At 68.8% G+C, this 57,671-nt stretch carries 51 protein-coding genes, 4 tRNA genes and 1 pseudogene (1 of these 56 running past the window's edge); 27 read left to right on the forward strand and 29 right to left on the reverse strand.

Features of this window, described 5'->3' with window-relative positions; genetic code table 11:
• Positions 1–156: 156 nt before the first annotated feature.
• The gene (locus WEA29_03440; GenBank protein ID MEX2322808.1) at positions 157–597 is read right to left on the reverse strand and encodes a metallopeptidase family protein; all 441 of its coding nucleotides are present in this window, start codon (positions 595–597) and stop codon (positions 157–159) included.
• Here WEA29_03440 and WEA29_03445 point away from each other — a divergent pair.
• From WEA29_03445 to dinB, 5 genes and pseudogenes are all read left to right on the forward strand, one after another.
• Positions 569–1,150, forward strand: a complete 582-nt coding sequence (locus tag WEA29_03445; protein ID MEX2322809.1) for a GNAT family N-acetyltransferase — start codon at positions 569–571, stop codon at positions 1,148–1,150. The genes WEA29_03440 and WEA29_03445 overlap by 29 nt on opposite strands.
• A 34-nt stretch (positions 1,151–1,184) precedes the next feature.
• Positions 1,185–1,259: transfer RNA gene (locus tag WEA29_03450), tRNA-Val, on the forward strand.
• A 49-nt stretch (positions 1,260–1,308) separates the two neighbouring features.
• Positions 1,309–1,518 (forward strand): annotated as a pseudogene (locus tag WEA29_03455) (ATP-dependent DNA ligase).
• Between the two features lie 96 nt (positions 1,519–1,614).
• Positions 1,615–2,028, forward strand: a complete 414-nt coding sequence (locus WEA29_03460) for a hypothetical protein (GenBank protein ID MEX2322810.1) — start codon at positions 1,615–1,617, stop codon at positions 2,026–2,028.
• 66 nt (positions 2,029–2,094) lie between these two features.
• The gene (gene dinB / locus WEA29_03465) at positions 2,095–3,315 is read left to right on the forward strand and encodes a DNA polymerase IV (protein MEX2322811.1); all 1,221 of its coding nucleotides are present in this window, start codon (positions 2,095–2,097) and stop codon (positions 3,313–3,315) included.
• 7 nt (positions 3,316–3,322) lie between these two features.
• On the opposite strand, the gene aceB is transcribed toward dinB, so the two are convergent.
• Genes aceB through aceA form a run of 3 tightly spaced genes read right to left on the reverse strand, consistent with a single transcriptional unit; the run spans position 3,323 to position 7,937 of the window.
• Positions 3,323–4,891: a malate synthase A gene (gene aceB / locus WEA29_03470; GenBank protein MEX2322812.1), complete on the reverse strand. Its 1,569-nt coding sequence runs from the start codon at positions 4,889–4,891 to the stop codon at positions 3,323–3,325.
• A complete protein-coding gene (gene aceK, locus WEA29_03475; GenBank protein MEX2322813.1) occupies positions 4,888–6,660 on the reverse strand; it encodes a bifunctional isocitrate dehydrogenase kinase/phosphatase in 1,773 nt (590 codons plus the stop codon). Before aceK ends, aceB begins: the two co-directional genes overlap by 4 nt.
• A complete protein-coding gene (gene aceA, locus WEA29_03480) occupies positions 6,657–7,937 on the reverse strand; it encodes an isocitrate lyase (protein MEX2322814.1) in 1,281 nt (426 codons plus the stop codon). The genes aceK and aceA overlap by 4 nt, the downstream gene beginning before the upstream one ends.
• Before the next feature lie 130 nt (positions 7,938–8,067).
• Between aceA and WEA29_03485 the strand changes: the two genes are divergently transcribed.
• Together WEA29_03485 and WEA29_03490 are read left to right on the forward strand one after the other, a co-directional pair.
• On the forward strand, positions 8,068–9,507 hold the full coding sequence (locus WEA29_03485) for a helix-turn-helix domain-containing protein (GenBank protein MEX2322815.1): 1,440 nt from the start codon (positions 8,068–8,070) through the stop codon (positions 9,505–9,507).
• A 26-nt stretch (positions 9,508–9,533) separates the two neighbouring features.
• Complete coding sequence (locus WEA29_03490; GenBank protein ID MEX2322816.1) at positions 9,534–9,977, forward strand: DoxX family membrane protein; 444 nt, start codon at positions 9,534–9,536, stop codon at positions 9,975–9,977.
• Here WEA29_03490 and WEA29_03495 read toward each other — a convergent pair.
• Positions 9,974–10,132: a hypothetical protein gene (locus tag WEA29_03495; protein MEX2322817.1), complete on the reverse strand. Its 159-nt coding sequence runs from the start codon at positions 10,130–10,132 to the stop codon at positions 9,974–9,976. The two genes, WEA29_03490 and WEA29_03495, sit on opposite strands and share 4 nt — an antisense overlap.
• A gap of 180 nt (positions 10,133–10,312) precedes the next feature.
• Between WEA29_03495 and carA the strand changes: the two genes are divergently transcribed.
• Entirely contained in the window at positions 10,313–11,467 is a 1,155-nt protein-coding gene (gene carA, locus WEA29_03500; GenBank protein ID MEX2322818.1) for a glutamine-hydrolyzing carbamoyl-phosphate synthase small subunit, read from the forward strand.
• On the forward strand, positions 11,460–14,720 hold the full coding sequence (gene carB / locus WEA29_03505) for a carbamoyl-phosphate synthase large subunit (GenBank protein ID MEX2322819.1): 3,261 nt from the start codon (positions 11,460–11,462) through the stop codon (positions 14,718–14,720). The genes carA and carB overlap by 8 nt, the downstream gene beginning before the upstream one ends.
• Before the next feature lie 121 nt (positions 14,721–14,841).
• Here carB and WEA29_03510 read toward each other — a convergent pair whose 3' ends face one another.
• From WEA29_03510 to WEA29_03520, 3 genes are all read right to left on the reverse strand, one after another.
• Complete coding sequence (locus WEA29_03510; protein MEX2322820.1) at positions 14,842–16,263, reverse strand: aminobutyraldehyde dehydrogenase; 1,422 nt, start codon at positions 16,261–16,263, stop codon at positions 14,842–14,844.
• A gap of 127 nt (positions 16,264–16,390) precedes the next feature.
• The gene (locus tag WEA29_03515; protein MEX2322821.1) at positions 16,391–16,870 is read right to left on the reverse strand and encodes a hypothetical protein; all 480 of its coding nucleotides are present in this window, start codon (positions 16,868–16,870) and stop codon (positions 16,391–16,393) included.
• Between the two features lie 66 nt (positions 16,871–16,936).
• A complete protein-coding gene (locus WEA29_03520; protein MEX2322822.1) occupies positions 16,937–17,839 on the reverse strand; it encodes a mechanosensitive ion channel domain-containing protein in 903 nt (300 codons plus the stop codon).
• A 67-nt stretch (positions 17,840–17,906) separates the two neighbouring features.
• Here WEA29_03520 and WEA29_03525 point away from each other — a divergent pair, with 67 nt between their 5' ends.
• The 3 genes from WEA29_03525 (at position 17,907) to WEA29_03535 (ending at position 20,632) form a co-directional block, all read left to right on the forward strand.
• On the forward strand, positions 17,907–18,266 hold the full coding sequence (locus WEA29_03525) for a phage holin family protein (protein ID MEX2322823.1): 360 nt from the start codon (positions 17,907–17,909) through the stop codon (positions 18,264–18,266).
• Between the two features lie 82 nt (positions 18,267–18,348).
• On the forward strand, positions 18,349–20,133 hold the full coding sequence (locus tag WEA29_03530; protein ID MEX2322824.1) for an NAD-dependent malic enzyme: 1,785 nt from the start codon (positions 18,349–18,351) through the stop codon (positions 20,131–20,133).
• Positions 20,134–20,179: 46 nt separating this feature from the next.
• Positions 20,180–20,632: a hypothetical protein gene (locus tag WEA29_03535; protein MEX2322825.1), complete on the forward strand. Its 453-nt coding sequence runs from the start codon at positions 20,180–20,182 to the stop codon at positions 20,630–20,632.
• Positions 20,633–20,700: 68 nt separating this feature from the next.
• On the opposite strand, the gene WEA29_03540 is transcribed toward WEA29_03535, so the two are convergent.
• Positions 20,701–22,476, reverse strand: coding sequence for a long-chain fatty acid--CoA ligase (locus WEA29_03540; GenBank protein ID MEX2322826.1), 1,776 nt, complete (start codon positions 22,474–22,476; stop codon positions 20,701–20,703).
• Positions 22,477–22,568: 92 nt separating this feature from the next.
• Between WEA29_03540 and WEA29_03545 the strand changes: the two genes are divergently transcribed.
• From WEA29_03545 to purE, 12 genes are all read left to right on the forward strand, one after another.
• The gene (locus tag WEA29_03545; protein MEX2322827.1) at positions 22,569–24,035 is read left to right on the forward strand and encodes a 4-hydroxyphenylacetate 3-hydroxylase N-terminal domain-containing protein; all 1,467 of its coding nucleotides are present in this window, start codon (positions 22,569–22,571) and stop codon (positions 24,033–24,035) included.
• Between the two features lie 61 nt (positions 24,036–24,096).
• Complete coding sequence (locus WEA29_03550) at positions 24,097–26,121, forward strand: hypothetical protein (GenBank protein ID MEX2322828.1); 2,025 nt, start codon at positions 24,097–24,099, stop codon at positions 26,119–26,121.
• Positions 26,122–26,280: 159 nt separating this feature from the next.
• Positions 26,281–27,534, forward strand: a complete 1,254-nt coding sequence (locus WEA29_03555) for a DEAD/DEAH box helicase (GenBank protein ID MEX2322829.1) — start codon at positions 26,281–26,283, stop codon at positions 27,532–27,534.
• Positions 27,535–27,617: 83 nt separating this feature from the next.
• A complete protein-coding gene (locus WEA29_03560; GenBank protein MEX2322830.1) occupies positions 27,618–28,346 on the forward strand; it encodes a phosphoribosylaminoimidazolesuccinocarboxamide synthase in 729 nt (242 codons plus the stop codon).
• Positions 28,333–28,584 carry a phosphoribosylformylglycinamidine synthase subunit PurS gene (purS, locus tag WEA29_03565; protein MEX2322831.1) on the forward strand — a complete coding sequence of 84 codons (252 nt, stop codon included), beginning with the start codon at positions 28,333–28,335 and terminating at the stop codon, positions 28,582–28,584. The genes WEA29_03560 and purS overlap by 14 nt, the downstream gene beginning before the upstream one ends.
• Entirely contained in the window at positions 28,581–29,333 is a 753-nt protein-coding gene (gene purQ, locus WEA29_03570; protein ID MEX2322832.1) for a phosphoribosylformylglycinamidine synthase I, read from the forward strand. Before purS ends, purQ begins: the two co-directional genes overlap by 4 nt.
• Positions 29,330–31,498: a phosphoribosylformylglycinamidine synthase subunit PurL gene (gene purL, locus WEA29_03575; GenBank protein MEX2322833.1), complete on the forward strand. Its 2,169-nt coding sequence runs from the start codon at positions 29,330–29,332 to the stop codon at positions 31,496–31,498. Before purQ ends, purL begins: the two co-directional genes overlap by 4 nt.
• Positions 31,495–32,865 (forward strand): amidophosphoribosyltransferase, encoded by a 1,371-nt coding sequence (gene purF / locus WEA29_03580; GenBank protein MEX2322834.1) that lies wholly within the window; start codon positions 31,495–31,497, stop codon positions 32,863–32,865. Before purL ends, purF begins: the two co-directional genes overlap by 4 nt.
• Complete coding sequence (purM, locus tag WEA29_03585; GenBank protein MEX2322835.1) at positions 32,862–33,881, forward strand: phosphoribosylformylglycinamidine cyclo-ligase; 1,020 nt, start codon at positions 32,862–32,864, stop codon at positions 33,879–33,881. The genes purF and purM overlap by 4 nt, the downstream gene beginning before the upstream one ends.
• Positions 33,862–35,946, forward strand: coding sequence for a bifunctional phosphoribosylaminoimidazolecarboxamide formyltransferase/IMP cyclohydrolase (purH, locus tag WEA29_03590; GenBank protein MEX2322836.1), 2,085 nt, complete (start codon positions 33,862–33,864; stop codon positions 35,944–35,946). Before purM ends, purH begins: the two co-directional genes overlap by 20 nt.
• A 103-nt stretch (positions 35,947–36,049) precedes the next feature.
• Entirely contained in the window at positions 36,050–37,318 is a 1,269-nt protein-coding gene (gene purD, locus WEA29_03595; protein ID MEX2322837.1) for a phosphoribosylamine--glycine ligase, read from the forward strand.
• Positions 37,311–37,799, forward strand: a complete 489-nt coding sequence (gene purE, locus WEA29_03600) for a 5-(carboxyamino)imidazole ribonucleotide mutase (protein ID MEX2322838.1) — start codon at positions 37,311–37,313, stop codon at positions 37,797–37,799. The genes purD and purE overlap by 8 nt, the downstream gene beginning before the upstream one ends.
• A gap of 93 nt (positions 37,800–37,892) precedes the next feature.
• Here the strand turns inward: purE and WEA29_03605 are convergent, their stop codons facing one another.
• The 18 genes from WEA29_03605 to dut all read right to left on the reverse strand — a co-directional run bounded on the left by WEA29_03605 (position 37,893) and on the right by dut (position 54,483).
• The gene (locus tag WEA29_03605; GenBank protein ID MEX2322839.1) at positions 37,893–38,864 is read right to left on the reverse strand and encodes a quinone-dependent dihydroorotate dehydrogenase; all 972 of its coding nucleotides are present in this window, start codon (positions 38,862–38,864) and stop codon (positions 37,893–37,895) included.
• Complete coding sequence (gene pyrF / locus WEA29_03610) at positions 38,864–40,234, reverse strand: orotidine-5'-phosphate decarboxylase (protein ID MEX2322840.1); 1,371 nt, start codon at positions 40,232–40,234, stop codon at positions 38,864–38,866. Before pyrF ends, WEA29_03605 begins: the two co-directional genes overlap by 1 nt.
• Positions 40,231–41,211 carry an aspartate carbamoyltransferase gene (gene pyrB / locus WEA29_03615; GenBank protein ID MEX2322841.1) on the reverse strand — a complete coding sequence of 327 codons (981 nt, stop codon included), beginning with the start codon at positions 41,209–41,211 and terminating at the stop codon, positions 40,231–40,233. Before pyrB ends, pyrF begins: the two co-directional genes overlap by 4 nt.
• Positions 41,211–42,275, reverse strand: coding sequence for an amidohydrolase family protein (locus WEA29_03620; protein ID MEX2322842.1), 1,065 nt, complete (start codon positions 42,273–42,275; stop codon positions 41,211–41,213). Before WEA29_03620 ends, pyrB begins: the two co-directional genes overlap by 1 nt.
• 722 nt (positions 42,276–42,997) lie before the next feature.
• Entirely contained in the window at positions 42,998–43,402 is a 405-nt protein-coding gene (locus WEA29_03625; GenBank protein ID MEX2322843.1) for a hypothetical protein, read from the reverse strand.
• A 64-nt stretch (positions 43,403–43,466) separates the two neighbouring features.
• Positions 43,467–43,829: a cytochrome c maturation protein CcmE gene (locus WEA29_03630; GenBank protein ID MEX2322844.1), complete on the reverse strand. Its 363-nt coding sequence runs from the start codon at positions 43,827–43,829 to the stop codon at positions 43,467–43,469.
• Positions 43,826–43,954, reverse strand: a complete 129-nt coding sequence (locus WEA29_03635) for a hypothetical protein (protein MEX2322845.1) — start codon at positions 43,952–43,954, stop codon at positions 43,826–43,828. The genes WEA29_03630 and WEA29_03635 overlap by 4 nt, the downstream gene beginning before the upstream one ends.
• On the reverse strand, positions 43,951–44,613 hold the full coding sequence (ccsA, locus tag WEA29_03640; GenBank protein ID MEX2322846.1) for a cytochrome c biogenesis protein CcsA: 663 nt from the start codon (positions 44,611–44,613) through the stop codon (positions 43,951–43,953). Before ccsA (WEA29_03640) ends, WEA29_03635 begins: the two co-directional genes overlap by 4 nt.
• Before the next feature lie 3 nt (positions 44,614–44,616).
• On the reverse strand, positions 44,617–46,074 hold the full coding sequence (locus tag WEA29_03645) for an ATP-binding cassette domain-containing protein (GenBank protein MEX2322847.1): 1,458 nt from the start codon (positions 46,072–46,074) through the stop codon (positions 44,617–44,619).
• Positions 46,071–48,164 (reverse strand): cytochrome c biogenesis protein CcsA, encoded by a 2,094-nt coding sequence (gene ccsA / locus WEA29_03650; protein ID MEX2322848.1) that lies wholly within the window; start codon positions 48,162–48,164, stop codon positions 46,071–46,073. Before ccsA (WEA29_03650) ends, WEA29_03645 begins: the two co-directional genes overlap by 4 nt.
• A gap of 30 nt (positions 48,165–48,194) precedes the next feature.
• Complete coding sequence (locus WEA29_03655; GenBank protein ID MEX2322849.1) at positions 48,195–48,794, reverse strand: hypothetical protein; 600 nt, start codon at positions 48,792–48,794, stop codon at positions 48,195–48,197.
• Positions 48,791–50,119, reverse strand: a complete 1,329-nt coding sequence (nrfD, locus tag WEA29_03660) for an NrfD/PsrC family molybdoenzyme membrane anchor subunit (GenBank protein ID MEX2322850.1) — start codon at positions 50,117–50,119, stop codon at positions 48,791–48,793. Before nrfD ends, WEA29_03655 begins: the two co-directional genes overlap by 4 nt.
• Positions 50,120–50,123: 4 nt before the next feature.
• Positions 50,124–51,014, reverse strand: coding sequence for a 4Fe-4S dicluster domain-containing protein (locus tag WEA29_03665; protein ID MEX2322851.1), 891 nt, complete (start codon positions 51,012–51,014; stop codon positions 50,124–50,126).
• Positions 51,011–52,705: an ethylbenzene dehydrogenase-related protein gene (locus WEA29_03670; protein MEX2322852.1), complete on the reverse strand. Its 1,695-nt coding sequence runs from the start codon at positions 52,703–52,705 to the stop codon at positions 51,011–51,013. Before WEA29_03670 ends, WEA29_03665 begins: the two co-directional genes overlap by 4 nt.
• Before the next feature lie 978 nt (positions 52,706–53,683).
• A tRNA-Val gene (locus tag WEA29_03675) sits at positions 53,684–53,760 on the reverse strand.
• A 78-nt stretch (positions 53,761–53,838) separates the two neighbouring features.
• Positions 53,839–53,912: transfer RNA gene (locus WEA29_03680), tRNA-Cys, on the reverse strand.
• A 35-nt stretch (positions 53,913–53,947) separates the two neighbouring features.
• A tRNA-Gly gene (locus WEA29_03685) sits at positions 53,948–54,020 on the reverse strand.
• Between the two features lie 34 nt (positions 54,021–54,054).
• Positions 54,055–54,483 (reverse strand): dUTP diphosphatase, encoded by a 429-nt coding sequence (dut, locus tag WEA29_03690; GenBank protein MEX2322853.1) that lies wholly within the window; start codon positions 54,481–54,483, stop codon positions 54,055–54,057.
• 80 nt (positions 54,484–54,563) lie between these two features.
• Here dut and WEA29_03695 point away from each other — a divergent pair, with 80 nt between their 5' ends.
• Entirely contained in the window at positions 54,564–55,448 is an 885-nt protein-coding gene (locus WEA29_03695; protein MEX2322854.1) for a hypothetical protein, read from the forward strand.
• A gap of 3 nt (positions 55,449–55,451) precedes the next feature.
• Here WEA29_03695 and nrdR read toward each other — a convergent pair whose 3' ends face one another.
• Positions 55,452–55,901: a transcriptional regulator NrdR gene (gene nrdR, locus WEA29_03700; GenBank protein MEX2322855.1), complete on the reverse strand. Its 450-nt coding sequence runs from the start codon at positions 55,899–55,901 to the stop codon at positions 55,452–55,454.
• A 118-nt stretch (positions 55,902–56,019) separates the two neighbouring features.
• On the opposite strand from nrdR, the gene WEA29_03705 reads away from it, so the two are divergent.
• Positions 56,020–56,985: a nitronate monooxygenase gene (locus tag WEA29_03705; GenBank protein ID MEX2322856.1), complete on the forward strand. Its 966-nt coding sequence runs from the start codon at positions 56,020–56,022 to the stop codon at positions 56,983–56,985.
• A 38-nt stretch (positions 56,986–57,023) separates the two neighbouring features.
• Here WEA29_03705 and WEA29_03710 read toward each other — a convergent pair whose 3' ends face one another.
• On the reverse strand, positions 57,024–57,323 hold the full coding sequence (locus WEA29_03710; protein MEX2322857.1) for a LysM peptidoglycan-binding domain-containing protein: 300 nt from the start codon (positions 57,321–57,323) through the stop codon (positions 57,024–57,026).
• A 203-nt stretch (positions 57,324–57,526) separates the two neighbouring features.
• Here WEA29_03710 and lexA point away from each other — a divergent pair, with 203 nt between their 5' ends.
• A protein-coding gene (gene lexA, locus WEA29_03715) for a transcriptional repressor LexA (protein ID MEX2322858.1) crosses the window boundary here: on the forward strand, positions 57,527–57,671 show its start. The gene runs 485 nt beyond the window's last position; 145 of the gene's 630 nt are visible here — the first part of the coding sequence; it begins with the start codon at positions 57,527–57,529; its stop codon lies off the right edge, out of view.

Consider the following 57,671-nt stretch of genomic DNA (forward strand, 5'->3'; position numbering starts at 1 on the left):
CCGAAGGCCGATGACGGAGGGGGAGGCCAGACGCGTCGCGAGGCCCACGTAGCGTGCACCCTCCCCCCTCCCCTCCGGTCGCTGCGCTCCTTACGGGACTCCCCCCTACGGGGGGAGAGAGTCCTACCGCCGGATGGTCCAAGTTCTGAGTACTCCTCATCCCCAGCCGAGGTCGTGGAGTCGCTCGTCGTCGATGCCCAGGTGGTGGGCGACCTCGTGGAGGACGGTGCGCCGGATCTGCTTGCGCAGACGGGCCGGCGTCAGCCGCATCGCCAGGTGGGGTCCCATGAAGATCGAGATCCGGTCCGGCAGCACGCCGGTGTAGTGGCTCCCCCGATCGAGCAGGGACACCCCCTCGTACAGCCCGAGGAGGCTGCGGCCCTCGGCGACTGCCTCCTGGTCGGGGTTCGGCCACTCCTCCACCACTACGTGCAGGTTGTTCACGACCTCACGCACCCACTCGGGCAGCTCGGCGAGGGCCTCGTCGACGATCTTCTCGAACTCGGCGATGTTCACCCGGTCGAGGATACGGCCGTCACCGGCAGCGGCGGTCGACGAGAATCCACCCATGCCCGAGATCACCGTCGTGCCCGCCACCGCGGATCGCTACGAGGACGTGTGCTCGATCCTGCCCACCTCCGGCGGGTGGGGCTGCACCTGCCAGTACTACCGCCTGTCGGCAGGCGACTTCTCCAGGTCGACGATGGAGGGACGGCTCTCTGCCCTGGAGGCGCAGATGGCGAAGCCACCGGCGCCGGGCGTGGTTGCCTACGCCGACGGCGTGCCGGTGGGCTGGTGCGCATTTGCGCCTCGCACCGAGTACGAGCGGCTGATGCGATCGCGCACCATCCCCTTCGTCGACGACGTCCCGGTGTGGTCGGTGGTCTGCTTCGTGGTCAAGACGGGCCATCGTCGCCAGGGCATCAGCAAGGCCCTGCTGGAGGGGGCCGTCGAGTACGCCCGGTCTCAGGGTGCCCCGGCGCTGGAGGCGTACCCGATAGATCCGGCAGGCGAACGGGTGAGTACGGCCTTCCTGTTCGTCGGGACGGTGAGCACCTTCGAGGAATCCGGCTTCCGCAAGGTGGTCGAAACCGACGCCCGAAGCGCCCGTCTCCCCCGCTGGCTGATGCGTCTGGACCTCACCGGGTAGACCCACACGCCACCACTACAATCCGGCGCCCCTGGGGCGCTTAGCTCAGCGGGAGAGCGCTGCCTTCACACGGCAGAGGTCACTGGTTCAATCCCAGTAGCGCCCACCACGCACAGATCACCGCGGTTCCCACTCCCCCGTAGTCTCACTTCCATGCCCCGACCGTCACCGTCGACGACGCGTCACACCCGGACGGGGTGATCTGGGACCTCGACCCTCCTCGAGTCGACCTCGCCCGCGATGCCGCGCGGGCACTGCGCGCGGTGCTTGACGACGTCGGTGTGTCCGTCGGCCTCATGACCTCGGGATCGAACGGGTATCACCTAGTGGAGGTCGAAGACCTGGAAACCCTGGATCCCGTCTCCTAGGGCCGATGTGCCCCAACAACGCTGAGAAAGGGCCAACGGCCCTACCGCACACCAGACCGACTGGCGGAGGCTGCGAGGGTCAATGGAGGTGTTTCGATGGACGAACGAAGCGTCATCCTCATCGACCTCCCCGAAGGGCGGTCTGTCGACACGGACTTCTTGGAGAACTTGGGCCACACGGTCGTCGTGTGCCACGGCCCGCCGCTCCGCACCCTGTGTCCGATCCTCGCCGGAGAGGAGTGTCCGAAGGTCGGTTCAGCCCATGGTGTCATCTTCGAACTCGATCTGGAACGGCCTCAGCACCGGGCGATCCTGGCTGCATACCAGGACATGCTCCCGGATGACATCCCCCTCCGGGTTTCGACGACGCCAGAACTGGCTCGCCGTCACGCCGCGTTGCTCTCGGGCGTGCAGGTCTGGACCCACGAGCCGACCATCGGTGAGCTCGACGGCTTCTCCGCCCTGGTAGAGGCCAGCGATCGGTTCCGAGAGGCCGAGCGCACAGCCTGAGGCCGCCCCCTGGTGGCTGGTCGGTAGGCCCAGCAGATCGAACCCCTGTTCGGTTAGACTCCGGCCGTGGGAGCCGCGTCGAACATCCTGCACGCCGACCTCGATGCGTTCTACGCGTCCGTCGAGCAGCTCATGGATTCGACGCTTCGGGGGCTGCCGATCGCCGTTGGTGGCGGGGTGGTCCTCGCCGCTTCCTATGAGGCGAAGGCCTTCGGGGTCCGCGGTGGCATGCCGGGGCGGCAGGCACGTCGGCTGTGCCCCGAGTTGCGGTTCGTTCCCGGGCACTTCTCCGAGTACCAGCGGCTGGCCGACGAGGTCTTTGCCGTGTGCGAGGACTTCACCCCGGTGATCGAGCGCGTCTCGATCGACGAGGCGTTCATCGACGTAGCGGGGTCGACCCATCTGTTCGGATCTGCTGCCGACATCGCTGCGACGATCCGACGCCGGGTGAGCGCCGAGATCGGACTCCCGCTGTCGATCGGCGTCGCCCGCACCAAGCATCTCGCCAAGATCGCTTCCCAGGTCGCCAAGCCCGACGGACTCGTCGTGGTCGAACCCGAACGCGAGTCGGAGTTCCTTCATCCGCTCCCCGTCGGTCTCATTTGGGGCGTGGGTCCGGTCACCCGAGAGCGGCTCGAGGCCGAGGGCATCACCACCATCGGCCAACTGGCGGTCGCTGCACCGGATCGGCTCGAGCAACTGCTCGGCGCTGCGGTGGGGGCGAAAGTCGGATCCCTCGCCCGCAACGACGACCCCCGGCGCGTGACGGGTGGTCAGCGGGTTCGGTCGCTCAGTGCTCAGTCGGCGACCCGGCGACGCACGCCCGACCCTGACTTCGTCACCCGCACGCTGCTGCATCTCGCCGATCGGGTGTCATCCCGGCTGCGCGCCAAGCACCGCATGGGCAGAACCGTCACCGGACGGGTCCGCTTCGCCGACCTGCGCGCCGTCAGCCGCTCGGTGACCCTGCCCGAAGCGACCTCCAGCACCTCGATCATCGCCGAAATCGCCCGCGAGCTGGTGATCGCGGCCCTGGCGGACCATCCCGAGGAGCGCGAGATCAGCCTGCTCGGCGTGGCGGTCTCCGGCCTGGAAGACGAGACGCCGGATCAGCCGTCACTGCCGTTTGCCGCGAGGGCTAGGCCCGTCGCTCGGCGTGACCTCGAGCGTGCCGTCGATGGGGTTCGACAGAAGTTCGGACGGGGCTCCGTCGGCTTCGCGTCCGTGGAACTCCGCGAGCAGGGTGTCCCCGACCCCTTCCGCGAGTTGGCGGAGCGGGACCTCTGACCCTTGTTCAACCGAGCATCGCCATCCCGGGCGGGGTGAGGAACTCGGGGAACGCCTCTTCGAGGCACACGGTGGCGAACAGGTCCCGGGCGTCGTCGATCCTGCCGGGATGACCCGCATCGCGCAGCATCTGGACCTCGTCCTCCAGGGCGGCGCTGACACGCTCGCGGGTGACAACGGATCCGTCGGTCGTCTCGGCTCCGTGCCGTATCCACTGCCAGATCTGTGACCGCGAGATCTCGGCGGTCGCGGTGTCCTCCATGAGGTTGTCGATGGCGACAGCGCCCGATCCTCCCAGCCAGGCAGCCAGGTAGCGCAGGCCCACTGACACATTGTCGTGCACGCCTCCGTCGGTGACAGCGGCACCGGGGATCGTCACGTCGAGAAGGTCGGCGGCGGAAACGTCGACGTCCTCTCGCAACCGGTCGATCTGGTTGGGCTGGTCGCCGAGGGCCGCGTCGAACACCTCGGTCACCACCGGAATGAGGTCCGGGTGGGCCACCCACGCTCCGTCGAAGCCCTGGGAGCACTCGCGCTCCTTGTCGGCGCGAACGCGAGGCAGCGCGACTTCGTTGATCGCCGGGTCCTTGCGAGACGGGATGAGGGCCGACATGCCGCCCATCGCATGGGCGCCGCGGCGATGGCAGGCACGCACGAGCGCCTCCGCGTAGGCACGCATGAAGGGGACCGCCATGGTCACCGAGCTGCGATCCGGAAGGAGGAATTCGGGGTGCTCGCGGAACTTCTTGATGACCGAGAAGATGTAGTCCCAGCGGCCCGCGTTGAGCCCGGACGAGTGGTCGCGCAGCTCGTAGAGGATCTCTTCCATCTCGAAGGCTGCGGTGATCACCTCGATGAGCACGGTGGCGCGCACCGACCCATGCGGGATGCCGAGACGCTCCTGGGCGAAGACGAATACGTCATTCCACAGCCGCGCCTCCAGGTGACCCTCCAGCTTCGCCAGGTAGAAGTAGGGGCCGGAGCCTCGATCGAGCAGTTCGGCGGCGTTGTGGAACAGGTACAGCCCGGCATCGACGAGGGAGCCGGACATGGGTTCACCGTCGACGACGACGCGGGGCTCGTCGAGGTGCCACCCACGGGGACGGACGAGCAGCGTCGCCGTGCGGTCGGAAAGCTCGTAGGACTTGTCGTTCTCCTCGTGGGAGATCGTGCGGCGTACCGCGTCGAACAGGTTCACCTGGCCTTCGATCATGTTCGTCCAGGTCGGAGAGTGAGCGTCCTCGAAGTCCGCCATGAAGCACCGGGCCCCCGAGTTGAGCGCGTTGATCACCATCTTGCGGTCGGTGGGTCCGGTGATCTCCACCCGGCGATCGCGTAGGTCAGCCGGAGGCTCGGCCACGCTCCAGTCGCCGGATCGAATCGCGGCGGTGTCCGCCCGGAAGTCGGGACGCTCGCCCCGGTCGAAGGCCTCCTGTCGCGCTGCCCGCTCGGTGAGAAGGGAGCGACGCGTCGGCTCGAACCGCCGGTGCAGCTCGGCCAGGAAGGTGAGAGCCTCGCCGCTGAGGATCTCTTTGAAACGGCCATCGGTCGAGCCGGTCACCTGCGCAGCCGTCATCTCGCGCTCCCTTCCTGCGGGTCGTTTCGCTCGCGCTGTGAGTCTGGCGCGGGCTCCGGCGACACGCTCAGCCGGCGGTCCTCCGGATATGGGGACGGGTCGAACAGCTCGCCGGCGGCGAGACGCTCCTGCACATCGGTCCACCACGCCGGGTCGAAGAGTCCGGGGTGATGCTCCTCGAGCACCGTTCGCATCGGCTTCGCCATCATTCCGGCCAACTCCTCGGGGAAGACATCCTCGTGGCGCACGCCGTACCAGGGCTCGGCCGACAACTCGTCATCGGGATTCGTCGGCTCCGGGACGGCTCGGAAGCACATCCGATCGAGGAGCTCGAGCTCGTCATAGTCGTAGGACACGACCCGCCCGTGACGGGTCACACCGAAGTTCTTCGGGAGCAGGTCACCGGGGAACACGCCGGTGACGGCGAGGTCCTCGATGGCCCGTCCGAAGTCGGCTATTACGCGATCGCGCCCCTCGGGGTCGCCCGCGAGATGGACGTCGAGGGGTGTGACGCGCCGCTCCAGGTATGCGTGCTCGATCACCAGGTACTCCCCATCCTCGTGCACCGTCCGTGCCGCCTGGTCGAGCAGTTCCGCGGCGAGAGGGTCGGTGAACCGATCACGCCGCAGCCGGAGGTGCTCGAACTCCTGGGCCTCGACGAGGCGCCCGGCGCGGTCGTGCCCGAAGACGAGTCGGTAGCGGTCGCGCACCGTCTGGCGTGTGATCCGCTTCTGCGGTGGCAGGTGATCGCGGATCACCTTGAACACGATGTCGAAGCCAGCCATGGTGAACACGACCATCACCATGCCCGGGGTCCCGGGAGCGTGATCGAACCGTTCGTCGGTCGCGGCGAGATGGTGGACCAGGTCGCGGTACAACACGGTCTTGCCGTGCTTGTGGTGTCCCACAGCCATGTACAGCTCGGCGGTGCGCTTGCGAGGCAGGAGGCCGCGCAGGAACTCGACCAGTGCGTGAGCGGGCTCGGCGTCCACGAGGAACGGTGAGCGTGTGAACGAGAAGAGGATGCTCACCTCGTCCTCCGAGGTGAGCATCGCGTCGAGGCGTACTCCCTCCTCGGTGTGGGCGAAGGCGAGCACGAGAGGCATAGGACCGGCCGTGGTGATTGCCCGTCCCACGAGGTACGCCGCGGTGCGTCGATGGAACAGTGCGGTGATCGCCTCCACTCGGTCGATCCCCGCCGGTGCCATCTCAGCGAGCCGCCGGGCGGCGGCGGCCACATCGCCGTCTCGATCGGCATACGGGGCGTCAGGGCCGAGTGCATCGAGAAGCCGGTCGATCAGGGTCGCCGCGTTCGATCCCTCGAAGACCGCGTGGACCGGCGAACGAGCCGCAGGCGGTGGATTATCCCAGTCGGTGTCGACGAACTCGATGTCGGGGTCGACACCGGCGGTGGTGAACACGCGCCGGGTGAGGGAGTTGAAAAAGGTCTCGGCGAGCTGCCAGTCGGCGTCCGCGGCGATGTGCCCCGAGTACACGGCCTTCATTCCCGCCCACACGATGCGATCGTCGATCCGGTCGCCCAGGATCGCTCGCACCCCCTCGAGCGCGTGCGACACCGACGCGTCGTACGCGTCCAACCGGTGAGAGGCGTCGGCGACTGATCCGTGCCAGTCGCGATCGGCGAACCGCTCGCTGGCCTGTTTCGTCACCGCACGAAACGCTTGTCGGGAGGCCCAGAAGGCGTCCTCGATTGTTGCGGCACCCTCGTTGGCGAGGAAGCTGGCGCTTCGGCGCCCGGTGAGGGTCACGGTGTCCCGACGAACTGGTCCTGTTCGGTGGAGCCCGCCAGTGCCAGGGTGGAGGCGGCGCCGCCGGAAATCACCTGCGCCACCAGGTCGAAGTAGCCGGCGCCGACCTCGCGCTGGTGCCGCGTCGCCGTGTACCCGAACTCTTCCGCGGCGAACTCCCTCTCCTGGAGGTCGACGTACGCCGCCATCCCGGACCGCGCGTACCCGTGGGCCAGTTCGAACATCGACAGGGCCACAGCGTGGAAGCCGGCCAGTGTGATGAACTGGAATCGGTACCCCATCGCCCCCAACTCCTTCTGGAAGTCGGCGATGGTGGCGTCATCGAGGTGGCGCCTCCAGTTGAAGGACGGAGAGCAGTTGTAGGCGAGCAGCTTTCCGGGGAATTCGGCGTGGATCGCGTCGGCGAATACGCGGGCCTCCTCCAGGTCGGGGGTGGCGGTCTCGCACCAGATGAGGTCGGTGTAGGGGGCGTAGGCAAGTCCGCGCCGCACCGCCGCCTCCATGCCGTTGCGGACCACGAAGTAGCCCTCGGAGGTGCGTTCGCCGGTCACCAAGTCCCGGTCCGCAGGGTCGATGTCGCTCATCAGCAGCGAGGCCCCGAGCGAGTCGGTGCGGGCGACGAGGACGGTGGGCACCCCCGCCACGTCGGCGGCGAGCCGTGCCGCCGTCAGCGTGCGTACGTGCTGTGACGTGGGGACCAGGACCTTGCCCCCCATGTGGCCACACTTCTTCTCGGAGGCGAGCTGATCTTCGAAGTGGACGCCGGCGGCCCCTGCCTCGATCATCGCCACGGTGAGCTCGTAGGCGTTGAGGGCACCGCCGAAGCCGGCCTCAGCGTCGGCGACGATCGGCACCATCCAGTCGCGGGTCGCCCCGCCCTCTGCGGACTCGATCTGGTCGGCGCGCCGAAGGGCGTTGTTGATGCGGCGGACAAGGGTCGGGGCGCTGTTCGCGGGATACAGGCTCTGGTCCGGGTACGTCTGCCCGGCGAGGTTGTTGTCGGCGGCCACCTGCCACCCCGAGAGATAGATCGCATCGAGGTTCGCCTTCACCATCTGCACGGCCTGAGTGCCGGTGAGGGCGCCCAGCGCCGGAACGAAGTCCCGCTCGTGGAGGAGGCGCCACAGGCGCTCGGCGCCCCGGCGGGCGAGGGTGTGTTCGACGGCGACCGAGCCGCGCAGGCGGGCGACGTCGGCGGCCGCGTAGTCCCGACGGATGCCCTCCCACCTCGCAGAGGTGGCCCACTCTCGTTCCAGTGCCTCGATGACCTCGTCCATGCGGTGGTGTCCTCCCTCGTGAGCGCTAGCCGTTACAGAGGAGTATTCTTCACTCGGCGCGGCCATTCCAGGGGTCCTGATGGTTAAATCCGACCAGAGTTCACAAAAGCCCACGACGCGTGCGAATGATTTGCCCGGCCTTGACACCCGAGTCTTCGGTCACCGTCTGCGCCATGCCCGCAAGGAGGCCGGCCTGACCCTCGCCGAGCTCGGTGAGCGGGTCGGTCGCCAGGCCTCGTATCTGTCGATGGTCGAGAACGGGCATCGCGACCCGCCGCTGGGCCTGGTCGACGCCCTCGCCGCGGCGCTCGGTGTCGGGGTGGGGTCGCTGCTCGAGCCGGAGGCGCCCACACACAGGGCACGCCTCGAGATCGCAGTGGAGCGTGCCCAGGAAGACCCCTTGTACCGGGAGCTGGGGCTCCCCCACTTCAAGGCCTCGGCGCGGGTACCCGACGAGGCACTCGAGCACATCGTCGGGCTGTACGGGGAGCTACACCGGCGGTCTCTGCTCCGCTCCGCCACACCCGAAGAGGCGCGACGCGCCAACGCCGACCTGCGTGACGACATGCGCCGGCGCGGCAACTACTTCCCCGAGATCGAGGAAGTGGCCGCCGAAGCCCTGCGTGGGGCCGACTACGGGGGATCGGGAGCGGTGCCGCCGCGGCTCCTCTCCGATGTCGCGGCCGGCTTCGGCTTCACGGTGCGGCAAGTGCAGGACCTCCCGACGTCGACCCGGTCGATCACCGACGGGAGGTCCCGCGTCATCTACATCCCGCAGCGTGACGAGCTGCGCACCCGTGCCGCCAGGACCGTGGTGCTGCAGACCCTGGGTCACTTCGCTCTCGGGCACCGCGACCCCGTCGACTTCGGCGACTTCCTCCGGCAGCGGGTCGAAGCCAACTACTTCGCCGCCGCCGTCCTCATGCCCGAGGCGGCCGCCGTGGCGTTCCTCAACGGCGCCAGGGCCGAGCGGGACCTGTCGGTGGAGGACCTCAAGGAGATCTTCTACGTGTCCTACGAGATGGCGGCGCATCGGTTCACCAACCTCGCCACACATCACCTGGGTATCGGGACCCATTTCATCCGTTCCGACGAGCAGGGGGTCATCTGGAAGGCGTATGAGAACGACGGTGTGCCCTTCCCGGCGGACCCGTTCGGCGCGATCGAGGGGCAGCGGCTCTGTCGACGGTGGGGCACCCGCCAGGCGTTCGGGTCCGACGACCAGTTCGCCGTTCACTACCAGTACACGGACACTCCCGCGGGCACCTTCTGGTGCGCCACCCACGTCGAGGCAGACCGCGAGCCGCCACACGCCGTCACGGTGGGTGCCCGGTTCGAGGACAGCCGGTTCTTCCGTGGACGGGAGACGACGCGACGCTCCACCTCGACGTGTCCGGACGAGTCGTGCTGCCGGCGGCCCCCGGCGGAGCTGGCGGACCGGTGGGACGGGATCGTGTGGCCCGCGGCACGCACGCAGAGCCACGTCCTCGCCGCGCTCCCGGCGGGCACCTTCCCCGGCGTCGACATGACCGACGTCTACGAGTTCGTCGAGCGTCACACCCCCCGCTGACCGCGGCGGTGCCCCATACTGGGGGCGTGAGAAGGTTCATCGCCCGGATCGACGCGGTCCTCATCCCCTGGCTGCGCCGGTGGAGCGTGCCGCTGCTGCGCGGCGCGCTCGGGGTGGTCTTCGTGTGGTTCGGCGCACTCAAGGTGCTCGACGTGTCCCCGGTCTCCGACCTGGTGGCCGACACCGTCTACTGGGTCGACCCGTCCTGGCTCGTCCCGGTACTCGGCGGGGTCGAGATCATCATCGGACTGGGACTGCTGCTGCGCCGTGGGCTTCGCCTCGTACTGGCCGCCCTGGTCCTGCAGCTGGCGGGAACCTTCCTGGTCTTCGCCGTCCGACCCGAGGTCGCCTTCCAGGACGGGAATCCGTTCCTGCTCTCGGTCTTGGGCGAGTTCGTCATCAAGAACCTGGTGCTGCTCACCGCCGCGCTGGTCGTCGGCTCGACCATCGAGCGCAGACCACGCGCCTAGTCGGGGGCGCCTCCCACCACCCCAGCCACAACGGCGGCAATGCGGTCCAGCATCGCGGCGCCGACGGTCAGGGCGGGGTCGTTGTGATCCGCTCCCTCGATGGCGAGAAGGTCCTTCGGCCTGGGTAGGAGATCGGGTGCGCCCGTGCCTCCCACGCCTCCCCTGCTACCGTCGCCCGAGCACCACGCTCCCGGCCCGGACCGGGAGGCAGCAGAACGGGGAGGGATGGCGATCGACCACGGGGCCACCGGCACCCGACAGGTCATCCACCCGCCCGCAGCGGCGGGTCCCCCACCCTTTCCGGGACTCTCCTCACACCCGCAGGACGGTCGCCCGTGAAGCCGGGCCTCCTGGTCACCGCCGACGGCGCCGAGTTCCGTGGCGTCTCCGTGGGCGCCGAGGGGATCACCTCCGGCGAGGCCGTCTTCAACACGGCGATGACCGGATACCAGGAGGTGATCACCGACCCCTCCTACTCGGGCCAGATCGTCGTCATGACCTCCTCCCACATCGGCAACTACGGGGTAAACGGCGCCGACGATCAGGCCGACCGGCCCCACTGCGCCGGGCTGGTGGTGCGCTCGCTGTCGCGCATGACCACCGGTCCGAGTGCCACCGGCTCCCTCCACGACTACCTCACCGCCAACGGCGTGATCACCCTCGCCGAGGTCGACACCCGCCGCCTCACCCGCCACGTCCGCGACCGCGGGGCGATGCCGGCGGCGATGGGGACCGATGCCGACGCCGCCGAGCTGCGCGCCGTCGCCGAGGCGGCACCGCACATGGCGGGCCGTGACCTGGTGTCCGAGGTGACCACGCCCGAGCCGTACCGGGTGGCGGCCTCGGGCGAGCGGCGGGCGACGGTCGTCGCCTTCGACTTCGGGATGAAGCGGGAGATCGTCCGCCAACTGGCCGCCCGAGGCTGCGACGTCCACGTCGTGCCAGCCGGCACCGGAGCCGACGAGGTGCTGGCGCTCCGACCCGACGGGGTGTTCCTGTCCAACGGCCCCGGCGACCCAGAGCCGCTCGCCGGCCCCATCGCCACGGTGCGGGTCCTGCTGGGCACGGTGCCGGTCTTCGGCATCTGCCTGGGGCATCAGGTCCTCGGGCTGGCCCTCGGCGCCGCCACCTACAAGCTGCCATTCGGCCACCACGGGGCGAACCACCCGGTGCGACGCCTCTACGACGGCGGCATCGAGATCACCTCGCAGAACCACGGGTTCGCCGTCGACCTGTGGTCACTCACCGGTCGGACCCCGCCGACGGTCACCGGACTCCCCGGACCCGAGTCGCTCCCGACCACGGTGACCACCGACTTCGGTGAGGTCGCCGCCACCCACCAGAACCTCAACGACGGGACCCTGGAGGGGATGAGGTGCCTCGACCTCCCGGCGTTCTCGGTGCAGTACCACCCGGAGGCGGCGCCCGGCCCCCACGACGCCCGGGGGCTTTTCGACCGCTTCCTCGACCTCATGGCCGCCAATGCCTAGACGCGACGACCTCCACACCATCCTGGTGATCGGCTCCGGGCCGATCGTCATCGGGCAGGCCAGCGAGTTCGACTACTCGGGCACCCAGGCGATGAAGGCGCTGCGCGCCGCCGGCTACCGGGTGGTGCTGGTCAACTCCAACCCGGCGACGATCATGACCGACCCCGAGTTCGCCGACGCCACCTACCTGGAGCCGATCACCCCGCAGGTCGTGGAGGCCGTCATCGCGCGGGAGCGGCCCGACGCCCTGCTGCCCACGCTCGGCGGCCAGACGGCGCTCAACGTAACCGCCGCGCTGCACCGCTCCGGCGCCCTCGCCGCCTCCGGGGTCGCCGTCATCGGCGCCTCGTTCGACGCCATCGAGGCCGCCGAGGACCGCGGGCGGTTCCGCGAGCTCATGACCTCCACCGGACTCGCCTGTCCCCGGGCGGATGTGGCCCGCTCGGTGAACGAGGCGCGGGCCATCGCCGACGAGATCGGCTTCCCGGTGATGCTGCGCCCTTCGTACACGCTCGGCGGCGGGGGCACCGGGATCGTGGCCGACCCGACCGACCTGGAGGAGGCCGTGGCCCGCGGCCTGGCGGCGTCGCCGGTGGGCGAGGTTCTCGTCGAGGAGTCGGTCCTCGGCTGGAAGGAGTTCGAGCTCGAGGTGATGCGCGACCGGGTGGGCAACGCCGTGGTGGTGTGCTCCATCGAGAACCTGGATCCGATGGGGGTGCACACCGGCGACTCGATCACGGTGGCGCCGGTGCAGACGCTGTCCGATCGCGAGTACCAGGAGATGCGCAACGAGGCGATCCGCTGCCTGGAGGCGGTCGGCGTCGAGACCGGGGGCTCCAACGTCCAGTTCGCCGTCGACCCGGCCACGGGAAGGCGCCTGGTCATCGAGATGAACCCGCGGGTGTCGCGCTCCTCGGCCCTGGCCTCCAAGGCGACCGGGTTCCCCATCGCTAAGATCGCCGCCCTCCTCGCCGTGGGCTTCACCCTCGACGAGATCGCCAACGACATCACCGGCAAGACCCCGGCGTCGTTCGAGCCGGTCCTCGACTACGTGGTGGTCAAGGCCCCCCGCTTCGACTTCGCCAAGTTCCCCTCCGCCGACGACACCCTGGGGACGTCGATGCGCAGCGTCGGCGAGGTGATGGCCATCGGGCGCACCTTCCCAGAGGCCCTGCACAAGGCCCTGGCCAGCCTGGAGACCGGGGAGGGCGGGCACGACCCCGGCCCCGCCGTTCCGATGCCCCTGGAGGAGCTGGTCGCTGGGTGCGCCCGCCCCAGCCCGGTCCGGCTCACCCGCGTCGCCGAAGCGCTGCGACGAGGAGCCAGCGTCGACGCGTTGGCCGGCGTCACCGGCATCGACCCCTGGTTCCTCGACCAGATGGCCCAGGTCGCCGAGGCCGAGGGACGGCTCGAGAGCGACGGGCCCTCTCCAGAGGGGGCGCGCGCCGCCAAGCGCCTCGGGCTCTCCGACCTCCGGCTCGCCTCGCTGTGGGGATCCACCGAGGAGGAGGTGCGACGGCGGCGCGCCGAGTGGGGCGTCTCCCCCACGTTCAAGACCGTCGACACCTGTGCCGCCGAGTTCGAGGCGGTCACCCCCTACTTCTACTCCACCTACGAGGACGAGGACGAGGCGCCGCCGCCCCGGCCGGGCACCGTGGTCGTCCTCGGGTCCGGGCCCAACCGGATCGGCCAGGGCATCGAGTTCGACTACTGCTGCGTCCACGCCTCGTTCGCCTTGCGCGAGGCCGGGTACCGGCCGGTGATGATCAACTGCAACCCGGAGACGGTGTCCACCGACTACGACACGTCGGACCGCCTCTACTTCGAGCCGCTCACCCTCGAGCGGGTCCTGGCGGTGCTCGACAAGGAGCGTCCGGACAAGGTGATCGTCCAGCTGGGCGGGCAGACTCCCCTGCGGCTGGCCCGGGAACTCGCCGACGCCGGAGTGCCCATCGCCGGGACCCCAGCCGAGGCCATCGACCTCGCCGAGGACCGACGCCGCTTCTCCGAGTTGTGCCGCGAGGCCGGGGTGCCGCTGCCCGCCCACGGCACCGCCACCTCGGTGCTCGAGGCGGCGGAGGTCGCCGACCGGATCGGCTTCCCCGTACTGGTGCGCCCCTCGTACGTGCTCGGCGGCCGGGGGATGCGCGTGGTGTACTCGCTCGACGAGCTCACCGAGTACCTGCGCGGGCTCTACGGGGCGATGCCGTCCGAGGTGGATGCCGTCGGGGACCCGGTGGCCATCGACCGCTTCCTCGAGGGCGCCACCGAGGTCGACGTCGACGCCCTCTTCGACGGCTCCGAGCTGGTGGTCGGCGGGATCATGGAGCACGTCGAGGAGGCGGGCATCCACTCCGGCGACTCGGCGTGCGTCATCCCGGCGCCGACCCTCTCTACCGAGGCGCGCAAGCTCATCCTGCGCCACACCGAGTCCCTGGCCCAGGCGCTCGGCGTCCGGGGGCTGCTCAACATCCAGTTCGCCGTCCGAGGCGACGAAGTCGTCGTCCTGGAGGCCAACCCGAGAGCGTCGCGCACCATCCCCTTCGTCTCCAAGGCAACCGGCGTTCCCCTGGCCAAGCTGGGCACCCGGGTCATGATGGGCGAGTCGATCGAGCAGCTGCGCGCCGCGGGAGTGGCGTTTCCGACCGACGACCCCGACGGATTCGTCGCCGTGAAGGTGGCGGTGCTCCCCTGGGCACGGTTCCCCGAGCAGGACGCCGTGCTCGGCCCGGAGATGCGGGCCACCGGGGAGGTCATGGGGATCGCGGCGACGCTCGGGGCCGCATATGCCAAGGCCATGCTCGGGGCCGGCATCGACCTGCCTGAGGCGGGCACGGTGTTCTTCTCGCTCACCGACCGCGACAAGGAGGCCGGGCTCGAAGTGGCACGAGGTTTCGCCGCGATGGGTTCACGGATCCTCGCCACGACGGGCACCGCCGCCCACCTCGCCGATCACGGAGTGGCCGCCACCCGAGTGGACAAGGTCGGAGAGGGCCCGTGGGACCCGGTGCGCCTCATCCACGAGGGCAAGGTCGACCTGGTCGTCAACACGCCCATGGGGAGGCGGGCCCGCGGCGACGGTCGCCTCATCCGCGCCGCCGCCCAGGCGTGCGCCATCCCGTGCATCACCACGGTGCGCGGCGCACTCGAGGTCGTCCGTAGCCTCCAGCAGGGCGCGGCGGCGAGCGATGTGCGGAGCCTCCAAGAGTGGCATCACGACTCGCCGCGGACCTCCACCGGCCCTTCGAAGTAGGTGCGCACCGTGGGGTAGGCGAGATCGATGTCGGGTCGCTGGGCGAAGGACTTCAGCACCGCCCTTCACACCTCTGCTCGGCGGCGCGCCGACCGCCGCGGGCCGCGGCGGTCGCTGGCCCTCAGCCCTCGATGTTGCTCATCACGTGCTTGATGCGGGTGTAGTCCTCGAAGCCGTACACCGACAGGTCCTTGCCGTATCCCGACTTCTTGAACCCTCCGTGGGGCATCTCAGCGACGAGCGGGATGTGGGCGTTGATCCACACACAGCCGAAGTCGAGGAGCTGCGCCATCCGCATCGCCCGGCCGTGGTCCCGGGTCCACACACTCGACGCCAGGCCGTACCGCACGCCGTTGGCCCACTCGATCGCCTTGTCCTCGTCGTCGAACGACTGCAGGGTGATGACCGGCCCGAAGATCTCGTCCTGGCTCATCTCATCGTCCTGCCGGAGCCCACGCACGACGGTGGGCTCGAGGAAGAACCCGGCGTCTCCCACCCTGCCGCCTCCGGCGAGGACCTCGGCATGACCCGGGGCACGCTCGAGGAACCCGGAGACCCGGGCGAACTGGTCGGCGTTGTTCAGCGGACCGAAGTCGGCTTCCACGCTGGGCGGACCAGTCGTGGTCGCCCGGGCCTGCTCGGCGAGTGCCGCCGCCAGGTCTGCCTCGATCGACGAGGCCACCAGCACGCGGCTGGCGGCGGTGCAGTCCTGACCGGCGTTGAAGTAGCCGGCGCCGGCGATGCCCGCCGCAGCAGCTTCGATGTCGGCGTCGGCGAACACGACCACGGGGGCTTTCCCCCCGAGTTCGAGGTGCACCCGCTTGACTTCCTTCCCGGCGGCCTGAGCGATCTCCGAACCCGCCCGGATGCTGCCCGTTATCGACACCATGGCCGGGGTCGGATCGGCGACCAGCGCGCGTCCGGTGTCGCGGTCGCCGCAGACGACGTTGAACACACCCGGCGGGAGCACTTCGGCCATGAGCTGCGCCATTCGGACCGTCGTCACCGGCGTGGTGTCGGACGGCTTGAGGACCACGGTGTTGCCGGCGGCGATGGCGGGAGCAAACTTCCACACAGCCATCATCAGCGGGTAGTTCCAGGGCGTCACCTGGGCGCACACACCTATCGGCTCGCGGCGGATCATCGAGGTGTGGCCCCGCATGTATTCGCCGGCCGAGAGTCCATGGAGGATTCGGGCCGCCGACGCAAAGAAGCGGATCTGGTCGACCGCCGGGGGGAGTTCTTCGTCGAGAGTGAGCTGGTACGGCTTGCCCGTGTTGTCGCTCTCGAGGCGGGCCAGCTCGGCGGCATTGGCCTCGATCACCTCGGCCACCCGCAGCATCGCCAGTGACCTCTCGGACGGCGTGGTCCAGCGCCACTCGTCGAAGGCACGCGCGGCCGCATCACACGCCGCCCTGACATCGGCTTCACCCGACACCGGGGCGGTGGCGAACACCTCGCCGGTACTCGGGTCGATGAGATCCGCCACCGCCCCGTCGGCAGCCGGCACCGAGCGTCCGTCCACGAAGTTCTGGACTTCCAACACGCCACACCTCCTCGTCCCGCGGCCGGAGCCAGGCTACCGGTGGCGGACTGGTCGACGCGGTGGCACCTGGTGCGGTCGAGGCAGAAAGGATGCGGCCCGTCTTCGAACTCCTCGACGACAGCGTCTAGGTCAGGCCAACCCGGCGCAGCAGATCGCCAAGCAACCCGGGTGCGGTCATCCACACCACGGCCGCTGAGGTCCCGAAGATCACCGCGGCGAGCCAACGGGTATAGATGCCGCGGGTCCGGGTAAAAAGCACCACGCCGAGTGCGGCCATCGCCACAGGGAATACGACACTCACGTCTCCCAACGGCACCTGCTCCCCGACGATGTCGAACCGGTCCGTGCCGAAGAGTTCGCTCAGGTCATAGGAGATCCGGAAGACGGTGACGACGATCAGTGCGACAGTGAGCACCGCAAGGAGCCACGATGCCCACGTGGTCGATGCGCCCTCGGTCCGGTAGACCTCGTAGACGACGGCCGGGACCAGCAGCGCAACGGGATAGATCACCTCCCCGGTGAGGATCCCGATCAGGATTCCGAGGGCTGCCAGCACGGTGACGGCGAGACAGATCCGGGTTGCATATCGCGTAGGTCGGGCCATCGACACCTCCTCCCCGAATAGTAGAGAGACAGCACCTCCGGGCGCAGGGCGATAGTGGCCGGGGCGCTAGGCGTCGCCGGACCGCTTCAGGTCGAGGGGGCCGTCGAAGTAGGTCCGGACCGTCGGGTAGGCGAGATCGATGTCGTCGCGACCGGCGAACGCCTTGAGCAGGTACCGCCACACCTCTTGCTCGGCGGCGCGCCGACCGCCGCGCGCCGCGACCAGCAGCCGGCCGGTGATCAAGATGCCCGAGTCCTCGACGGTGACGATCGTCGACGGCGCCAGATCGGTGATGTGAAACCGGTACTCCGTGGCCGTCTGGCGCAGCTGCTGAGCCACCTGGTCCGGGGAGATCGCCGCCGACGCCTCCTTGACCGCTTCGAGGACGAGCGGCTCGGCGGCCTCCCAGTTGGACTCGAAGGTCACGAGGACCGGGATCTCGTGCCAGATGTACGAAAACCCTTCGCTGAAGTTGGTGAGTGGCTCGGTGAAGACCTTCCCGTTGGGCATGTGCAGCATGCTCCCGGTGACCTGGCGCACTCGCCCGCCTACCTCGAGCAGGGTGAAGCTGAACACCCGGATGTCGATGACGTCCCCCGTGTGGCCGTCGAGCTCTATGCGATCGCCAAGCCGAAAGGGACGCCGAAGGACTATGTACAGCCATCCAGCCAGATTCTTGACCACGTCTCCGAGGGCAATGGCCAGCGCCGCGGTGAGGAACCCGATGTAGGTGACGAAGCCGCTGCCGTCGAACCAGATGCTCGCCACCACGATGAGCCCGATGGCGGTGATCGTGTACGACAGCGCCTTGCGGGTGCGGTACCACACGGCGGCGTCGTCGATGCGGCGGTGGACGATCGCCACCACCACCGCTCGGATCAAGAAGAGCAGGACGATGGCGGCAGCGGTGATCACCAGTTGCGCCTGCCCCGTCGTCAGCCCGAATGCTTCGGTGAGCCGCTGGACCATGCGCCGAGGCTAGGCGCGATCCCTCGGCCATGGCCCCAGACCGAGGGTCCGTGTATTGTGGCGCGCCATGTCATTCCTCATACGCCTCGTCATCAATGCCTTCGCCCTGTGGGTCGCCGTCGGGATCGTCTCCGGTCTCGAGATGGCCGGTTCCTTCTGGCAGCTGCTCCTCGTGGCCTTGATCCTCGGGGTCATCAACGCCTCGGTGAAGCCGATCATGAAGCTGCTCAGCATCCCGCTGATCCTGGCGACGCTCGGTCTGTTCCTGCTCGTGATCAACACGATCATCTTCGGCTTCGTGATCTGGCTAGCCGCACCTGAGCGCCTCGACCTCGGTCTCACCTCGAGCAGCTTCTGGGCGACCTTCTTCGGGGCCGTGGTCATCTCCCTGGTCAGCGGCATCGCCTCGAGCGTCATCAAAGACTGAGTCCCAGTCGCCAGGCAGCAGCCTGGTTCCGGCGGGTGCCCGACGGCTTGCCCCTGCCTCGAACCCCCTAGCGTTGTCCGGGATGCAGTACCAGCCGATCACCGACCCGGCTACCGGCGAGCGCTACCTCCCGGTGGAACGGCGCGGCAGGACGCTCGTCGAAGAGCCACTACTGAACAAGGGCACCGCTTTCACCGCCGAGGAGCGGCTCGCCCTGGCACTCGAAGGGCTGCTCCCCCACCACGTATCCACGCTCGACGAGCAGGTCGCCCAGGCCCTGGAGCAGTTGGCGGACAAGGAGAGCGACCTCCAAAAGCACATCTACCTCGCCGGGCTCCAGGACCGCAACGAGACACTCTTCTACCGGGTGCTCACCGAGAACCTGACCGACACCGTGCCGCTCGTGTACACACCCACCGTCGCCGACGCCTGCAAGAACTGGAGCAAGAACTTCCGGCGTCCCCGCGGCGTCTACGTGACGCCGGACGATCGCGGGCGCATCGCCGACCTGCTGCGCAACGCGGACATCGAGGCAGCCATCGTCGTCGTCACCGACAACGAGCGGATCCTCGGCATCGGTGATCAAGGGGCGGGCGGTATGGGGATCCCCATCGGCAAATTGGCCCTCTACACCGCCGGTGCCGGCATCCACCCCTCCGTGTGCCTGCCCATGTCGCTCGACGTGGGGACGGACAACCAGGAACTCCTCGACGACCCGCTGTATCTCGGCTACCGGGCGCCACGCCTGCGCGGCGACGACTACTGGACCCTCATCGACGAAACCGTTTACGCCCTCAAGGCCGTGTTCCCCGAGGCGATCCTCCAGTGGGAGGACTTCAGCAACCGCACCTCGTTCCGGCTCCTGGACACCTATGTCGATGTGATCCCGTCGTTCAACGACGACATCCAGGGCACCGCGACCATGGTGGTGGGCGGTCTCCAGGCGGCGATGCGCCACACGCGACGCTCCCTCGGCGAGCAGCGGGTCGCCATCGCCGGTGCCGGGTCGGCGGGGGTGGGCATCGCCCGGCTTCTCACCGCGGCGATGGTCCGAGACGGCGTGGATGAGAAGACGGCGCGGCGGCGGATCGTCCTCTGCGACAGCCGTGGCCTGGTCGTGGAAGGCCGCGACGGGGTCGAAGGCGAGCGGGCCGAGTTCGCTGCCGACCGGGCCACGGTGGCCTCGTGGGGTGTGACCAGCGACATCGTCGGGCTCGAGTCGGTCGTCACCCATCACCAGCCGTCGATCCTCATCGGCGCCACCGGGACGCCGGGCACCTTCACCAGGGTGATGGTGGCCTCGATGGCCGCGACCCACGACCGACCGATCGTCATGCCGCTGTCCAACCCGACACGCTCCGCCGAGGCCAAGCCGTCCGACATCATCGCCTGGTCGGACGGGCGGGCGCTGGTGGCCACCGGCAGTCCGTTCCCGGACGTCGACCACGGCGGCGTCCGCCACCGGATCGGTCAGGCGAACAACGTCTTCATCTTCCCCGGGCTCGGACTCGGGGCCATGGTCGCCCGGGCGAGCGCCATCACGCCCGGGATGTTCCTCGCCGCCGGCGACGCGCTCGCCGACACGGTGACACCGGAGGATCTCGACGGTGGCTCGCTGTACCCGTCGATCACCGGGCTACGCGGCGTGTCCGAGAAAGTGGCGATCGCCGTCGCCACCGCCGCGGTTGGCGACGGGGTGGCCCGGTCCCGGCCCACCGACCTGCCCGCAGCGGTCCGTGCCGCCATGTGGACCCCCGAGTACGTGCCGTATCGAACGGCTGCGACCGAGCCGACCGTGTCGGCCCCGCCGGCCGCCGAGCCACCGGCCCCGTGGTATCGCCGCTGGTTCAGAGCTTCGGGAGCTTGAACCCTCCTAAGATCGCCGCCGAACCGATCGCAAACGGAGTGGACCGATGGCCAAACTCGACGTGCTCAGGCTCGTCCACATTCTCGCCGGGATGGTGTGGGTCGGCGGGCGCATCATCTTCGTGGCCCTAGGGGCGCGCCTGGCGAATGCAGCCCGTGACCGCCAGCTGGCCTTCAACGAGACCATGGGGTTCGTGGGCGGCCGCATCTTCGGGCCGGCTGCGTTCCTCGTCCTCGGAGCCGGCATCTGGCTCGTCGTCGAGGACCCCGCCTACTCCTTCAACCAAACCTGGATCGTCCTGGCCCTGGGAGGTGTCGCCCTCTCGGTCGCCATCGGCATCGGGTTCTTCGGACCGCAGGGCAAGGCCCTGACCGCGGAGTTGCTGGCGGACGATCCTGCCGCCGCCGCCCGCTCCCGACGGATCGGGCAGGTGTCGATGCTCGACACGCTCATCCTGCTGGTGATCGTGTGGGCGATGGTCTACAAGCCGGGGATCTGAGCAGCCGGCGCGCGGTCAGGCGTCACCGATAGCGAGAAGGCCCGCAGCAACCGGTCGAGTCGAGAGAACTACTCGGCGTACATGGCGTCGATCTCTGCCGAGAAGTGCTCGGCGACGATCGGGCGCTTCACCTTGAGCGTGCCGGTGAGCTCGCCGCCCTCGATGGAGAGCTCCCTGGGCAGGATGGTGAACTTCTTCACCTGCTCGACCCGGGCGAGCCGATGGTTGGTCTCGTCAACGGTCCGCTGGATCTCGGCGCGGATCTCCTCGGATCGGTGGAGCGGCCCGGTGACCCCTTGCTCCTCGGCGAAGGCCGCGGCCGCCTCCAGATTCAGCGTCACCAGGGCGGTCAGGTACCGGCGTCGGTCGCCGATGAGGACCGCCTCGGAGACCAGCAGGCTCTGCTTCAGCCCCTCCTCGAAGGTTCGGGGTGCGATGTTCTTGCCGCCGGCGGTGATGATGATGTCCTTCTTGCGTCCAGTGATGTACAGGTAGCCGTCGTCGTCGAAGGATCCGAGGTCGCCGGAGTACAGCCAGCCGTCGCGCAAGGTCTCGGCGGTGGCGTCCGGGTCGCGGTAGTAGCCGGAGAACACGTTCCCGCCGCGAAGCAGCACCTCGCCGTCGTCGGCGACCCGTACCTCGCATCCCGGATAGGGGATCCCGACGCTGCCGAACTTCGTCTGTCCGGGACGATTGAAGGTCGTCGGACCCGTCCCCTCGGACTGCCCGTACACCTCGAGGATGGTCAGGTCGAAGGTGGAGAAGAACTCGAGGATCTCCTTGTCGATGGGGGCGGCCCCGCTCACCGCCGCCTGGCAGGCATCGAATCCCAGAGCCTTCTTGACCTTGTGGAACACCAGGCGATCGGCGATCTTGTACTGGAGGGCCAGGCCCGGGCCAGGAGCCTCCCCGCGATTCCGCCGGGCGGCGACCTCGGCGCCGACGCGACGAGCCCAGGCACCGATCTTCGCCTTGGGGCCGTGCGACTCGGCCAGCGCGGCGCTCACCCCGGCATGGAACTTCTCCCACACCCTGGGGACGGCGAAGAACACGGTCGGGCGCACCTCCTTGATGTTGTCCGCCAGAGCCTCGATCGACTCGGCGAACGACACGGAGAACCCGATCGAGATCGGGATGTGGACGCTGAACATCTGCTCGGCGATGTGGCTGAGCGGCAGATAGGAGATGACACGCTCGTCGGGGCTCAGTGTCGAAAGCACCTCCCGGGCGGCATCCGCGGTCCACGTCAGGTTTCGGTGCGTCAGCATGACGCCCTTCGGAGATCCCGTGGTCCCGGAGGTGTAGATCAGGGTGGCCAGGGCGTCCGGCTGAAGCGCATCGATCCGTCCATCGAATTCTGCGTCGTCCACCGCATCGCCCATCTCGAGGAACGCATCCCACGACACCACCATCGGGTCTGACGACTCCTCGGCGCCCCGCATGGTCACGATCCACCGTAGGCCGGGGAGGCTGGAACGGACCGCGAGCACCTTCTCCAGCTGCACCTTGTTCTCGACGAGGACGAGCGGGGCATTGCAATGGCCGAGGATGTACTCGACCTCCTCTGCCGACGACGTGGTGTAGATGCCCGCCGGCGCTCCCCCGACCGACATGCAGGCCACGTCGAGGATTACCCACTCCGCCCGGTTGAAGCCGAGGATGCACACGTGCTGTCCGGACTCGAACCCCTGGGCGATCAGCGCCTTGCCGGCGCGACGCACCTCGTCGGCGTAATCGGCCCACGACATCGGCCGATACTCACCGTCGGTCCTGGTGAGCAGCGCAGGGCTTCCGGGTCGGCGGCGCGCCTGCCCGATGAGGCGAGCGGGAATGGTGTCGGCCACGGCATCCTCCGGGTCGGTTCGCCGCAGAGCCTACACCCGCAAGCACCGCCGTCCCCTTGGCAGCCGGCACGATGTTGGCGTACCCTCCGGCCGTGACCACCACCTGGATCCCCGGCGACCCGATCCGCACCAGTGAGGACTATCTGGCCAGCCTCCGGGGCCGCAAACTCGCCGTCTGGCTCTTCGGCGAGCAGGTGGACGAGCCGATCGACCACCCGATCATCAGACCGTCGATCAACGCCCTCGCCGCCACCTACGATCTCGCGGTCGAGAACCCCGACCTGGCGACCGCCGAGTCGCCGCTGACCGGCGAGCGGGTCAACCGGTTCCTCCACATCACCGCCTCCGCCGACGACGTGGTCGACCAGAACCGCATGCAGCGCCAGCTCGGACGCGCCACCGGGACGTGCTTTCAGCGATGCGTCGGCATGGATGCCCTCAACTCCCTGTTCTCCCTCACCTACGACGTCGATGCCGATCGGGGCACCGACTATCACCAGCGGTTCGTCATCTGGCTCACCGAGATGCAGCGCCTCAACGTGGTCATCGGTGGAGCCATGACCGACGTCAAGGGCGATCGCAGTGTCGGGCCATCGGGTCAGGCCGATCCGGACGCGTACGTGAGGATCGTCGAACGCCGACCCGACGGAGTGGTCATCCGCGGCGCCAAGGCGCATCAGACCGGTGCGGTGAACTCCCACTGGATGATCGTGATGCCGACGACCAGGCTCACCGAGACGGACCGCGACTACGCCATCGTCGGCGCGATCCCGGTGGACGCACCTGGCATCACCTACGTGTATGGACGACAGTCGGGGGACACGCGGAGCATGGAGGGCAACATCGACGTGGGCAATGCCCGCTTCGCCGGCCAGGAGTCGCTCGTCATGTTCGACGACGTCTTCATCCCGAACGAATTGGTGTTTCTCGACGGCGAGGTCGAGTTCGCCGCCGAGCTGGTCGACCGGTTCACCGCCTACCACCGTCGCTCCTACGTCTGCAAGTCCGGCGTCGGCGACGTCCTCATCGGCGCGGCGGCGCTCATCGCCGACTACAACGGCGTCCCCAAGGCGTCCCACATCCGAGACAAGATCGTCGAGATGTCACACCTCAACGAGACCATCTTCGGGTTGGGCATGGCGGCGAGCCACGAGTCCCACCGTCGCCCGGCGGGGAACTGGGAACCGGATCCCCTGCTGGCGAACTCGTGCAAGCTCGACGTGACCCGGTATCCGTATGAGCTGGGCCGTCTGGCGCAGGACCTGGCCGGAGGTGCCGTGGTGACCCTTCCCTCCGAACGCGACTTCGATCATCCCGACATCGGCCCACTCCTGGACAAGTACTTCCGCGGCCGCCCAGGGGTGCCCACCATGGACCGGGTGCGGATCCTGCGGCTCATCGAAAACATGACGATGGGTCGCAACGCGGTCGGGTACCTCACCGAGTCCCTCCACGGAGCGGGTTCGCCGCAAGCGCAGCGAATCGTCATCGAGCGCACCACCGACCTCGAGGAGAAGAAGCGCCTGGCGGCGCGGCTGGCTGGGATCGACGAAGCCTGACTGACGGCAGAGGCGCGAAGTCGGGGATACTGGCGCCTGGTGTCGGCGACGGAGGACGATCGTGACCAGGGAGACCCGCCGTCGGCTCCTCCTGCCCGTCGCCCTCGTCGCCGTCACGCTGGCGGCCGTCGCCTTCCCGGCTCCTCCGGCTGCGGCGGGTGGCGGACTCCGGGTCGAGGCATCGACCCTCTGGGTGCTCGATGCCGGCGACACCGCGGTGCGCGTCACGATCGACTTCACCCTCACCAACCTCCAGGAGGACGTGGTCGAGGACGACGCCGTCACCAGCTTCTTCTTCGAGACGCTCCGGGTGGGCATGCCGCCCGAAGCGGTCGAGATCTCGGCCTCTTCGGGTGACACCGTCCTCTCCGTACTGCCGGCGGTCACCGAGGACGAGGAGGGCCAGTCGTCGCTCTCCGCGGTCGTCAACCTCCCCGCCCGGCTCGAGTACGGGGAGACTCATACGCTCACCGTCGCCTTCGAGCTGCCCGGATCGCCACCCCGGTCGGAGGGCCGGGTCCGGGTCAACCCGGCCTATGCCGCCTTCGATGCCCGCGCCTGGGGCGACCCGGGCCGCTCATCCGTGGAGGTCAGGGTCGCCGACGGTTACGAGGTGCAGACCTTCGGGGCCGACGTGACACCGGTCTCACTCGGTGGCTACACCGTTTTCTCGGCTCGTGCGATCGAAGATCCGACCAGCTGGTTCGTCTTCGTATCGGCGCGCAACGACGACGCCCTCGACGTGAGCGTCGCCGCCGTCGACGGCCTCGCCGTACGCGTCCTGTCGTGGCCGGGCGACGCCGAGTGGGCCACCCAAGTCCGGGACCTGGCCGAGACCGGCCTTCCCTTTCTCCGCGACCTCGTCGGCCTCGACTACGCGCCGGTGGAGGGGGTGGACATCTACCAGGCCCGCGATCCGTCGCTGCTCGGGTTCGCCGGGTGGTACATCGCCGACCAGGACCGAATCGAGATGGGAGAGGTGGTCGACGCTCATGTGATCCTCCACGAGCTGACCCATCTGTGGTTCAACCAGCGGCTCTTCTCGAGCCGGTGGATCAATGAGGGCATGGCCGAAGTGTTCGCCGCCCATGCCACCGAAGTGCTCGACCTGGAAGCCGATGCCGATCACGGCTCACCGACACAACCGGTGCTCGGCGATCCCTCGAGGGTGGCTCTCAACGAATGGCTGTTCCCCGAGCTGGCTCCGAGCGAGGACCAGTTCACCCGCAACCGCGAGCTCTTCGGATACAACGCCTCGTTCTGGGTCGTCGCCGGCATCGCCGCCGATGTCGGCATCGAAGGCCTCCAGCGGGTCATCGACGCCACCAGCGAAAGGGTGACTGCCTACCAGGTACCCGACCGCGAACCCGAGGCCGCCGACGAGCCGCGGGTCGACTGGAGGCGCTTCCTGGACCTCCTCGAGGAGCACGCCGGCGCGACGAACATCCGGGACCTCTTCCGCGACTACGTCGTCACCGTCGAGGAGCGGCCGCTTCTCGACGAGCGAGACCGAACGCGCGCCGCTTATGAACCCCTCCGCTCCGGGCACATGGCGCCGCCGTGGGCCGTGCGCCGCCTGCTCGACGCCTGGGACTTCACCGAGGCCCGCAAGGCGATCGCAGCCGCGACCGACATCCTCGCCATCGCCGGCGACATCGTCGCCACCCTGAGCGGGACCGGACTCGACCTCCCCCGCTCCCTGGTGACCAGCTATGAGTCGGCCGCCACCCTTGCCGACCTCGACGCCGCTGCCCTGATCGCCGATCGACACCTCGAGGCGGCGCTCGTCCTGGCAGCCGCGCAGGAGGCGTTCGACGCACCGCGCGACCCACTGGTCCGTCTCGGCCTGTTCGGCAGCGACGCCGCGGGATACCTGGATGCGGCCAGGGCTGCCTTCGCCGCCGAGGATCCCCCGACCGCCATCCGCGAGGCCGAGGTGGTGCTGGAGCTGTTCGCCGGTGCTCGGGACGCGGGCCGTCTCCGTGCCTTCTGGGCCGGCGGCGTGGCGCTCTTCGGACTCGGGATCGCCATCACCTGGGTCGTGGTCCGGTGGCGTCGCCGTCGGAGGGCGACACGCGCCGGATAGCCCTCTCGGCCTGGTATCATGGCCGCTACCGCAGTCGGCAACGAGGCGTGCACACGCGCACCCGGCCGCGGCTCTCATCCGGGAGGCCTCGCCCGGTCCCTCGATTTCTCGTCCCTGTTCGTGGCGATCGCTCGAGCGACCAACACGACAGGAGTACCCATGACCACCTTCGCCGACCTTGGCGTGCCCGATGAACTAGTGGCGTCCCTCGCCACCAAAGGCATCACGACGCCGTTTCCCATCCAGACCGCGTCCATTCCCGACGGCCTCGCCGGCCGTGACGTGTGCGGCCGCGCCGTCACCGGTTCGGGCAAGACACTCGCCTTCGCCCTCCCCCTGATCACCCTGGTCGACCGGGCCGCTCCCAAGCGGCCCCGTGCCCTGGTGCTCTCACCGACGCGAGAGCTCGCCGAGCAGATCAAGGACGAGATCGCACCGCTCGCCTCGGCCATGGGGCGCTCCGTGGCGACCGTCTACGGCGGGGTCTCCTACGAGCCGCAGCGCCGCGTGCTGAACCGGGGCGTCGACATCGTCGTGGCCTGCCCCGGGCGACTCGCCGACCTGATCAGGCAGCACTCCGTGGACCTGTCCGACGTCGACCTGGTCGTCGTCGACGAGGCCGACCGCATGGCGGACATGGGATTCCTTCCCGAGGTGCGACGGCTGCTCGACATGACCGCCTCCAAGCGCCAGACCTGGCTGTTCTCGGCGACGCTAGACGGCGCCGTCGCCACCCTCACCCGGGACTATCAGACCTCACCCGTCCGCCACGACGTGGAGACGCCCGAGGGTGCCCGAACCGACGGGCGACACGTGTTCTGGGGGGTGCGCCACGAGGACCGCGTCTCCCACACCGCTGCCGCGATCGCGGCCACCGGATCCAGCATCGTCTTCTGTCGAACCCGCCACGGAGCCGACAGGCTCGCCAAGCAGCTGACCCGCGAGGGCATCCACGCCGAGGCCATCCATGGCGGTCGCAGCCAACGCCAACGGCAGCGTGCCCTCGATGGCTTCGCCGCCGGCCGAACCCAGGCTCTGATCGCCACCGACGTGGCGGCACGAGGCATCCACGTGGACGGGGTCGCCGCGGTGATCCACTTCGATCCCACCCCGGACGCAAAGACGTACCTGCACCGCTCGGGCCGTACGGCCCGCGCCGGCGCCGACGGGGTGATCGTCTCGATGGTCAGCCCCGATCAGCGCCGTCAGGTGGGGACCATCCAGCGCAGCGTGGGCCTCAGCGCTCGGGTCGACGAGCCATCGGTCCACGCTCTGGCCAGCGGGGGCGAGAGGGTCGATGGGATAAGCCGCGAGCTTCCGGCCGCCAAGCCGCAGCAGCAGCGACGCCCCCAGAGTCGCAAGAACCAGCGCTACCAGCCGAGAAACCGCAAGGCGACGCAGCGCCGTCGGTGAGGGATGTCGGGTCCGGCTTTCGCGACGCCCCTGCAGCGGGGTCCCGTTACTATCGCCCATAGTCGAGGGGCGGGAAGCCAAGCTTGAAGCGGGCAACCTACGAGGGTAAGGCGAAGCGGGTCGTGTCGCAGCCTGACGGGATCGCGCACATCTACTACAAGGACGACGCCACCGCCTTCAACGGCGCCCGGCACGAGGAGTTTGAGGGCAAGGGCACCCTCAACAGCCAGATCACCGAACGCCTCTTCGAGTACCTGGCCGGCCGCGGCATCCCCACCCACCACCTGGGCCGGGTCGACGAACGCACCCTCGCCGCCAGGTGGGTCGACATCATCCTGATCGAGGCCGTAGTCCGGTACAAGGTCGCCGGGAGCCTCGGCAAGCGCACCGGGCTCGACCACCTCGCGGTGTGCGATCCCCCGATCATCGAGATGTACTACAAGCGCGACGACCTCGGCGACCCGCTCATCAACGACGACCACGTTCGGCTGCTCGGCCTAGCGACGCCGGACGAGGTCGAGTGGATCCGCTCTACGGCGCGAGGCGCCGCCGATGCCCTCCGAGACCTCTTCTTCAAGTCGGGGATCGACCTGGTGGACTTGAAGTTCGAGTTCGGGCGGACCGCCGACGGCGAACTGGTCCTCGCCGACGAGGTCTCCCCCGACACCTGCAGGTTCCGGGACCTCGCCACCGGCGAGATCCTCGACAAGGACCTCTTCCGTTTCGACGAAGGCGACCTCCTCGCCGGCTACCGAAAGCTCCTCGCCCACCTCGATCGGGCCCTCGCCGACGGTGCCGATGTTCAGAGTTGAGCTGGCGGTCCGCCCCCGCCCGGGAGTCAAGGACCCGCAGGCGGAGGCCGTTCAGGAGAGCCTCACCCGACTCGGCCATGTCGGCGTGAGCGTCGCTGCCGTCGGACGGCTCCTCTCCCTCACGATCGAGTGCGACACCGCAGAGGAGGCCGAGCGGATCACCGCCGACCTCTGCGACCAGCTCCTCGTCAACCCCAGCCTCGAGACCTACTCCGTGTCGGTCGGGGAGGTGGTGTGAGCGACCCGAGGGCCGCCGTCATCGTCTTCCCCGGTTCCAATGGGGACCGGGATCTCCTCGAGGCACTCGGCACAGCCGGGTTCGACCCTTTCCTGCATTCGTCCCACCGGCCGCTCCCCGACGACATCGCACTCGCCGGCCTCCCCGGCGGATTCTCGTTCGGTGACTATTGGCGGGCGGGGATGCTCGCCAGCCAGGAGCCCGCGGTCCGCAGCCTCGCCGGGCTGGTCGACGCCGGCGGCCTGGTCATCGGGGTCTGCAACGGGTTCCAGATCCTCGTCGAGGCGGGACTGCTCCCCGGTGCCCTCTCGTACAACGACCCGGCCGGGTTTCGGCACCGCTGGGTGAGGGTGCGCTACGCCCTCGAGACCGACAGCCCCTGGTTCCGGGACCTGGCGCAGGGAGCAACGCTCCGCCTCCCCATCGCCCACGGCGAGGGCTCGTACTTCCATCCCGGGGGATTCGATGCGGTGAGATCTCAGGCTCCGCTGCTGTATGAGGAGAACCCCAACGGCTCGGTCGGAGACGTGGCGGCGCTGCTGGACGAGACCGGGAGGGTGCTGGGGATCATGCCGCATCCCGAGCGCGCCTCGGATCCCGACCTGGGGAGCGAGGATGGTTCGATGCTCTTCTCGGGGGCACGGTCTTGGGTCGACGGCCACTCGAAGCCCCTCGACGGTCCACCCTCGACGATCCACGACCCGAACGATCTGAGGGTCACTCCGAGCATCATGGGAGGATCGCCATGACCCTGTCGACGGAGACGACCATCCGCGAGCTCGGCATTGCGATGGGCCTCACCGGGGCCGAGTTCGATCACATCGTGGCCGAGCTGGGCCGCGAGCCGAATCGGGTGGAGCTGGCGGTGTTCGCCGGCATGTGGAGCGAGCACTGCTCGTACAAGTCCACCAGGGAGCTGCTGAGTGCCCTACCCACCACCAGCGACCGGGTTCTCGCCGGTCCCGGCGCCCACGCCGGTGCGGTTGACGTGGGCGAAGGATGGGCCCTCGCCTTCAAGATCGAGAGCCACAACCATCCCAGCGCCGTCGAGCCTTATCAGGGGGCCGCCACCGGCGTCGGAGGGATTCTGCGCGACGTCGTCGCCCAGGGCGCTCGGCCGGTGGCGGTGATGGACGCCCTCTGCTTCGGCGACCCGGCAACACCCCGGACCCGCTGGCTTCAGGATGGGGTGGTGGCCGGCATCGGCGGGTACGGCAACTCCTACGGGGTGCCCAATGTCGGGGGCGTCACCGTCTACGACCAGCGCTACGAGGGCAACCCACTGGTCAACGCCCTAGCCGCCGGGCTCGTCCGTCACGACCGAATGCGCACCGCCGCGGCGACGGGACCCGGCAACGCCCTCCTCATCGTCGGCGCCACCACCGGCCGCGACGGCATCCTCGGCGCCGCCTTCGCCTCCGAAGCACTCGGCGAGGATCACGAGCACGCCGCCCGTCGGTCGCACGTCCAGGTGGGCGATCCCTTCATGGGCAAGAAGCTGATGGAGGCGATGCTGTCGTTCGAGGACGGTCTGGTCGCCTGCCAGGACCTCGGGGCTTGTGGAATCGCCTGCGCCACCTCCGAGATGGCGGCAGCCGGTGGCAGCGGGTTCGATGTCGATCTCGCCGCGGTGCCCCAGCGAGAGGCGGGGATGGAGCCGTTCGAGATCCTGCTCTCCGAGTCGCAGGAGCGCTTCATGCTCGTCGTCGAGCGGGACCAGGTGGACGTCGCCCTCGCCCACTTCCGCGCTCACGGGGTCCACGCCGCCGTCTGCGGGTCGGTCACCGACTCGGGTCACCTGCGGGTGCACCACGGCGGAGAGACCGTCGTCGACCTGCCGGCCGCACTCGTGGCCGACGGCACCCCTTCCCAGGTGTGGGAGAGAGGATTGCTCCCCACACCCATCGCATATCCCGGCTTCGCCGCCCCTGGCGACCTCGGGGCGGTCCTCCTCGACCTGCTCGGCACGCCGGGCATCACCGACGTAGCCTGGCTCTACGAGCAATACGACCAGACGGTGGGCAACCGGACGGTGCGCGGCCCGGGCCAGGGTGAGGCGGCGGTGCAGAAGCTGCCCGACTCCGTCGCCGGGTATGCCATCAGCCTGGTCGGCGACGGAACCCGCTGCAACGCCGACCCCTACCTCGGCACCCAGTCGCTGCTCGGCGAGGCGGTACGCAACCTGGCCTGCGTCGGCGCCACGGCCGTAGCGGTGTCCGATGGGATCAATGCCGGGTCGCCTTCCAACCCTTCTGAATTCACGCGTCTCGTCGAGACGATCCGCGGTCTCGGCGACGGCCTGCGCACCCTCGGCATCCCCGTCACCGGAGGCAACTGCTCGTTGTACAACGAGTCGCCGTCGGGACCGATCCCCCCGACACCGATCATCGGAGTCGTCGGGGTGATCGACGACATCGCCACCATCCCCTCCCCCGCGATGATCCCTGGCGAGGTGCTCCTGCTGATGGGCACGCCGCCGCGAGGTCCCAGCCGCTCGACCTACGGGCACCTCATGACCGCATCGGAGGGTCCGCCGCCCGTCGTGGACCTCGAAGCCGACCGACGCCTCGCCGACTTCCTGGTCGCCCAGAGCGCCGCAGGCCGAATCCGGACCGCCAAGGACGCCGGCTCCGGGGGGCTCGCCGTCGCCCTGGCCAAGCTCGCCATCCGCAGCCGGGTCGGCGTCGAGGTCGGCGGTGATTGGAGCGACTGGGCGCTCTTCGGGGAGGGTTCCGGGATGGCCTGGGCCACCGCTTGCGGGGAGGAAGCGGACTCGATCGTCGAAGCCGGTGACGAGTTCGGCGTTCGAGTCGAGCGCGTCGGCACCGTGGCGGGCACCAGCTTCGTCATCTCCGGCGTGATCGACCTCTCGTTGAGAGAGCTGACCGCCGCCTACTCCGGAGGAGAGGAGTGATCGCTGTCCCGCTCGACAAGCTCCGCGAGAACTGCGGGGTGGTCGCCGTCTACAGCGTGGACGGCGCGGCCCCTCTGGTGCACCGGGCGCTGTTCGAACTCCAGCACCGCGGTCAGGAGGCCGCCGGGATCGTCTCGGCAGGGCACGACGGAGCGCTCCACGTCGAGAAGGGCCTGGGCCTCATCGCCGAGGGCCTCCCCTATCACCAGATCGAGAACATGGAGGGCACCCGGGCGGTAGGTCACTGCCGCTACTCCACCGTCGGACTCGAGCAGAACGTGCAGCCCTTCGTCGCCAACACGCCGTACGGACGCCTTGCCCTCGCCCACAACGGCAACATCAAGAACGCCGACCAGCTGCGGGGGGAACTGGAGTCCGAGGGTTCGCTGGTCACCACCTCGCTCGACACCGAGCTTCTCGTCCATCTCATCGCCCGTTCCCACGCCCCCGACTTTGCCTCGGCCCTCCAGTACATGGCGACGCGGGCAATCGGGGCCTACTCGCTCGCCATGGTCTGCGACGGGACCATCTACGCGCTGCGGGATCCAAATGGGCTGCGCCCTCTCGTCCTCGGCGAGATGAAGGGAGGCTGGGTGATCGCCTCGGAGACCTGCGCCCTCGACGCCATCCACGCCGAGTACGTCAAGGAGATCGGCGCCGGCGAGCTCGTCACCATCGGCCCCGAAGGCGCCACCACCGTGCAACTCCTCGAGCCCGCCGCGCCGAGCCCATGCATCTTCGAGCTCGTCTACTTCTCCCGTCCCAACTCGACCGTCTTCGGCCAGTCGGTCAACAGCGCCCGGATCCGGATGGGCATGGAACTGGCCGTCGCCGATGAGGCGGCGGGGACGCCCCCGCCCGACGTCGTGATCCCGGTGCCCGACTCCGGAGTCCCTGCGGCGATCGGCTACTCGCGGCGCAGCGGTGTCCTCTACGAAAAAGCGATCCTGCGCAGCCACTACGTCGGGCGCACCTTCATCCTCCCCGACCAGGACTCCCGCACCTCCCAGATCGAGCTGAAGCTCTCGGTGATCCGCGACGCGGTCAGGGGAATGCGGGTGGCACTGGTCGACGACTCGATCGTCCGCGGCAACACCTCGCGCCAGATCGTCCGGATGATCCGGGAAGCCGGCGCCACCGAGGTGCTGATGCGGGTCGCCAGCCCGCCCTTCGCATGGCCCTGCTACCTGGGGATCGACACCCCCGACCGCGACGAACTCGTGATCAACCGGGCCGGGTCGGTGGAACGGGTCGCCGAGATGATCGGAGTCGACGACCTGCGCTACCTCTCGGTCGAGGGGCTGCGGCGCGCCACCGGCGGAAGCGACTTCTGCATGGGGTGCATGACCGGGGAGTACCCGGTGTGACCGGGCCGCTCTCCTACGAGGCCGCCGGCGTCGATGTACCTGCGGCCGGGCGGTTCGTGGAGATGATCGGTCCGATCGTCCGCTCCACCCACGGCGACGCGGTGATCACCCACCCCTCGCATTTCGCCGGGCTGATTCGTCCCGACTTCCCGGGCATGGAAGACCCGCTGATCGCAGCCACCTGCGACGGCGTGGGCACCAAGGTCCTCCTCGCCTCCTCGTCGGCCCACTATGAGGGCCTGGGCCGTGACCTCGTCGCGATGAACGTCAACGACCTCCTCCCTCTGGGGGCGCGCCCGCTGCTCTTCCTCGACTACCTCGCCGTCGGAAAGCTCAGGCCAGAACGCCTCGAGGCGGTCGTGCGCGGAATGGCCGCCGCCTGTCGGGAGGCGCACTGCGCCCTGCTCGGTGGCGAGACCGCCGAGATGCCCGATGTGTACTCGGGTGATGACATCGAGATGGCGGGCTTCGCTGCCGGCCTGATCGACGCGGCGCGTCTTCCCGACCCGGCCACCATCGGACCCGGGGATGCGGTACTCGGCCTCCCATCCACCGGGCTCCACGCCAACGGCTTTTCCCTCGCCCGCAAGGCGCTCTTGGAGCGCGGGAGCTTCGACCTCGAGGCGCCCCTCCCCGGCCTGGACGGCACCCTCGGCGACACTCTCCGAATACCGACAGCCATCTACGTCGATCAGGTGCTGGCGCTCGCCGACGACGTGGGTTTCAAGGCCGCCGCTCACATCACCGGTGGCGGCCTTCTGGGAAGGACGGCCGCCATGCTCCCCGACGGCGTCGGGATGCGCATCGATCCCGACTCGTATGCCCGGCCCCGGATTTTCGCCCTCATCGCGGCGGCGGGAGACATCGAACCGGGCGAGATGGCCACCACGTTCAACATGGGCCTCGGATTCGTGGCGATCGTCGACCCCGATCGAGCTGCGCAGGCCCGGGGATGGCTGCACGTCGGTGAGGTGGTCGAAGGCGGAGGGGTCGACCTTGGCTACGCCTCCCGATAGGCCCCGCTTCGCCATCCTCGCCTCAGGCAGGGGCTCCAACGCCGAACGCCTCATGGAGGCGTTCGCCACCGACCTGGACGACGCCGAACTGGTACTGGTCGTCAGTGACAATCCCAACGCCGCGGTGCTCGAGAAGGCCGAGCGACACGGGGTAGCCACCGCGGTGGTGCCCCGGGACGGAGCGCGCGAGGATCACGAGCGGGCCCTCCTGGCGACGATCGGCACCGGCGGGGTGGATCACCTACTGCTCGCCGGATACATGCGGATCCTGTCTCCATGGTTCCTGGAGCGGTTCGAAGGAACCATCCTCAACATCCATCCCTCGCTGCTTCCCGACTTCCCCGGCCTCGACGCCCAGGCCCGGCAATGGGAGGCGGGGGTCGAGATCGCCGGAGCGACGGTCCACCTGGTCGACGAGGGGGTCGACTCGGGTCCGATCCTGCTGCAGGGCTCGATCGCGGTACGAGGTGACGAGGGTCCGGACGGCCTGGCCGACCGGATCCTCACGGAGGTCGAGCATCGCATCTACCCCCAGGCGGTGCGGATGCTGATCGACCGGCTGTGGGATCCGGCGCCCCGGGTGAGCCGGGCACTCTTCAGCGTGGCCGACAAGACCGGCATCGCCGACTTCGCCGGGCGTCTCGCCAGACTCGACGTCACGCTGCTGGCCTCAGGGGGCACCGCCGCCGCACTCGAGGAGGCCGGGCTGGGGGTCACCCGCATCGAGCAGGTCACCGGCGCCGGCGAGATGCTGGGCGGCCGGGTCAAGACTCTCCACCCCGCGGTCCACGCCGGGATCCTCGCCGATCGCCGCAAGCCCGAGCACATGGCCGAGTTGGACGCCTCCGGGCACCTCCCCATCGATCTCGTCGTCTGCAGCCTCTATCCGTTCGAACAGGCCCTCGCCTCCGGCGCCCCGCGAGACGCCGTGATCGAGGAAATCGACATCGGTGGACCGACGCTGGTGCGGGCTGCGGCGAAGAATGCCGACGGCGGGGTCACCGTCGTGATCGATCCTGCCGACTACGACGACGTCGCCGAGGCGATCGACTCCACCGGCACGGTCCCGATCGATGTCCGGCGCCGCCTCGCCATCAAGGCATGGCAGCACATCACCGAATACGACGCCGCCATCTCGGCGTGGGCGTCGGGGCGGGCTCCGCAGCCGTTGCGCTACGGGGAGAATCCCCATCAGGAGGCGCGCCTCGAGAACGACGGAACCGGTCGCGGGGTCGCCGCCGGGACCCTTCTCCAGGGCAAGGAGCTCTCCTACAACAACCTGCTCGATCTCGACGCGGCATATCGGGCGGTGTTCGGCGACGGGGCGCATCGATGCTCAGTGGTGAAGCACACCAATCCCTGCGGGCTCGCCGAAGCCGCGACCCAGGCCGAGGCGTTCCGCCAGGCGCTGTCCGGTGACCCGGAGGCGGCCTTCGGGGGGGTCCTCGGGTTCAACCAGCCACTGGAACCCGCCACCGCCGAGGCGATCGTCGGGTCGGGGATGTTCGTGGAGTGCATCGCCGCGCCGGGATTCGACGCGGCGGCACGGGATGCCCTGGCATCGCGCAAAAACCTGCGGCTGCTCGACGTGCCGCCCGGAGATCCCACCCCGAGCCGGCTCATCCATGCGGTGGGAGGCGGGGTACTGATTCAGGACGCCGATCCAGGCCCAGATCCGTCGACATGGAAGCCGGTGACCAGGGCTCGGATCGGCGACGACCAATGGGCGGAGTTGGAGTTCGCCATGCGGGCCGTGGCGATCCTCAAATCGAATGCAATCTGCGTGACCCGCGACCTCACCCTGCGCGGCGCCGGTGCCGGGCTGATGAGCCGCGTCGACGCCTGCCGCCTGGCACTCCAGAAGGCCGGCGCCGAGGCGCGGGGCGGTGTGCTCGCCTCCGACGGCTTCTTCCCCTTCGACGACTGCGTCCGTCTCGCTGCCGATGCCGGCATCACCGCGGTCGTCCAACCCGGCGGGTCGAGGCGCGACCAGGAGGTCATCGACGCCTGCGACGACCTCGGCCTGGCGATGGTGTTCACCGGCCGCAGGCACTTCAGGCATTGAAGAAGCCCCCGGCCTCCGGCCACCAGTCCCCAGCAAGAGGAGCACCCTCGGCCCCGCCCGGGTCCAGTGGGTGCTCGTGCGATCAGCGGGTGACGGGAGGTGGATGGCCGTGAAAGTCCTGGTGGTCGGCTCGGGAGGACGGGAGCACGCCATGTGCCGTGCCCTGACGACAACACCGGAGGTCGAGATCTTCACCGCCCCCGGCAATCCGGGGACGGCGCAATTCGGGGAGAACGTCGATGTCCGAGCCGACGACGTCGCCGGCCTGGTCGCGCTGGCCCGGAGGGCGCGTGTCGATCTCGTGATCCCGGGTCCTGAGGCGCCGTTGGTGGCGGGGCTCGCCGACGCCCTCGCAGAAGCGGGCATCCCGTGTTGCGGGCCGAGTGCGGCAGCGGCACGCCTCGAGGGGTCCAAGGCGTTCACCCGGATGCTGGCCCAAGCGGCCGGCATCCCCTCCCCCGATCACCGAATCGTCACCTCACCGACCGGAATCGCGGCAGCGCTCGCCGCCTTTGAGTCACCCCCCGTCATCAAGGCGGACGGCCTCGCCGCAGGCAAGGGCGTGTTCCTCCCCGACACGTTCGACGAGAGCGCCCAGGTCACGCGGGATCTCCTCGCCGGGAGCCTCGGCCAGGCCGGCGCTACGGTGGTGATGGAGCGACGCCTCGCCGGCATCGAGGCATCGTGGTTTCACGCCTGCCGGGGCAACGAGGCGATCACCTTGCCGGACGCGCTGGACCACAAGCGGTTGCTCGACGGCGGCGAGGGTCCCAACACCGGAGGCATGGGGGCGGTGAGTCCCAATCCCGACGTCGACACCAGGATCGACGTACCGGTCCGCGACCAGTTCGTCCTTCCCGCGCTGGAACGGCTCACTGCGGACGGAACGCCCTTCAAAGGGTTCTTGTTCAGCGGCATGATGCTGACCGAGGAGAGCCCATATCTCCTCGAGTTCAACGTTCGGCTCGGCGACCCCGAGGCACAGGTGGTGCTCCCCCGCCTCCCCGATGGGGTGTTCACCGAGGTGTGTGCCTGGGTGGCGGGGCTGCGTGCCAACCCGCCGACGTTCGAGTTCGATCGGCGCCACACCTGCGCGGTGGTGCTCGCCGCCGACGGTTACCCGGGCGCCCCGCGTCGGGGCGACCCCATCACCCTCTCCCCGGGTCTGGAGTCGGAAGACCGCTGGTTCATCCACGCCGGGACCCGGCTCGACAATGGGACGCTGCTCACCGATGGAGGGAGGGTGGGCGCGGTCGTGGCGCGAGCCGAGTCAAAGGAGGCGGCGCGGGTCGCGGCCTACGAAGGCGTCTCCCGCGTACAGTGGGCCGGCATGACCCACCGCAGCGACATCGGAGTGGCCCTACATGGCTGAACCCGTGCGCGTCGCCGTGATCGTCGGCTCGGCCTCGGACGCCGACCAGATCGAGGGATGCCGGGAAACCCTGCGTCGGCTCGGGATCGGCCACGAGGCCAGGGTGCTGTCGGCGCATCGCACCCCCGGCGAGCTGGTCGACTACCTCGACGGCCTCGAGGGTCGTGGGATCGAGATCGTGATCGCCGCAGCCGGCATGGCCGCCCACCTCGCCGGTGTAGCCGCCGCCCACACCACGCTGCCGGTGCTGGGCGTGCCGATGGCGTCGGGGCCACTGCAGGGCATCGACGCGTTGTTGTCCACGGTGCAGATGCCTCCAGGAGTTCCGGTGGCAACGCTGGGGATCGGATCACCAGGTGGCAAGAACGCGGCATACCTTGCGGCACGAATCCTGGCGCTGAGTCACCCCGGGGTGAGGGAACGCTTGGAGCAAGCCCTCGCCGAGGATCGGGAGCAGGTGCTGGGTTCGGAGTTGCCCTGAGGGGAGTGCCCGGGGAGGCGCACAGGGGTCGGCGCGCCCGACCGGACTATCACCGCCTGGGGTGGACCGAGCCACGGACATCGGGCGACGGTCCTAGCGGAGCGCGTCGAGACTGCTCCTCAATAGCTTTGGCCCGGCGTAGACGAGCCCGGTGTACAACTGGACGAGGGTGGCTCCCGCCTCGAGCCGTCGGCGTACGTCTTCGGGGGTCATGATCCCCCCGGACGCCACCACGGGAATCCGGCTGCAAGCAACGGCTCGGCGTAGCCGGTCCAACGCGATCGGCCCCAACGGGGCTCCACTCAATCCGCCGGGCGGGTCCTCCTCGATCCCCGGACGCTGGGTGGTGGTGTTGCCGATGACGAGACCGTCGACTCCCGCCGACTCCGCCGCGTGCACCGCCCCCTCCAGGTCGTCGAGGTCAGGCGAGAGCTTCAACAGCAAGGGAACCGGGCGACCGAGACGCTCAGCCCACTCCTGGCGGCGAGCCACCAGCGGATCCAAGAAGCCAGGCAGCGCGCTCTCGAGATCGCGCAGCCCCGGCGTGTTCGGCGAGGAGACGTTGATCGCGAGGTAGTCGGCGATGGCGGCGAACCGATCGATCAGGAACAGGTAATCGCCAGTCCGCCCGTCGGCGGCGGTGTCGGCGTTGGGCCCGATCGAGACACCGATGACCAGTCCGTCCGGCCTCTTGCCTGCCAGCCGCGCCGCCACGGAGTCGGCGCCGGCGCTGGGGAAGCCCATGCGGTTGACGAGAGCCCTCCGATCGGGGAGCCGATGCACCCGGGGCCGGGGATTTCCGGGCTGGGGCCGGGGCGTCACCGTGCCGATCTCCACGTGGCCAAAGCCGAGCGCAGCCAGCGCCCGCCATGCCGACCCATCCTTGTCATACCCCGCGGCGAGGCCGATCGGATTACGGAATCTCAGGCCGTACACCTCGACCGGTACCACCTCGAAGCGCCGCCGCCGTGGCAGCGCCCGGCCGAGGCGCACTCCCCGAAGCGCCAGACGGTGGGCACGCTCCGGATCCAGAAGGAACCCGAGGGACCGTATAGCCCGGTACATCACCGACCGGCCAGGAAGGCGACGACGGCCCGGCGCTCGTCCTCTCCGATCGCGCCCGCCGCACCGAGATCGTCGACGAGCGAACCGAGCGTTGCGATGGCGTGCAGCGTGATCCCCTGTTCGGCGAGCGCCGACCTCGCCTGTTCCTCGCGTTCGATGAGCACCACCAGATGCTCGACGACCAGCCCCGCCTCACGCAGCAGGTTCGCCGCCTCGGTGGCGCTGATGCCGCTGGTGACGACATCGTCGACCAGGACCACCCTGTCACCGGCGCGCCACTCCCCCTCGACACGGACCCCGGTGCCGTGCTCCTTCGACTCCCGGCGGGGCCACACCAGCGACCTGGACCGTTCCAGCGCCACCGCGGTCGCCAGCGGCAGGGCCCCGTATGGCACGGCTCCGACGTGGTCGTAGGCGAGTCGCCCGAGCACCGATCCGTAGAGAGCCGCCACCTGGCGTAGCAGTCCCGGCCTGCCCGACAGTCGCCTGAGATCCACATAGATCGGCGAGACGGCGCCGGAACGAAGCGTGAACTCGCCGAAGCGCACGCAGCCGGACTCGTGCAGGTCGACCGCCATGCCGCGGGGACGCAGCACCGGCTCTCTCGGCTCGACCCTCCTCAGTGCGTCACGGAGGTCTGCCGCCATGCTCGCCGGGTTGGATGCGCTACCCACCAGCCGGGACGACGGTACGAGGACTCCTCGCCGATCGGAACGGAGCGCCACCCCGATGGCATCGGCGTCACCACCCTGGGGGCCGACCCCGGGCGCGAGGATCCAGTGCCCCGGGACGATCGCCCTGGTGCGAGCGAGCGCCCCGGGCTGGGTGGCGCCCACGACGAGTCCGAGGCGGTCGGGCCCCGCCCACCCGGCGACGAGGCGGGCGACGCGCTCGTACACCATCTCGCCGCTGTCCAGAATGTCGTCCTGGATCTCTGCTCCGCTCGGATTCGAGGTGCGGCACAGCACCCAGACCCCCCGGCCAGGATGGGCGAGGAACGGGTCGACGGCATCGCGACCGAGATACGGGTTGATGGTGACCGCCCCGGCCCCGATCACGCCGAAGCAAGCCTCGGCGTAGGCGGCGGCGGTCGAGGCGATGTCACCCCGCTTGGCATCGAGGATGACCGGGATCTCCTCGGGGACGGCCTCGACCACCTCGATGAGTGCCTCGAGCCCCGACGGGCCGTGCGCCTCGAAGAATGCGGAGTTCACCTTGAACGCCGCCGCGGCCGGGGCGGTGGCCGCGATCAGATCGAGGGACACCTTCTTCGCCTCCGCCGCATCACGGGCTCGCGGGTCGATGCCGACGCACAGGAGCGAGTCGGCTGAGGCCGACCGCTCCTCGAGCAGCTCGAAGAACCCGGTCACGCCTTGCCCAACACCATCGCCAGCAACGCCATCCGCACGTACATGCCGTACTCCATCTGCCGGAAGTAGGCCGCCCTCGGATCGGCGTCGACCTCCATGGTGATCTCGTTCACCCTCGGGAGCGGATGCATCACGATCATCCGCTCCTTTGCAGCCTCCAGTGTGGCTGGGGTCACGACGAACGCGTCCTTGACGGCGTCGTAAGCGCTCTCATCCTCGAACCGCTCCTTTTGGACCCGGGTCACGTACAGCACGTCGGTGGCGGATATCACCGTGTCGAGCGAGTCATGCACCGCGAACAGGGTTCCGGCCTCGGTCAGTTCCTCGAGGATCTCCTCGGGCATGCTGAGGATCTCGGGAGACACCAGCTCGAGTCTCACGTCGAACTTCGACAGGAGCCGGGACAGGGAGTGCACCGTGCGCCCGTATCTGAGGTCACCGACCATCGTCACCGTCAACCCGTCCACGTCGCCGAGCTCCTCGAGGATCGTGAAGAGGTCGAGCAACGCCTGGGTGGGATGCTCCCCCACCCCGTCACCGGCGTTGATGATCGGTTTCGAGGCGTATGTCGCCGCCTCTGCCGACGCCCCGACATCCGGATGGCGAAGCACAATCACATCGGCATAGCGCTCGAGGGTACGAATCGTGTCGGGCAGGGACTCGCCCTTCGACACCGAGGAATACCGGACTTCGTTGATCGGGATGACGCTCCCGCCGAGCCGCTCCATGGCGGCAGTGAACGACGACGAGGTTCGGGTGGACGGCTCGTAGAACAGGTTGGCCAGCAGCTTTCCCTTCAGAAGGTCGAAGGTCCCCACCCGGGCCACCATCGCCTGCATCTCGTGGGCGACATCGAAGATGTAGTCGAGGTCCTCGACGTCGAACTGCTTCACGGACACGATGTCGCGCCCGTAGAAAGGCGCGTCATGCTTGTCTCCGAAGGGGAGGTACGCGCGTGCCATGGTCTCTCGATCCATCACTGCTCCTTCGTCCGTAGATTCCGTCCCGATCCGGGGGCGGCGAGGACCTCGCCGTCCCGATAGACCTCCACCCCTCTGACCACGACCCGGACCACTCTCCCCCGCATCGTCCTGCCCTCGAACGGGGTCCACCCCGCCCTGGTCTGCTGGGCCATCCCCTCGACCACCCATGACGCCTCGGGATCCACCTCGACCACGGCGTCCTGCTCGTCGAGCCCGAAGATCCGCCGGGGGCCGTCGTGGAGCCGTGCCACGACGTCGTCGATGGTGAGCAGGCCATCGTGGACGGCCCCGATGAGCAGCGGCAGGGCCGTCTCGAGACCGGGGAACCCCGGCGGTGGGGAGTCCGTCGACTTCTCGGCGATGGTGTGCGGGGCGTGGTCGGTGGCGAAGCAATCGATGTCGTCGAGGTGTCGCCACAACGCCTCCCGATCGGATGGCGACGCCAGTGGCGGGCGCACCGAGGCTCGTCCGGCGAGAAGACTCATCTCATCCTGGTCGAGGAAGAGGTGATGGGGGGCGACCTCGCAGGTCACCGGGACGCCGCGATGTCGCGCCTCGAGAACGCTGAACATCTCCTGCTCGGTGGACAGGTGGCACACGTGCACCGGTCGCTCCAGTTCGGTCGCCATAGTGAGGACGGCGTCGAGGGTGTCCCCCTCGGCGTGAAGGGCGATCGGACAGTCGACGGGCCAGGACTCGAGATGTCGCCGCCACGACCCGGGCCCATCGAGGCGCAGCCCACCGTAGGTCGAATCGAGGTACATCTTGAGACCGGCCGCTTCGGGGGCGAGCGCCGCCACCGCCATCGCATTGGTCTCTCCGGCCCCGACGAACTGGCCGTAGTCACATCGGGCGCGCTTCCCGGCGGCGTCGAGCGCACCGTCGAGAGACCCCCGGTCGATCACCGGTGGCCGGGTGTTGGGCATGGCGAGGACGGCGGTGAACCCCCCGGCGAGGGCGGCGGCGGTGCCCGAGGCCCAGTCCTCCTTGTGGGTCTCGCCCGGATCGCGCATGTGGGTGTGCACGTCGATGAGGCCCGGGAGGTGAAGCGTCGTCATCTGTGCCATCCCGGCGGGCATGCCAGCAGCCGCAGATGGCCAGAAAAAAGGGCCCCCATGTCGGGGGCCCAGAGGACTGGATCGGGAACGGGTCGGGAGTCAGCCAAGGCGACCCCGTTCGAATCGTGTGATCACACCGCTCCCCGTCAGGCTCACGGAGTGTAGACACCCCCACCCCGGTCGGGCTGTACTGCCCGCGCCACGAATTGTGGGAGGATGGCTCCAGCCTCCCCGAGTACGAGCCCGAATCCTCGGCTCGGCCCATCGAGCGAACCCTCGAGTTCCTCGGTAGGTACGGCTGAGCCGTCCGAGTAGGGACGGGGCTGCCGTGGGGAGATGGTGGGCGCTTCTGGGATTGAACCAGTGACCTCTTCCGTGTCAGGGAAGAACGGGCCTCTAAGCGCCGCAACGGAACCCGGCGGAATCCCTTACGCGGCAACGGTTCACGCCTGACGGGGACTCGCGACGGTTCGCGCTATCTGACGGACTCTCGCGGACACCTCGCGGACAGGTCTGCTCCGGGACGCGCGGGTGGCGTTTCGAGCCCGGCGCCATACGCCTCGGTGACGTCGCCGCGCGGCTCGAAACCGATGCCTAGGCCGATCCGACCGAAGCCGATCTGAGCCAGCTCCGCGACACCCTGGAACGGAGGCTCGGCGACGCTGGCATCGATCTCGAGCCGTTCGAGCGCTTCCGCTCCTGATCCACCCGCGCCGGCGCGCTCACATCTCTGGGGGAGGGCCCTCCGTCTCAGGCCGGGAACGCATGAGGACGATCGCGGCGACGAAGGCGACGAGGCCCGCGATTCCGAAGACCGCCTCTTCCCGTACCCAGCTGTCCCCGGGAAGCGCGGACAGCCCGGCCTGACCCAGGCCGACGATCACGGCGACGGCGACGACCGCTCCCACCGCATAGACGACCCGACGGCCGACCGAATCCCGGCGCCCGATGTAGGCGCCGAACGCTGCAGCGGCGATCACGACGCCTCCCAGCCCGGCAAAGAACGCAAGCGCCTCCACCAGGCTGTCCTCGTCGGGGCCGCCCTGGGCGGCCATCACCGCGATCTTCCCCATCCACCCGATGCCCCCGACCAGGCCGGCGACGATCGCCACCGTGCGTGCCCTCATGCGTGTTCCTTCCTCTCTCCTCGATGCTGCTTGCGATCCGACCCTCACCGAGCCCCCTTCTCGATCACCCGCCCTCATCGTGCGCCCGCACCGACACCTGATCGCTCTCGACGACACCGTCGCGATACACGCCCTTGGCCACGACCAGACGCCCCTCCTCGAGGGTCAGGGGGCGCCGACCGACATAGGCGTACCGAACGAGTGCGGTTGCCCCGGTGCCGTCGGTCAGCTCGAACGTGAGATGATCGGTCCCGACCTCGAGACGCTGGACGATGCCCTCGACCTGGACCCTGCGTCCCTCGTGGTCGGCGGTGAGGTCTGCGGGAGCGACGAACGGCGTCGAGGCCTGGAAGGTTCCGATGAGCACCAGGGTCATCGCTACCACGGTGACCGTGCCCGCCAGGATCAGGCGTCCCCGCCTACTCACTCCGTCCCCGAATCGCCCCCGGCGCGGATCGACCGCAGCCGGCGCTCCCAACGAAAGGCCATGAGGGCGGGAACCAACCAGACCGCAGCGAAGATCGCCGCCGCGCAGAACTCGAGCACGGTCATGGCGTGCCCCTTCGCGGCGCCGCCGCCTCGCGTTCGGCGCCCTCGAGCCGCCACCGCAGCGACACGAGGTAGTAGTAGACCAGCGACATACCGACCGGGGTCAGGATGAATGCCGGGAGGTGGATGGCGACACTCTCCGTGGCAATCGTCGTGCCGTGGAATGGGCTCTGCCATAGCCGGGTCGATGCCACGGTGATCGGCACCGAGACGAATGCCAGCACACAGAAGACCGCACCCCGCCGGTACCCGGCGGGGTCGTGAACCCCTCGGTGGTAGAGCAGATACCCCGCGTAGATGAACCACACGACCAGGGCGGTGACGAGCCGGATATCGCTCCACTCCCACCACGAATTCCAGATGAAGCGGCCCCACACCATCCCGGTGGCCAGCGTGAACGTGAGGAATACGAAGGACACGACGATGGCGCCCTGAGCGATCCAGCTGTGTCGCGCCACCCCGCGCCGCAGGTAGCCGATGCTGGCCACGGTCGCCACCGCCAACCCGGCGAAGCCCACCCAGGCGACGCCGACATGGAAGTAGAACAGGAGGTTGATGGGATGGTCGACGCCGTAGAACTCGGTGGGCGCCCGCAGCGCGATGAGCACAGTCGTACCGATCAGCACCGCCAGGCCCGCGAGACCGGCTCTACGCCACGACACCGCTCACTCCTCGGCCGCGAATTCGAACACCATCATGCCTGCGGCGACCATCCCGACGGCGTAGAGGGCGAGCACCCGCAGCCAGCCGACGTCCAGCTCCCCGGACTCGAGGAGGGTCGCGACCGCCTCCACTCCGGCGAGCAGGACCGGCACGGCGAGCGGTAGGAACAGCAGCGGCAAGAAGGTCTCCCCGAGCCTCGAGTGGTGCGAGAGCACGCTAAGGACCGAGCCGACCGCGGCGAGCCCCACGGCGGCGAGGGCCATGATCACGGCGAGTCCGGGCAGCACCGCGAGCAGCGTCGGCGCAGCGAAGAACACCGCGAGCCCCACTGCGGCGACGAGTGCCACACCGAGCAGCAGGGCTGCGGTGCTGGCGACACGGCCCAGGTACATCCCCATGGGATCGGCCCCGCTCAGCAACAGCCCCCGGAGGGCATCGTCACGGAAGTCCTCGTCGAAGCCTCGTGCGAGTGCGTGCAGCGCGGTGAACACGATCAGCACCCACAGCATCCCGCTCACCGCCCGAGGGCTGCCGGCGAGTGGCTCAAACGCCATGGCGAGGACCGTTGCGAGCAGCCCGGCCAGGACCAGTACCGCCGACGACATCGAGCGGGTGCGCGCCTCGACGGTCAGGTCCTTGCGCAGCACCGCCGCAGCCGTGTCGAGTACGCCCGAGGAGTGGCCGGGTATCCGAACCGCAGCCTCGGCGCGCCCGTTCGGGGCCACCTGCTCGACCCGGGATGCCGCAACGTGGGCCGTCTCCGAGACCACTCTGCCCTCCTCGAGCCTGACGACCCGATCGGCGAGCACCCGCACGCGTTCCGCCTCGTGTGTGGCGAACAAGAGCGTCTTGCGCCCACGCACCTCGACGAACATCCGGGCGAGTTCCTCCTGGGCCCCGGCATCGAGCCCCGAGAACGGCTCGTCGAGCAGCAGGACCGAGGGGTTGTGCAGCAGGACCCTCGCCAGCGAGAGACGCTTGCGTGTCCCGTGCGACAACCCGCCGACACGCCGGTCGGCCACGCCGTCGAGGCGAGTCTCCTCGATCACGGCTGCGACCCGCCACGCCGGAAGGCCCCGTAGGCGGGCGTGCAGCGCGAGGTTCTCCCTGCCGGTCAGCCCGTCGTACAGCATGGAGCGGTGGGTCAACACGCCGAGAAGACCGTTGGAGCCGTTCCCCCGCGTCACCGCGTGTCCTTCCACCGTGACGGTGCCGGAGAGCGGGCGGTTCATCCCTGCAGCGACCGCGATCAACGACGACTTACCCGCCCCGTTGGCTCCGACGATCGCCGTCGCCGAGCCCGCGGGAAAGTCGATCGAGATCTCATCGAGAGCGAGCACGTCACCGTAGGCGAGCGACACCCTTTCCAGACGAAGAGCGGGCCGGGTGTCCGTAAGGGCATCGGCGCCCACCGGGGAACTGCGGAGCGCAACCGACTCGGGAACGACGAGACGCTTCACGAGCCGCGCCCTCCCCCGTGAGCAGACACCGGGTCACCGAGGCGCCGATCCGCGGAGCGGGAGACTCCGCCCCTGGACCCGGCCATCATCATCCCCATCCCGCCGACGAACAGCAGCATTCCTCCGAACAACAGGCTCACCGCCGGGATGTGGCGGACCGTGACGGGGACCCCCTGAGGCCCCATGTCGCCGGACCCGTGGTACACGACCTGCACGTCGGCGGCCAGCCCGCGGCTCACCATGACCTGAGCATGACGGCCCATGGCCCTCTCCGGATAGGTGGACACGCTCGCCTCGCCGGTCGTCTCCAGGCGTCCACCTCGCCAGACCTCAAGTGTCGCCGACTCCCGCACCTCGGCGAGCCTACCCATGCCGTCGTAGTGCTCGGAGCTCTCGACGCCGAGCACGCGGACGGTGACGCCTCCGCTCGCCCCAACGCCGGTCATCGGATCCACGGCGACCGTGACGCTCGTGGAGAAGATCGTCGCCAGCGCCGCCCCGACGATGACGGCGACGACACCCAAGTGCATGGCCGCACTCCCCAGGTGGCGGAGCCTGGCATCGGCCGTGGATTCCCGTCGCCGGAGCCACCACCAGCGTTCGACGGCGGCAACGAGGGCGTAGGCGGCAGGAGGGAACAGCATGAGCGCGCTCGCGCCCCCGAAGAACGACTCGAAGGCGCCTGACCCCGCCCGCCCCTCCGCCGAGAGCAGCTCCATTCCCGGCACCGGCTTCACCGCGGCCGCCACCGCGGTCGCCACCATGAACAGGGCGAGCATCGGCATCGCCTCGCGTCGTCGTCCCTGAGCGGCCTGCATCCCGAACCCCATCACGAAGAGGAGACCGACCGCGAGCACATAGCCCCACAGTACGAAGAAGCCGGTGTCCAACTCCACGGAGCGCCCCATCGCGCCGGTGGCCAGCATCGGATACACGAGGCCCCACACGATCACACCCGAACCGGCGAGCAGCAGCCACCACGCCCACGACAGCCACGGCTGCCGGGTCGGTTCGACGGCGGTCGCACGCCACGCCCTGACCGCCAGGATGGCCGTCACCCCAAGCACCACGACGAGGAGGAGGCCCAGCATACGACCGGCCGACCCGCCCGCGAAGGCGTGAACGCTGGGATGCAGCCCGGATCGCGTGACGAACGACGCGAACACCACCCCGACCCAGGGAAGGGCGCCGACGAGCGGCGCGGTGACGAGCTGCCGACGGCCGCCGTCCTCACTGCGGTCCGCATGGAGCGCGGCGGTCAGGAGCAGCCATACGACCAGGGTGGCCGTCTCCACCGGATCCCACGACCAGAACCAGCCGAAGGTCATCTCCTCGTATGCCCACACGATCCCCGTCAGGAGCGCACCCGACAGGAGGAGCCAGGCCAGCCTGCCCACCCGTGCCGACCACAGCTGCAGCCCGGAGTCTCGCGGCGCTCTGCCGGCCGCCGCATTGGCGAGCCGACGGAGCGCGATGGCGAAGCCGAGTCCCAAGAGAGCGTACGCGGCGAACGTGAGCAGGGTGTGCGGTGGCATCCACGGGTTGGTGAGCACCGGGTTCAGACCTCTGCCCTCACCGGGGACGCTCCCCACCGGGAGCGTCGGAAACGCCGCCGAGAAGGAGCGGAATGGGCCGCTGGCTGCAGTCACGACGACCAGGAGCAGCACGATCAAGCTCACGACCGCGTGCACGAACGTCGCATCGGCCCGGTCGGCAGCGACGCTGGACCGAACCCGGCGTCCCGTCCACACGGCGACGCCAGCTGCGAACAGTGACCACACCAGGAACGAGCCCTCCGACCCGGCCAGGAGGCCGCTCATCCGCTGCAGCACCCCCTGGTAACTGGCGCTGTGTTGCCACACGTAGTGGACCGAGAAGTCTCCGGCCACGAGCAGGACGAGAAGCTGGAGCGTCGCCGCCGCAACGAACGCGAACACCATCCAGGAGAAGCCCGCGCCGCCCGCTCGCGCGAGCAAGCGCTCGGCCGATCCCCGCGAGCGGCTCCGCAGATCGTGGGTGGCGGCGAAATGACGTCGGGTCGCGTCAGCAGCCGCCACGGCGGCGGCCAACACCGCCACCGTGATGATCACGACGCTCCCCGAAGGACCATCCAGGCTGGCTCACGCTCCGCCACCCGATACCACCCCCTCACGGGGAATGCGGACAAGCTGGTATACCGCGGACGCCAGTGCCAGCCACACTCCGATCAGGAGGACGAGGAACCAGATCGCCGTGACGCCCCGAGGCAAGATCGAGTCGGCGACCACCGGAGTCAGGAAGGTCACCACTGCGGTCCCCGATGCGACGGTGAACGGCGTCGTGGCACGCGCTGCGCCGAACTCCTCGGTACCGGCGAACTCGACGCTGAGGCTGCTGTCCCCCGGCGCCCTCGGCGTGAGGGCCACGGTCACCGTGCCCTGACTGTCGGTGCGCAGGAGGCCGACCGTTCGAAAGTCGACGTAGTCGAAGAATCGGATCTCCTCCAGCACCACGACGGTGGCGCCGGCGATCGGACGGCCGCGCTGGTCGAGGAGACTGATCGTCGCTTCGAAGTGCTCGCCCTGCACGGCTTGCTGCGGCGCGTCGATCGTGAGTCGGACCTCCTGGCGTACTTCGCCCGCTACCGCGGGTCCGGCCCACAGGAGCACGACGGCGAGGCCCGCCACGACCGACCATGCCACCGGGCGCCGTCCAACGGTGTGACGCGATCGGGAACTCATGTGCTCTCCTTCCCTGCCGCGTCCCCGGACGTGCCCACCCGCTCCGCCCCCTCGAGGCCGTGCTCCACCTCCCACATCGAGATGATCGGGAAGACCCGCTGAAAGATCATGAACACCAAGACGAGTCCCGCCGCCGCGGCCGCGGTGATCGCCCACTCGATCCAGGTCGGCGAGTAGGTGGCAAGGCTGCCAGGGGTCATCCCCGACTCCAGGGGAGGCACCACGATGATCCAGCGCTTCAGCCACATGCCGACGACGACGAGGACCGAGGCGAGGGTGATTCCCCCCACCGTACGGGTCCATGGGATCGCGACGAGAGCCGCAGGCACCAGCATCCCGAGGACGATGGCGAACCAGAAGGCCCACGCGTGTGCCCCGCTCATGATCGATGCCAACGGCGCCTGATAGTCGGCCGACACGGTGGTGTAGCCGATCGTCCAGTACTCACTGAACGTGAAGTACATGTAGGTGAGGTTGAGGGTGAGCAGGATGTACCCCAGCCTGACGAAGTGGGCATCGGTGAAGAACGCCTGGAGCCCCTGGGATCGGCGGTAGACGGCCATGATGATGACGATCACGGCCGTGCCGCTGAACACCGCGCCGAGGACGAAGTAGGGGGCGAAGATCGTGCTGTTCCACACCGGACGCGCGGTCACGCCGAAGATCCACGCCACCGCCGAGTGGGCGAGGATGGCGACCGGGATGATGGTGACTGCGAGGATCCCCATGCCCTTCTCCAGCCTGCGTCGCTGCGCGGCGTTGCCGACCCAGGAGAACGCGACGAGGCGGTAGAGCCGGTATCGGATCCCCTTGCGTGTGGGATGCAGGTCGCGGCACCGGGCTGCGTCGGGAACCAGCGGCAGCAGCAGGAACAGCAGGGCGGCGAACATGTAGGTGCTGAGCACGACGACGTCCCAGATCAGCGGCGATCCGGCCCGGCCGGCGGTGATGATGTGCCACGACGCGATCCCGGGTCGTCCGAGGTCGGCGAAGATCATCAGGAAGGCGATGAGGAGAGCCGCCACGGTGACGATCTCGGCGATGCGGGTGACCGGTCGCCGCCACTCGACATTGACGAGGCGCAGCACCGCCGACAGCAGCGTGCCCGCGTAGCTGATGCCCACGAAGAAGATGAAGTTGATGATGTAGATCCCCCAGGGCTGCGATGACGAGAGCCCGGTGACGCCCAGCCCCTGTCGAAGCTGGATACCCCACGCCACGAGGCCCAGCGCGACGATCAGGCCCAGCCCCGCGGCGAGCACCCAGTACGTCCTTCCGGCCCGTCCTTCGAGGGGACCCATCACTGCTCGTTCGACCGACGTCATCGCCTCACACCTCCGCCACGTGTGGCAGGTAGTAGACCTTCGGCTCGGTTCCCTTGTCTTCCTTGTACCGATAAGCCGCCCGGGACTCGAGCAGCTCGGTGAGCCTGCGGACCTCGGTGCCGTTGGTGACGACGTCGGTGGTCCTCTCTCCGAACCACAGGACGTCCTTGGGGCACTGCTGCACGCACCTGGGGAGTCGGGACTGCTGCAGGTAGTCGGCGCAGAAGACGCACTTGCCCACCGTCCCGCGACGGGCCGGCATGGTCAGTTCCGGCGTGTACTGCTCGGGCGAGAGATGTGACGGCGGCGGTTCGTCCCACCAGAAGTACCGCGCGTCGTACGGGCAGGCAACCATGCACATCCGGCAGCCGATGCATTGACGGTTGTCTACGAGCACGATGCCGTTCTTGTTGGAGTAGGTGGCCCCGACCGGACACACCTGGACGCACGGCGTGTTCTCGCACTGCATGCACGGCATCGGCCGGAAGAACTTCCCCGACGGGCCCTCCTCCTCCCACACGTTGATCCAGTGATGGTCGTCGTCGGGGAGGTTGTGACCGCTCTTGCATGCCTGCATGCACTGCTTGCACCCGTCGCACTTGGCCAGGTCGATGACCATCACCCAACGATCGGCGGCGGGAAGGCGCAGGGCACTGCCATCCTGCACCGCAGAGTCGGCATCGGACATGGCACGGGCGATGGCCGAGCCTCCCAGCGACGCCACGCCGGCGGCGCCGAGCGCCAACGCGAGGCTGCGCAGGAACGCCCGACGGCTCAGCACGGTCCGTTCGTCGAGGCCGCCGAGGTCGAGATCTCCCGCCTCGATCGCGACCGGGTCGGTGGACATGCGCAGGAAGCCGTCGAGTTCCCCTCGCACGCTCTCGCCGGTCGTCATGCCGTGTCATCCGGCTCTTCGGTCGTCGCCTTTCGAGCCCTGCCGAGCACGATGGCGCCACCGACGGTGAGGAGGGCGATGATGAAGAACACGAAGGCCGCGTTGCCGGGGTCGAACGCCCGGATGAGGATGCTCCGCGACTCACCGTCGGGAAGCGCCACGCCGGCGAGCCGTGGTTCGATGGCCCGGTTGGCGGCTCCGAGCCCGATCGGATCGTCGTGACATCCGAGGACCGACATGCTGTCGTTGCGGACCTCCGTGGCCCCGGGGTGATCGTCGCTGGTGAGGAACTCCCAGTTGGTCTGTCCCGGGTAGATTGCCGTCAGGGTCGTCGCCTCGATGGCGTCCCAGTCGGGTGCGTCACCGTCGAATCGTGTCGCCGTCACGTCCGCGGGCATGTCGACGCCGATCCGGAAGGGCAGCGTCACGAAGTGCCACCGGCTGCCGGTCGCCAGGCGATGAACGGCAATGGCCGCGTCGTAGGTGCGTCCCGGCAGGAACGGCTTGTCGGCGGTGGGATATCCCGTGTCCATGGGCCGCCACAGCGTGACGTCCCACACCCAGCCACCCTCTCCGTCGGAGAGCAGCCGCCCGTCCGCCCTGATGCTCCCCCGACTCTCGGTGGGCTCGGTGTTGAGCATGCGCCGGGGGATGACGTCGCCGTTGCGCCACTCACGGTCCGGGTCGAACGGGACCGCGTTGACCCCGTCGGCGATGAAGAAGTTGTCATCGTACCCGTATCCCTGAGCCTGCACGGTGTCCCAGTCGAGCGCGTCGTACCCGGTGACCGCGGAGTCGAACATCAGCAGGGGCTGGCCGGCCTCGCTGTCGAAGTTAGTCGAGAAGGGCCCACGACCCGGGCTGGGACGCCGGTACTCGAAGACGGACTCGTTGTCGCTGAATCCGATCGGGTTCGAGCGATGCGACCGCCAGTGCCACAGGTCCAGGAACACGCCCGCCTCGCGTCGGGCCTCGTACTTGTCGAGGTCCCCCAGATCGATGGCGTCCCAGCCGTTGGCCCGCCACCATTCCGGGCCGGCGTCGCGGGACTGCGGAAGATACTTGCGGACCTCTTCGAAGCGCAACGCCTCAGCGATGGGATGTGCCACGACCTCGTCGTTCGGCGGCCCGCCGTACATGAAGGGGTTCCTCATGTCGTCGTGGCACGTGAGCCAGCCGCCCTGATTGGCGAACCCCTTCACGCTGCCGTCGTCGACGAGCATCGAGATGCGATCCTCGTAGAGACCGTGGGGCTCGTTGCCCACCGGAGAGCGCCCGACCCGAATCCACTTGCCGTCCTGATAGACGAAGTAGTCGTGGTAGTAGGACGGCAGGGGCGTCGGCACGCGATACCTGAAGAAGATGTCCTCACCGTTGTGGGCTGCCTGGATCTCGAGCTCGAAGGCGACCTGGTCGGGGGAGACGATGCCGGCCGCCGGGTCGTACACGCCCTGCGTGCCCACAAAGATGTCGCGGAACGCCTCTCCGAGCGGGGCGTTCTCGACGAACTCGGTCGCCGTGGGGGATTCCGACAGCGGTGCCACTCGCTGCGATGCCAACGCAATGGTTCCTGCGCCGAGCGCCACCATGACGACGCTCGCCGACAGCACCCGGAGTGAGGGTCCGAGCCAGCCCGGCCTTCCATCTCGTGCCGCCACCGCTCCGGCTTCGAGTTCCGAGGCGGCTCCCAAACGAGGCCTACGCGACTCCCTGATGCCCATGCTCGTCCCCATCTCTCGAGCCGGATCGTGCCGGCCGTAGGATCTTCAGTCCGTCGGTCCCCCCGATAGGGGCGAAAGTCACAAACCCGTAGTGTGGGAACGGCTCCTGCGCAAGGTCGATCTGGCAGCGTGGAACCCACTTACGGCGTGGGAACCTCCAGCGTGTCGGGGTACCCGGCTGCGATGAGCACTGACTCACCATCGACAACCGCCACAATGGCCCGGCTGTAGGGTTCAGGAGCCTGGCTGGAGGGACCCATCGGCGGAGACTTACCGATCGGCCCATCCAGGTAGCAGATCGTTGCGGGATGGGTGGAGGTCAGGCTGCCCCAGCGTGCGGGTCCACCGGGTTCCGGGATCAGACTCTGGACACTTCCAACGTCGCTGAGGAAGGCAGCCGCAACCGAGAACGTCGGGCCATAGGCCGCAACAACTAATGCACACGTGGCATCAGGATCCCCCGACCCCACGGATCCACCAGGATCGTCCTGAGCGGGTGCCCCGCAGGCCGAAACGATAGAGACGACCAACACCAAGAGGGCTCTCTTCAAGGGCAACCCCATCCGCTTGACGAAACACTTCACGAGCGCTCCTTCGAATTCATCCCTTATGACGTAGCCAGGCACTAGCTGCGTTCCGGCACCTCTGACCCTATGAGCCGGGGGTTTTCCATTCGCTCGGAACTTCCGGATCCATACGTCCCTCGTATCCGGCCGAATCAAAGCATCACTGCCTGATCGTCTAGGACAAGCAGACGAAGCATGTTGTGTTGAGGACGAGGGTTTCCATCTAGGTCAGGTGGACCCGTCGGTGTCACAAACTCGCCCCGAAACTGGCTCCCCCGTGGGATGTTTCTCATGTGGACGCAATGTGGTCGCGGCCTCGATCACGGGGTCTCGGACTCGAACGCTGATCGGCACCTTTCCCTTGTGCCGCACCGGATTCCGCTGGTGGGCGCTACTGGATTTGAACCAGTGACCTCTTCCGTGTCAGGGAAGCGCTCTCCCGGGCTGAGCTAAGCGCCCTCAGGGGCCGCGAGCGTAGCCGCTGCCGGGCGACGTCCTCGCGTGTTAGCGCGTCATGGGGTCGGTCGCCGACCGACATGGAGGCGGCGCCCGGAATTGAACCGGGGTAGAGGGTTTTGCAGACCCTTGCCTAGCCACTCGGCCACGCCGCCATGGAATGAGAAGGGCGGCCGAAGCCGCCCCGCCGAGCGGACGACCGGTCTCGAACCGGCGACCTTCACCTTGGCAAGGTGACGCTCTACCAACTGAGCTACGTCCGCGAGGCGGCTCAATATATCACGAGCCGGATTTGCCTCAGGAGCCGGTCGATCCGAAGCCGCCGTCTCCCCGAGTGCTGTCCGGGAGCTCGTCGACCTCGACGAACTCCTGCACGGCGACCGGGACGACGAGGAGTTGGGCGATCCGGTCACCGCGTTCCAACGATACCGGCTCGGCTCCGTGATTGATCAGGACCGCCTTGATCTCCCCCCGATACCCGGCGTCGAGCACGCCGGGTGTGTTGACCAGGCTCAGACCATGGCGCACGGCGAGCCCCGACCGTGGTGCGATGAGTCCGACGTATCCTTGCGGGATGGCGACGGCGATCCCCGTCGGCACGGCGCGGAACTCCCCTGGTGCCAGGGTTGTCGATTCGGCGGCGTGAAGATCCACTCCACCATCACCCGCATGGGCGTGGACCGGGGCGGGCAGGCCGGGATCGAGTCGCTTGAGTGGAATCCGCATCGGGCCGATTATGCCCGCCGGAACGGAGGTGGCCCATCAGGTCTCGCAAGAGTGAAGAGCATCGGCGAAGCATCCTCGCCATGCTCGAGACCACCGCAGCCACCGCGGCGCGTCCGGCGAGGGGCGATCAGGACGGTGAGATCGAGGACATCGACTTCAACTGGCGCCCGGAGCCGCTGGACCGCGCCCTCGGGTCGGATCGCTCGTTTCGCTGGCCCATCGTCATCGCCGCCCTGTTCATCGGTGTCTCGGTGGCGCTCGTACTTCGGCTCTTCGTGCTCGCCCCGGCGAACGCCGCAGCCGTGCGCCTCGACGAATACCGCAGTGTCGCCGCCGACCTCGACGCGGCGCTCCGTGAGGTCATCGACGCCCCGGCCGGCGACCCGGATGCCGCATCAGACCTCGCCGAGGCCGCCGCATCCCTGCAGGCGTCGCTAGCGCCGCCCCTCCCCGGAGGACCGATCGGAGGTCAGGGTCCGAGCGGCGAACTCGCTGCCGCTCACCAGACGCTGCGTGCGATCGCCGACTCGGCCACCAACCTGTCGGCGCGCCTGCAACTGGCGACGGAATACCGCCGCAACGCCGATGCCGCCCTGACCCTGCCGCTGCTCCCGACCGAAGCGCCAGAGGATCTGATCGCATCGGCGGAACGGACCCTGGCCGACTACCGCGCCGGCGCGGTCGCCGCCATGGCTCGCTTCACCGACGAAGCAGCGTTCGGGGATCTGCGGGACCAGTTCGGTACCTTCGTCGATGGACTCCAGGGTTGGTCTGACCAGTACCTGCTGTCACTGCGACGGGGCGAGACCGAGACCACGACCGAGCTCCTCCAGGAGGCGCGCACCGAAACGGGCCGGCTCCGGGCGATCCTCGACACCCGGCTCGAGTCCGTCGAGGGCAACGTCGCCGCGGACTCACTGGCGCTGCTCAGCGCACTCCAGCAGGCGAGTTTCGGAACGGGCTGACCGTCAGGAAGGGTCCTCGAGAGCCGCCATTTCCTTTTCGAAGTCGCTGGCGCCCTCGAATTCCTTGTACACGGATGCGAACCTGAGGTAGGCCACCTCGTCGAGGGGGCGGAGGGACTCGAGCACCCAGTGGCCGATCTCAGCCGTCGGGACCGGGCCGCCGTACGCCTGGGCTCGGCTCTCGATCTCGCTGACCAGCGCAGCCACCGCCCGCTCCTCCACAGGGCGACCGGCGAGCGCACTCGACACCCCGGCAGCAATCTTCTCGGGAGCGAACGGTTCGAGTCGCCCATCGCGCTTGCGGACCATCGTCGCCGGCTCCCGGCGCTCATAGGTGGTGAACCGCTCGCCACAGACCTCGCACAGCCTCCGTCGTCGGATCGCTGCATTCCCCTCGGCGGGGCGACTGTCGATGACGCGCGTGTCTTCCGCGCCGCAGTGGGGGCACCGCATGGGAGTTCGACAGTACCCGAGTTCGGCGATCCTCGCGTCGAGGGCTGCCGGTCCGTCATCTTCTCCTGAGGCCGAGACCGCCCGCCCTCCCCGCGCCCTCTTGTGGCATGCTTAGCCCGTGCTGAAGACGGCGTTCACCGATCTCGTCGGCTGCTCGGTCCCCGTGCAGGGGGCGCCGATCACGTTCCGAGCGGAGTTCATGGCTGCGATGGCCTCCGCAGGCGCGTTACCCATGATGGGCACCGGCACCGAGCCTCCCGATGCCGCAACGCTCGTGGAACGGGTCGAAGCCGTCCAGCAACTGACGCCAGAGCCGTTCGGTGTCAACTTCCTCATGCCCTTCCTGGACCGCTCCGCCCTCGCCGCGATCGCTCCCTTGGTGCGGGTCGTGGAGTTCTTCTTCGGCGAACCGGACCCGGCGCTGGTGGAGGTGGGCCACGAAGGAGGGGCGCTGGTCTGCTGGCAAGTCGGGTCCCCGGGCGAGGCGCTGGCGGCGATGGACGCGGGATGCGACTTCATCGTGGTCCAAGGGGACGAGTCCGGAGGTCACGTTCGCGGACGCACGCGCCTCTTGCCCCTGCTCGGCGAGGTGGTACCCCGGATGGAGGTGCCGGTGGTCGCCGCCGGGACGATCGGCACCGGTGCAGACATGGCCGCCGCTCTCACCGCTGGTGCCGATGCGGTGCGGATCGGGACCCGGCTGGTGGCGTCGCACGAGTCGCTTGCCCATCCTCGATACAAGGAGGCCCTAGTGGCGGCGGACGCCGAAGACACCGTGCTCACCGGTGCCTTCGATCGAGAATGGCCCGGAGCGCCCCATCGCGTGCTGCGCACGAGCCTCGAGGCAGCTACCCGATTCGAGGGTGAGGTAGTCGCCGAGATCGTGATCGGTGATCTCCGGACACCGGTGTATCGCTTTTCGACCGCTCCACCCTCCGTCTACGCAGAGGGAGCCGTCGAGGCGATGGCGCTCTATGCCGGGGAGTCGGTGGCCGGAATCCGTGAGATCCAACCCGTGGCTCACATCGTGAGGCAACTGTGTGAGGATGCGGGCAGGCTCCTCGACGCTTCAGACGAGGCCTGACCCGTTACGAGTCTCCGGCCCGCTGTCGGCGGGCCCTGTCAGCCGCCGACCGGGATGAAGAGCACCTGCCCGGGGGCGATCAGGCTGTTGGTCAGGCCGTTGTGCCGTTTGATGTCCTCGACCACGGTGCGGACGTCTTCGCCCGGTGTGGTGACGTCGAGAGCGATCTCCCACAGCGTGTCGCCACCGACGACCAGGTGCGTCGCCGTCCAGTCTGAGGCGTCGACGTCGCCGGGGTCGGCAGCCGAGACCGAGGATACGAACAGGAGGACCAGCGCCAGGGCGACTGAGGTGAGGAGAACCACAACCCGCTGCTGTCGGGTGATGGAAATCGTCATGGCGCTGGTCCTTCCTTGTCCGTATTGCAGGGCCTCCGGGGAGGCCCTCACACGCTCCACACCCTACGAACCGGGTGTGACACGAACGTGTGTTCGCTCTGGGAAGGCAAAGGTATCGAACGCGTGTTCGTTTGTCAAGTCGAACATATGTTTGTATCGCGGACGCGATTCGGGTACCGTCACGGTTCTGAAGGAGGTTTCTCATGAGCCCAACCGACCTGAGCGAGCGCCAACGCCAGATCCTCGACCTGATTGTCGACACCGTGAACCGCAGGGGCTACCCGCCGTCGGTCCGTGAGATCGGCGAAGCGATCGGCCTGAGCTCCCCCTCCACCGTCCACAGCCATC

It is taken from the genome of Acidimicrobiia bacterium, assembly GCA_040902765.1.
In the GTDB taxonomy this organism is placed as follows: domain Bacteria; phylum Actinomycetota; class Acidimicrobiia; order Spongiisociales; family UBA11373; genus DATKBG01.

Coding starts and splice junctions, on each gene's coding strand:
- WEA29_03445 (MEX2322809.1), top strand. CDS start 569: ATGCCCGAGATCACCGTCGTGCCCGCCACCGCGGATCGCTACGAGGAC.
- WEA29_03460 (MEX2322810.1), top strand. CDS start 1,615: ATGGACGAACGAAGCGTCATCCTCATCGACCTCCCCGAAGGGCGGTCT.
- aceB (MEX2322812.1), bottom strand. CDS start 4,891: ATGACGGCTGCGCAGGTGACCGGCTCGACCGATGGCCGTTTCAAAGAG.
- aceA (MEX2322814.1), bottom strand. CDS start 7,937: ATGGACGAGGTCATCGAGGCACTGGAACGAGAGTGGGCCACCTCTGCG.
- carB (MEX2322819.1), top strand. CDS start 11,460: ATGCCTAGACGCGACGACCTCCACACCATCCTGGTGATCGGCTCCGGG.
- WEA29_03515 (MEX2322821.1), bottom strand. CDS start 16,870: ATGGCCCGACCTACGCGATATGCAACCCGGATCTGTCTCGCCGTCACC.
- WEA29_03520 (MEX2322822.1), bottom strand. CDS start 17,839: ATGGTCCAGCGGCTCACCGAAGCATTCGGGCTGACGACGGGGCAGGCG.
- WEA29_03525 (MEX2322823.1), top strand. CDS start 17,907: ATGTCATTCCTCATACGCCTCGTCATCAATGCCTTCGCCCTGTGGGTC.
- WEA29_03530 (MEX2322824.1), top strand. CDS start 18,349: ATGCAGTACCAGCCGATCACCGACCCGGCTACCGGCGAGCGCTACCTC.
- WEA29_03535 (MEX2322825.1), top strand. CDS start 20,180: ATGGCCAAACTCGACGTGCTCAGGCTCGTCCACATTCTCGCCGGGATG.
- WEA29_03555 (MEX2322829.1), top strand. CDS start 26,281: ATGACCACCTTCGCCGACCTTGGCGTGCCCGATGAACTAGTGGCGTCC.
- purS (MEX2322831.1), top strand. CDS start 28,333: ATGTTCAGAGTTGAGCTGGCGGTCCGCCCCCGCCCGGGAGTCAAGGAC.
- purL (MEX2322833.1), top strand. CDS start 29,330: ATGACCCTGTCGACGGAGACGACCATCCGCGAGCTCGGCATTGCGATG.
- purD (MEX2322837.1), top strand. CDS start 36,050: ATGGCCGTGAAAGTCCTGGTGGTCGGCTCGGGAGGACGGGAGCACGCC.
- purE (MEX2322838.1), top strand. CDS start 37,311: ATGGCTGAACCCGTGCGCGTCGCCGTGATCGTCGGCTCGGCCTCGGAC.
- WEA29_03605 (MEX2322839.1), bottom strand. CDS start 38,864: ATGTACCGGGCTATACGGTCCCTCGGGTTCCTTCTGGATCCGGAGCGT.
- pyrB (MEX2322841.1), bottom strand. CDS start 41,211: ATGGATCGAGAGACCATGGCACGCGCGTACCTCCCCTTCGGAGACAAG.
- WEA29_03620 (MEX2322842.1), bottom strand. CDS start 42,275: ATGACGACGCTTCACCTCCCGGGCCTCATCGACGTGCACACCCACATG.
- WEA29_03625 (MEX2322843.1), bottom strand. CDS start 43,402: ATGAGGGCACGCACGGTGGCGATCGTCGCCGGCCTGGTCGGGGGCATC.
- WEA29_03635 (MEX2322845.1), bottom strand. CDS start 43,954: ATGACCGTGCTCGAGTTCTGCGCGGCGGCGATCTTCGCTGCGGTCTGG.
- WEA29_03655 (MEX2322849.1), bottom strand. CDS start 48,794: ATGAGTTCCCGATCGCGTCACACCGTTGGACGGCGCCCGGTGGCATGG.
- nrfD (MEX2322850.1), bottom strand. CDS start 50,119: ATGACGTCGGTCGAACGAGCAGTGATGGGTCCCCTCGAAGGACGGGCC.
- WEA29_03665 (MEX2322851.1), bottom strand. CDS start 51,014: ATGACGACCGGCGAGAGCGTGCGAGGGGAACTCGACGGCTTCCTGCGC.
- dut (MEX2322853.1), bottom strand. CDS start 54,483: ATGCGGATTCCACTCAAGCGACTCGATCCCGGCCTGCCCGCCCCGGTC.
- WEA29_03695 (MEX2322854.1), top strand. CDS start 54,564: ATGCTCGAGACCACCGCAGCCACCGCGGCGCGTCCGGCGAGGGGCGAT.
- nrdR (MEX2322855.1), bottom strand. CDS start 55,901: ATGCGGTGCCCCCACTGCGGCGCGGAAGACACGCGCGTCATCGACAGT.
- WEA29_03710 (MEX2322857.1), bottom strand. CDS start 57,323: ATGACGATTTCCATCACCCGACAGCAGCGGGTTGTGGTTCTCCTCACC.